The organism is Nocardioides sp. Root140 (assembly GCF_001426745.1).
Taxonomy (GTDB): domain Bacteria; phylum Actinomycetota; class Actinomycetes; order Propionibacteriales; family Nocardioidaceae; genus Nocardioides.
Genome location: NZ_LMFI01000013.1, coordinates 166,121 through 215,691, shown reverse-complemented (window position 1 = coordinate 215,691; position 49,571 = coordinate 166,121). Strand labels below are relative to the sequence as shown.

Annotated in this window: 43 protein-coding genes and 1 tRNA gene (1 of these 44 cut by a window edge); 33 read left to right on the top strand and 11 right to left on the bottom strand. The window is 70.7% G+C overall.

Features of this window, described 5'->3' with window-relative positions; translation table 11 throughout:
• The first annotated feature begins 134 nt into the window (after positions 1-134).
• Complete coding sequence (locus tag ASD30_RS22320; protein WP_056687381.1) at positions 135-440, top strand: MGMT family protein; 306 nt, start codon at positions 135-137, stop codon at positions 438-440.
• Positions 441-504: 64 nt separating this feature from the next.
• On the opposite strand, the gene ASD30_RS22315 is transcribed toward ASD30_RS22320, so the two are convergent.
• Genes ASD30_RS22315 through ASD30_RS26205 form a run of 3 tightly spaced genes read right to left on the bottom strand, consistent with a single transcriptional unit; the run spans position 505 to position 4,201 of the window.
• The gene (locus tag ASD30_RS22315; RefSeq protein WP_056687380.1) at positions 505-1,902 is read right to left on the bottom strand and encodes a DUF1116 domain-containing protein; all 1,398 of its coding nucleotides are present in this window, start codon (positions 1,900-1,902) and stop codon (positions 505-507) included.
• Positions 1,899-3,368 (bottom strand): FdrA family protein, encoded by a 1,470-nt coding sequence (locus ASD30_RS22310; protein WP_056687378.1) that lies wholly within the window; start codon positions 3,366-3,368, stop codon positions 1,899-1,901. The genes ASD30_RS22315 and ASD30_RS22310 overlap by 4 nt, the downstream gene beginning before the upstream one ends.
• Positions 3,365-4,201 carry an oxamate carbamoyltransferase subunit AllH family protein gene (locus tag ASD30_RS26205; RefSeq protein WP_200951221.1) on the bottom strand — a complete coding sequence of 279 codons (837 nt, stop codon included), beginning with the start codon at positions 4,199-4,201 and terminating at the stop codon, positions 3,365-3,367. Before ASD30_RS26205 ends, ASD30_RS22310 begins: the two co-directional genes overlap by 4 nt.
• 85 nt (positions 4,202-4,286) lie before the next feature.
• On the opposite strand from ASD30_RS26205, the gene ASD30_RS26785 reads away from it, so the two are divergent.
• The 17 genes from ASD30_RS26785 to ASD30_RS22225 all read left to right on the top strand — a co-directional run bounded on the left by ASD30_RS26785 (position 4,287) and on the right by ASD30_RS22225 (position 29,713).
• Positions 4,287-5,564 carry a PucR family transcriptional regulator gene (locus ASD30_RS26785; RefSeq protein WP_056687374.1) on the top strand — a complete coding sequence of 426 codons (1,278 nt, stop codon included), beginning with the start codon at positions 4,287-4,289 and terminating at the stop codon, positions 5,562-5,564.
• Between the two features lie 175 nt (positions 5,565-5,739).
• Complete coding sequence (locus ASD30_RS22295) at positions 5,740-7,209, top strand: uracil-xanthine permease family protein (protein WP_056687372.1); 1,470 nt, start codon at positions 5,740-5,742, stop codon at positions 7,207-7,209.
• A gap of 164 nt (positions 7,210-7,373) precedes the next feature.
• Entirely contained in the window at positions 7,374-8,258 is an 885-nt protein-coding gene (locus tag ASD30_RS22290; RefSeq protein WP_056687370.1) for an FAD binding domain-containing protein, read from the top strand.
• Positions 8,255-8,752, top strand: a complete 498-nt coding sequence (locus ASD30_RS22285; RefSeq protein WP_056687368.1) for a (2Fe-2S)-binding protein — start codon at positions 8,255-8,257, stop codon at positions 8,750-8,752. Before ASD30_RS22290 ends, ASD30_RS22285 begins: the two co-directional genes overlap by 4 nt.
• Positions 8,749-11,211 (top strand): aerobic carbon-monoxide dehydrogenase large subunit, encoded by a 2,463-nt coding sequence (gene cutA / locus ASD30_RS22280; protein ID WP_056687366.1) that lies wholly within the window; start codon positions 8,749-8,751, stop codon positions 11,209-11,211. Before ASD30_RS22285 ends, cutA begins: the two co-directional genes overlap by 4 nt.
• Positions 11,208-11,876, top strand: coding sequence for an SRPBCC family protein (locus ASD30_RS22275; protein WP_056687363.1), 669 nt, complete (start codon positions 11,208-11,210; stop codon positions 11,874-11,876). The genes cutA and ASD30_RS22275 overlap by 4 nt, the downstream gene beginning before the upstream one ends.
• Entirely contained in the window at positions 11,873-13,267 is a 1,395-nt protein-coding gene (locus ASD30_RS22270) for an amidase (protein WP_056687361.1), read from the top strand. Before ASD30_RS22275 ends, ASD30_RS22270 begins: the two co-directional genes overlap by 4 nt.
• 273 nt (positions 13,268-13,540) lie before the next feature.
• Positions 13,541-15,757, top strand: coding sequence for a hydantoinase/oxoprolinase family protein (locus tag ASD30_RS22265; protein WP_056687357.1), 2,217 nt, complete (start codon positions 13,541-13,543; stop codon positions 15,755-15,757).
• Positions 15,757-17,700, top strand: a complete 1,944-nt coding sequence (locus tag ASD30_RS22260) for a hydantoinase B/oxoprolinase family protein (RefSeq protein ID WP_056687355.1) — start codon at positions 15,757-15,759, stop codon at positions 17,698-17,700. Before ASD30_RS22265 ends, ASD30_RS22260 begins: the two co-directional genes overlap by 1 nt.
• Positions 17,697-18,662, top strand: a complete 966-nt coding sequence (locus ASD30_RS22255) for a carbamate kinase (RefSeq protein ID WP_056687353.1) — start codon at positions 17,697-17,699, stop codon at positions 18,660-18,662. The genes ASD30_RS22260 and ASD30_RS22255 overlap by 4 nt, the downstream gene beginning before the upstream one ends.
• A gap of 51 nt (positions 18,663-18,713) precedes the next feature.
• Positions 18,714-19,814, top strand: a complete 1,101-nt coding sequence (locus tag ASD30_RS22250; protein ID WP_056687351.1) for a ring-opening amidohydrolase — start codon at positions 18,714-18,716, stop codon at positions 19,812-19,814.
• Between the two features lie 229 nt (positions 19,815-20,043).
• Entirely contained in the window at positions 20,044-20,448 is a 405-nt protein-coding gene (locus ASD30_RS26780; protein WP_156393747.1) for a hypothetical protein, read from the top strand.
• Positions 20,449-20,510: 62 nt separating this feature from the next.
• A complete protein-coding gene (locus tag ASD30_RS22245) occupies positions 20,511-23,795 on the top strand; it encodes an ATP-dependent helicase (protein WP_082564089.1) in 3,285 nt (1,094 codons plus the stop codon).
• Complete coding sequence (locus tag ASD30_RS22240) at positions 23,792-26,974, top strand: ATP-dependent helicase (RefSeq protein ID WP_056687349.1); 3,183 nt, start codon at positions 23,792-23,794, stop codon at positions 26,972-26,974. The genes ASD30_RS22245 and ASD30_RS22240 overlap by 4 nt, the downstream gene beginning before the upstream one ends.
• A 9-nt stretch (positions 26,975-26,983) precedes the next feature.
• Positions 26,984-27,925 (top strand): helix-turn-helix domain-containing protein, encoded by a 942-nt coding sequence (locus tag ASD30_RS22235; protein ID WP_056687346.1) that lies wholly within the window; start codon positions 26,984-26,986, stop codon positions 27,923-27,925.
• Between the two features lie 38 nt (positions 27,926-27,963).
• Entirely contained in the window at positions 27,964-28,461 is a 498-nt protein-coding gene (locus tag ASD30_RS22230; RefSeq protein WP_056687343.1) for an HIT family protein, read from the top strand.
• A 4-nt stretch (positions 28,462-28,465) separates the two neighbouring features.
• Positions 28,466-29,713 carry an APC family permease gene (locus tag ASD30_RS22225; RefSeq protein WP_056687340.1) on the top strand — a complete coding sequence of 416 codons (1,248 nt, stop codon included), beginning with the start codon at positions 28,466-28,468 and terminating at the stop codon, positions 29,711-29,713.
• 53 nt (positions 29,714-29,766) lie between these two features.
• Here the strand turns inward: ASD30_RS22225 and deoD are convergent, their stop codons facing one another.
• Complete coding sequence (gene deoD / locus ASD30_RS22220; protein ID WP_056687337.1) at positions 29,767-30,474, bottom strand: purine-nucleoside phosphorylase; 708 nt, start codon at positions 30,472-30,474, stop codon at positions 29,767-29,769.
• Positions 30,475-30,518: 44 nt separating this feature from the next.
• Here deoD and ASD30_RS22215 point away from each other — a divergent pair, with 44 nt between their 5' ends.
• Together ASD30_RS22215 and nudC are read left to right on the top strand one after the other, a co-directional pair.
• Positions 30,519-32,450: a M3 family metallopeptidase gene (locus ASD30_RS22215; RefSeq protein WP_056687334.1), complete on the top strand. Its 1,932-nt coding sequence runs from the start codon at positions 30,519-30,521 to the stop codon at positions 32,448-32,450.
• Positions 32,447-33,358 carry an NAD(+) diphosphatase gene (nudC, locus tag ASD30_RS22210; RefSeq protein ID WP_056687332.1) on the top strand — a complete coding sequence of 304 codons (912 nt, stop codon included), beginning with the start codon at positions 32,447-32,449 and terminating at the stop codon, positions 33,356-33,358. The genes ASD30_RS22215 and nudC overlap by 4 nt, the downstream gene beginning before the upstream one ends.
• A 145-nt stretch (positions 33,359-33,503) precedes the next feature.
• On the opposite strand, the gene ASD30_RS22205 is transcribed toward nudC, so the two are convergent.
• Positions 33,504-33,749 (bottom strand): mycoredoxin, encoded by a 246-nt coding sequence (locus tag ASD30_RS22205; RefSeq protein WP_321163484.1) that lies wholly within the window; start codon positions 33,747-33,749, stop codon positions 33,504-33,506.
• 75 nt (positions 33,750-33,824) lie between these two features.
• On the opposite strand from ASD30_RS22205, the gene ASD30_RS22200 reads away from it, so the two are divergent.
• From ASD30_RS22200 to ASD30_RS22190, 4 genes are all read left to right on the top strand, one after another.
• Entirely contained in the window at positions 33,825-35,861 is a 2,037-nt protein-coding gene (locus ASD30_RS22200; protein WP_056687330.1) for an ATP-dependent DNA helicase UvrD2, read from the top strand.
• A gap of 474 nt (positions 35,862-36,335) precedes the next feature.
• Positions 36,336-36,647 carry a WhiB family transcriptional regulator gene (locus tag ASD30_RS22195; RefSeq protein ID WP_056687327.1) on the top strand — a complete coding sequence of 104 codons (312 nt, stop codon included), beginning with the start codon at positions 36,336-36,338 and terminating at the stop codon, positions 36,645-36,647.
• 71 nt (positions 36,648-36,718) lie between these two features.
• Complete coding sequence (locus ASD30_RS26200) at positions 36,719-36,871, top strand: hypothetical protein (protein ID WP_235532657.1); 153 nt, start codon at positions 36,719-36,721, stop codon at positions 36,869-36,871.
• 144 nt (positions 36,872-37,015) lie between these two features.
• Positions 37,016-37,177 (top strand): hypothetical protein, encoded by a 162-nt coding sequence (locus ASD30_RS22190; protein ID WP_200951220.1) that lies wholly within the window; start codon positions 37,016-37,018, stop codon positions 37,175-37,177.
• Between the two features lie 10 nt (positions 37,178-37,187).
• Here the strand turns inward: ASD30_RS22190 and ASD30_RS22185 are convergent, their stop codons facing one another.
• Positions 37,188-38,120, bottom strand: a complete 933-nt coding sequence (locus ASD30_RS22185) for a hypothetical protein (RefSeq protein WP_156393746.1) — start codon at positions 38,118-38,120, stop codon at positions 37,188-37,190.
• A gap of 156 nt (positions 38,121-38,276) precedes the next feature.
• A complete protein-coding gene (locus ASD30_RS27300; protein ID WP_168618186.1) occupies positions 38,277-38,435 on the bottom strand; it encodes a DUF5679 domain-containing protein in 159 nt (52 codons plus the stop codon).
• Positions 38,436-38,624: 189 nt separating this feature from the next.
• Between ASD30_RS27300 and ASD30_RS22180 the strand changes: the two genes are divergently transcribed.
• From ASD30_RS22180 to ASD30_RS22170, 3 genes are all read left to right on the top strand, one after another.
• Positions 38,625-39,428 carry an enoyl-CoA hydratase/isomerase family protein gene (locus ASD30_RS22180; RefSeq protein WP_056687318.1) on the top strand — a complete coding sequence of 268 codons (804 nt, stop codon included), beginning with the start codon at positions 38,625-38,627 and terminating at the stop codon, positions 39,426-39,428.
• Between the two features lie 343 nt (positions 39,429-39,771).
• Positions 39,772-40,806 carry a PHP domain-containing protein gene (locus tag ASD30_RS22175; RefSeq protein WP_056687316.1) on the top strand — a complete coding sequence of 345 codons (1,035 nt, stop codon included), beginning with the start codon at positions 39,772-39,774 and terminating at the stop codon, positions 40,804-40,806.
• Positions 40,807-40,816: 10 nt separating this feature from the next.
• On the top strand, positions 40,817-41,350 hold the full coding sequence (locus tag ASD30_RS22170; protein ID WP_056687415.1) for a M48 metallopeptidase family protein: 534 nt from the start codon (positions 40,817-40,819) through the stop codon (positions 41,348-41,350).
• A 22-nt stretch (positions 41,351-41,372) separates the two neighbouring features.
• On the opposite strand, the gene ASD30_RS22165 is transcribed toward ASD30_RS22170, so the two are convergent.
• Both ASD30_RS22165 and ASD30_RS22160 read right to left on the bottom strand, forming a co-directional pair.
• Entirely contained in the window at positions 41,373-41,924 is a 552-nt protein-coding gene (locus ASD30_RS22165) for an NUDIX hydrolase (protein ID WP_056687313.1), read from the bottom strand.
• A complete protein-coding gene (locus ASD30_RS22160) occupies positions 41,921-43,240 on the bottom strand; it encodes a zinc-dependent metalloprotease (RefSeq protein WP_056687310.1) in 1,320 nt (439 codons plus the stop codon). The genes ASD30_RS22165 and ASD30_RS22160 overlap by 4 nt, the downstream gene beginning before the upstream one ends.
• 55 nt (positions 43,241-43,295) lie before the next feature.
• Between ASD30_RS22160 and ASD30_RS22155 the strand changes: the two genes are divergently transcribed.
• From ASD30_RS22155 to ASD30_RS22130, 6 genes are all read left to right on the top strand, one after another.
• Positions 43,296-43,733, top strand: coding sequence for a molybdenum cofactor biosynthesis protein MoaE (locus tag ASD30_RS22155; protein WP_056687308.1), 438 nt, complete (start codon positions 43,296-43,298; stop codon positions 43,731-43,733).
• A 61-nt stretch (positions 43,734-43,794) separates the two neighbouring features.
• Entirely contained in the window at positions 43,795-44,046 is a 252-nt protein-coding gene (locus ASD30_RS22150) for a hypothetical protein (RefSeq protein WP_056687305.1), read from the top strand.
• A gap of 233 nt (positions 44,047-44,279) precedes the next feature.
• On the top strand, positions 44,280-45,332 hold the full coding sequence (locus ASD30_RS22145) for a YlbL family protein (protein WP_056687302.1): 1,053 nt from the start codon (positions 44,280-44,282) through the stop codon (positions 45,330-45,332).
• Positions 45,329-45,892, top strand: coding sequence for a PPA1309 family protein (locus tag ASD30_RS22140; protein WP_235532656.1), 564 nt, complete (start codon positions 45,329-45,331; stop codon positions 45,890-45,892). The genes ASD30_RS22145 and ASD30_RS22140 overlap by 4 nt, the downstream gene beginning before the upstream one ends.
• Positions 45,889-48,840, top strand: a complete 2,952-nt coding sequence (locus ASD30_RS22135; protein ID WP_056687299.1) for a UPF0182 family membrane protein — start codon at positions 45,889-45,891, stop codon at positions 48,838-48,840. Before ASD30_RS22140 ends, ASD30_RS22135 begins: the two co-directional genes overlap by 4 nt.
• A gap of 47 nt (positions 48,841-48,887) precedes the next feature.
• Positions 48,888-48,961, top strand: a tRNA-Met gene (locus tag ASD30_RS22130).
• Between the two features lie 77 nt (positions 48,962-49,038).
• On the opposite strand, the gene ASD30_RS22125 is transcribed toward ASD30_RS22130, so the two are convergent.
• Both ASD30_RS22125 and ASD30_RS22120 read right to left on the bottom strand, forming a co-directional pair.
• Positions 49,039-49,416, bottom strand: coding sequence for a site-specific integrase (locus ASD30_RS22125; protein ID WP_056687296.1), 378 nt, complete (start codon positions 49,414-49,416; stop codon positions 49,039-49,041).
• A 33-nt stretch (positions 49,417-49,449) separates the two neighbouring features.
• On the bottom strand, positions 49,450-49,571 hold the end of the coding sequence (locus ASD30_RS22120; protein WP_056687293.1) for a hypothetical protein. The gene runs 616 nt beyond the window's last position; only the last 122 of its 738 coding nucleotides appear in the window; its start codon lies beyond the right edge, outside the window; its stop codon occupies positions 49,450-49,452.

The following is a 49,571-nucleotide window of genomic DNA, read 5'->3' as shown; positions in this document are numbered from 1 at the left end:
ACGTCAAGTGGCACGTCAAACGCGCCCATCACGCCACCTGGCCCCAGCCCAAGGGCCTACCGACCTACACGGTAACTCCGCCCTAACTGAACGGTATTGCGGCTAGAGCATGTCCTCGCTCTAGGCTTGGTCGCGTGAACGAGGAGTACGTCGAAGCGGTGCTGCAGTACGTCGAACGCGTGCCGAGGGGACGCGTGACGACGTACGGCGCGGTGGCCGACGTCGTGGGTGAGGCCCTGGGCATCGGTGGTCCGCGCCTGGTCGGCAACGTGATGGCGATGCACGGCGGGCCGGTGCCGTGGTGGCGGGTGGTGCGCGCCGACGGGTCGTTGCCGCCGAGCCACCAGGACGAGGCACGGCAGTGCTACCTGGAGGAGAACACTCCGATGCGCCCCTCCGGGAAGGTCGACCTGAAGGCCGCCTTCTGGCAGCCCGCCTGACTCGTCGGACGGCGTGCACCCAGGAACTGGCGACGGGTCGACAAAAACTGGCGACGGGTCGGCTTCAGGTGGTGCTGCGAGCCCGGGCGCGGGCGGCGAGCTGGGCCAGTGCCTGCGGGAAGATCTCGGCCGGTGGGGTCACCAACCCGGCGCCCACCTGCCCGACGCCCGCCACCTTGCCGGCCATGCCGGTGTTGATCTGCGGCAGGATGCCGGTGCGACAGACCAGGCTCACGTCGATGCCGCTCGGCACACCCTGGAACTCGAGCACCGGGATTGACCAGCGCGGGTTCTCCCCGAGGGTGATCTCGTGCATCCGGCGCGTGGTGGCGAGGGCGTCGGGCACGCTGCCGCCGACCAGCCGCACGATGGCCGGTGCGGTCGCCATCGCGAAGCCGCCGATGCCGGCGGTCTCGGTGATCGCGGAGTCGCCGATGTCGGGGTTGGCGTCGTCGGGGCCGTAGTCACCCAGGAAGAGCCCGTCGGCGACCTGGGCCGGTCCGGTGAACCACTGGTCGCCGGTGCCCGAGGTCTGGATGCCGAACTCGGTGCCGTTGCGGGCCATCGCCACGACCATCGTGGAGCCGTCGATGCCGCGTGCCGCGTCGAGGGCGAGCTTGCAGGTCGGCATCGCCACGTTGAGGAAGAAGTGGTCGTTGCCACCGATGAAGCGCAGGGCTGCCGCGACGTCGGCGGACGGGAATCCGGAGTCGACCATCGCGGGGGACAGGTCGCGCAGCAGCATCAACGTGCCGGCCCGGTTGCGGTTGTGCGCCTCGTCGCCCATCTGGAGCATCTGGGTGAGGATGCCGGTGGCGTCGACCGGCCCACTGGTGCGCACCGCCTTCTGCAGCACCGGCCCCAGCACCGCCGACATCCAGCGCAGCCGGTCGAGGACCTCGGGGGAGTAGGCGCCGTAGCGCAACACCTTGCCGAGACCCTCGTTGAGCGAGCAGTGCGCGCGCCTGCCAGTGGCGGGGTCCTCGAGCACGAACATCCACATCGACGGCGTGACCACACCCGCCATCGGCCCGACCGTGTCGCGGTGGTGGCACGGCTCGAGGGAGATCCCGTCACCCGACTCGAACAGCGCCACGGCCATCTCCGGATCGTCGACCAGGCCCTCGAGCGCGGCGCCGGCCATCAGGCCACCGCGCAACGGACCGGACGCCGTCTCCCACCCGATCGGCGGACCGGCGTGCAGGAACTCGCCCCGGTGCAGGCCCAGCACCTCCGACGCCGGAGCGACGTCGACCAGCAGGGCCTGCACTCCCAGCATCGCGGCCAGTGCCTGCTCGTTGGCGGGCCTGCGCAGGGGGTCGGCGGCCACCGTGGCGAGGTCGGCCTCGGTGCCGGGCATCGGCGGCCGCCAGTCGACGCGGCTGACGGGCACGGCCTGGGCCTCGATCGCGTCGGCGAACAGCCCGGCACCGGCGCTGACGATGCGGGTGGGTGTGGTCATCGCGCGCCACCGATCAGCTCGAGGGCGCGGCAACAGGCCGCCGCGTTGGACAGGTGGACCTCGGCCCCCGCGGCCGAGAGCGCCTCCGCCTGCCGGGACAGGCCCTGGGGGTCGGAGGTGGTGCCGACCAACGCGACCACGACCGGGCACGCCGCCCGCGCGATGGCCGGCGCGAGAGACGCCGCCGGATCGTCCTCCGCACCGTGGCCGAGCACGACGTCCAGGAGCAGTACGCCGGTCCGCGGGTCGGCGGCGACCTCTGCGAGGTGCTCGAGCCTCAACGTCGGGTCGATCATCGGGTGCGCCCGCCCGGAGGTGAGGGTGTCGTCGCCGAAGTCGATCATCAGGTGGGCGTCGGCGTCGAGGTCGGGGCCGAGGGCCAGCTCGGGCGAGAAGGGAATGTTGCTCCTGATCGGGCCGATCACCTGCGTCGCCACGAGCATGGCCTCGTCGCACAGGGTCCCGCCCACGAACAGCCCGCGCAGCAGCCCACCGCCGTCCGCACGGGCCGTCGCCTCGCCCCACACGGGCCAGTCCGGGACCTCGCGTCCGAGCCTGGCCAGCACGGTCTCCGCCGCGGCAGTCAGGTCGGGTTGACCTGCGCCGAGCAGGGCGAACTCGACCGGGGTGCCCAGCGTGGCGGCGTACTCACGGATGGTGGCGGCCACCTCGGCCGCCGGCGGCTTGGAGACGACCACGATCAGCTCGATCGCCGGGTCGTCGTCGAGACGGCGCAGCGACTCCCTCGTGGAGAGCCCTCCGACGTCGGCGGACAGGTCGCGTCCGCCGACGCCGAGGGCCGATCCAACCCCCAGGTCTGCATGGTCGAGCAGGGCCATCAGCTGTTGGCATCCGGTGCCGGAGGCGGCCACGATGCCGACAGGTCCCGGCACCACCGCGTTGGCGAATCCGAGGCCCAGTCCGCCGACGACGGCGGTTCCGCAGTCGGGGCCCATCACCAGGAGCCCGCGCTCGGTCGCCGTGCGCTTGAGCGCGACCTCCTGATCCAGGGGCACGTTGTCGCTGAAGACCATCACGTCGTGACCGGCGTCGAGTGCGTCCATCGCCTCGACGAACGCACTCGGACCGGGCACCGAGACCAGCGCCAGCACGTCACCGCCGTTCGCGTCGCGGCTCAGGGCCGAACCTGTGGTGCGCGGCGGTGCCAGCTCGACCGTGCCAGCGGCGACGCGGCTCGACGCGGCCAGTGCCGCGTCGACCGCGACGAGGGCGGGTGCCAGAGCCGCCTCATCGTCGAGCCGGAGGGCCACCACCATGTCGTTGGCGGTGACGTCCGGAGGCGGCGCGAAGCCCATGCCGGCCAACACGTCGAGGTTGAGGTCGGTGGCCATCGCGACCTGCGCGGCCTCGACACCGGCCCCAGCGGCGACGGTGCGGCTGACCTGCAGCAGGGTCACGGAGTCGGCGTACGCGCCGCGTCTGAGCTCGACATGGGTGTGGCTCATGCGCAGCGGCTCCGTTGCGTGTCGGGGGAGGTCGCGTCGGTGTTGGCTGCCGGGGGCCCGGCCGATGACAGCGACGCGAGCGCGAGACCCACGCCCAGCAGGAGGGCGCTTCCCGACGTGTGCCCGATGCCGACCAGGTCGTCGACGGCGTTGGCGCGATCCGCCGCCGAAGCGGCCGCGGGTTCGGCGAGCACCCGCAGGAGGCGACCGAACTCGGGGAGCACCTCGCCGTGCCGGGCGCAGTCGAGGAGGGTCGCGGAGAGCGTCGTGGTGCGGTGCCGGGTCTGGGCGAGCGCGCGCGCGAACCCGGGTACGTCGACTCCAGCCGCCCAGTGCGTGGCCAGCCAGCCGCAGAGCACGTCGTCCCCGGACGGGGTGAGCCCGCTGCCGCGTCCGACCAGGTGCGCGACGGCGGCCGGCTCCGCTCGTGCCAGGGCGTCGAGGGCGTGGGTGGGCAGTTCCTGTGCGAGCAGGTCTCGAGCCGCGCCCACGTCGACCGTCACCGGTGCATCGAGGGTGAGCCGCGGTGCCGACACGTCGACCAAGCGGCCGACCCTGACCTCGGTGTCGTCGAGGAACAGCGCACCGTCGGCGACCCGCGCGGTGCGCGCCGTGGCGAGCTCCCCGATGCCGGGGGTGGCCAACCGCAGCGCGCAGGGGACGGCGGCCGCGGACGTGCCGACCACGCCGACGCACCAGCCCTCGACCTCGAGGTAGAGCGCCAGCGGACCGCGATGGAGGAACCCCACCGGGCCCCTCGCCGCGGCCAACCGCTCCCGGACCCGGGTCGGTGCCGCTGCGGGTGTGCCTGTGGAGGGCGCTGTCGCGATCACCCTCCCGACGCTAGTGGGACGCAGTACGGTTTGCCGATGTGAGGTTGTGCCAACGGAACGCCGGAACGAGGTGCAAGAGTTGATAGTGCCGGACCAGACCAGCAGCCAGACCAGCAGCCAGGACGCGATCAAGGCCCTGGCCAGGGTCGACGCGCTGCACACGGCCCTGACCCAGATCGTCCTCGAGGGTGGCAACCTGAGCCAGATCGCCGCCGAGGTGGCGCGCGTCCTCGACGTCGGCGTACTCCTCACCTCCACGGACGGGCGCGAACGAGCGGCGGAGCTGTCCGACGCACTGCGTGGCCTGATGGACGACGCCGAGCTGTTCGACCCGACCGGACGCTTCCGGGTCGAGCGGGCCGGGGCCGACGGCGTGGGGGTCGGCCGGGGACAGGTCCGGATGCTGCGCATCGTCGCCGGTGGCGCGGACCTGGCCCGGCTGGTCTGCTTCCGCGAGGGCTCGGAGATCTCCTCCGGAGACGTCCACGCAATGGAGCGAGCCGCGGCCGTCGCCGCACTGCTGATCACCCGCGAGGAGGCGGTCGGCGCGGTCGAGAACAAGTACCAGGGCGACTTCCTGCGCGACGTGCTCCTGCGACGGGCCGGGGCCGAGGAGTACGTCGTCGAGCACGTCGAGGCGTTCGGCTGGAACCTGTCGCGGCCGATGGTGGTGGTCGCCGCCGAGATCGATCCCGCGCCCGCCGACGAGCCGGCCACCTCGAACCGGATCCGTCGGCGGTGGCAGGAGCGCTTCTCCGCTGCCTGGCGCCAGGTCAGCCACGCCTTCGACCCGGGTGTGCCGAGCGTCGACTTCTCCTCGGAGGTGGTGACCCTGGTGCCGGTGCCGGAGGACGCCGTCGACGGTGGCGCCTCGGTGGTGCGGCAGCTGGTCTCCGACGTGGCCGGCGACAAGGGCGGAGGGCGACGTCCCTTCTCCGTGGGCGTGAGCCGGGTGGCCGCCGACATCGAGGGCCTCCCCGAGGCCTACGCGCAGGCCCGTCGAGCGGTGGAGGTCGGACGACGGGTGCACGGCGGTGGCTCGACGACGTACTTCGACCAGCTCGGCGTGCACCGCCTGATCGCGCTGGTGCCCGACCACGACGAGCTGCACTCCTTCGCCCGCGACGTCCTCGGCGAGCTCGCCGGCACGTCCGCGGAGGTGACCGACCTGCGCGAGACCCTGCAGGTGCTGCTCGACACGAACTTCAACGTGGCCGAGGCCGCGCGGCTCCAGTTCTTCCACTACAACACGATGCGCTACCGGGTCGGGAAGCTCGAGCGGCTGCTCGGGCCGGTGGGCTCCGACCCGCACCTGCGCCTCGACGTCGCGGTCGCCCTGCGGGTCCTCGAGATCGCCGACTGACGGGTCCGTACGGCGCGCCGCACCGACGCGCCGTACCAAAGGGCTCGCGAACAAGATCTGCCACTGGAAGGATGTGCCGTTCAGCACAAGTCGCCGGTGTTCGGCAGGATCGGGCCCACTAGGTTCGGCAACCTGCGGAGGAAATCCGGGCTGCGGCCCGCGTCGAGGAGGCAGCATGTCGATGTTCAGGTGGGACGTGGTCGATCCGGCGCCGGGTCAGGCGGTGGCACCACACCAGCGGCTCGGCTGGGGCAAGACGGCCGGCCTCGGCGCACAACACGTGGTCGCCATGTTCGGCGCGACCTTCGTGTTCCCGATCGTCATGGGCCTCAACGCCAACCTGGCGATCATGATGAGCGGCATCGCCACGATCTGCTTCCTGCTGATAGTGAAGAACAAGGTGCCCAGCTACCTGGGCACCTCGGCGTCCTTCGTCGGCGGGGCGGGCGCGGTCTACGCACAGGGCGGCGGGCCCGAAGACGTCACCGGCGCGATCCTGGTCGCCGGCGTCGTCCTCGCCCTGGTCGGCCTGGTGATCCACTTCTTCGGGGCGCGGGTCGTCAACGCCGTGCTCCCCCCGGTCGTGACCGGTGCCGTGGTCATGCTGATCGGCTTCAACCTGGCCCCGGTGGCCACCCAGACCTACATGCCGGCCGACCCGTGGGTCGCGATCATCACCATGACCGCGGTGATCCTGATGGCCGTGGGCCTGCGCGGGTTCTTCGGGCGGATCGCGATCTTCCTCGGCCTGATCTTCGGCTATGTCCTCTCGGTCGTGGTCGACAAGATCTTCGGCAAGACCTCGCTGCCCGTGCCGGGCAACCCGGAGCCGGGCGCCCACTGGCGGGTCGACTGGAGTGCGGTGAAGGAGGCCGACTGGTTCGGCTTCCCCAAGCACACCGCCGAGGGCCTGGTCGGCAACCAGACCGAGCTGAACAACCTCGGCGCGGTCGGCTGGCACCTCCCGGACTTCTCGTTGACCTTCGCGCTCCTCGTGCTGCCGGCGGTGATCGCACTGGTCGCCGAGAACGTCGGACACGTCAAGGCCGTGGCCGAGATGACCGAGACCGACCTCGACCCGGTGATGGGCCGGGCAGTCGCGGCCGACGGCGTCGGCACCGTCATCGCGTCCGCGGTCGGCGGCTCACCCACCACGACGTACGCCGAGAACATCGGCGTCATGGCGGCGACGAGGGTCTACTCCACGGCCGCCTACTACGTGGCCGCGGTGGTGGCGATCCTGCTCGGCCTGGTGCCGAAGTTCGGCGAGATCGTGAACCACACGCCACCGGCCGTGCTCGGCGGGATCACCCTGGTGCTCTACGGGATGATCGGCCTGCTGGGCGCCAAGATCTGGAAGGAGAACGACGTCAACTTCGCCGATCCGGTGAACCTCGTGCCCCTTGCGGCCGGCATCATCCTGGCCATCGGCGATGCCAGCCTGAAGATCACCGACGACTTCTCCCTCAACGGCATCGCGCTGGGCACGCTGGTCACCGTGATCGGCTACCACCTGGCCCGCCTCGTGGCGCCCCGCGTCAACGACGACGGCACGATCATCGCGGTCGGCGGCACCGGCACCCATGCGAGTCCCGAGGGCGACGAGACGGACTCCGGCGCAGCCCCGGGAAGGCACCGGGACTAGGTGGCCACCGCCGGAGGTCCGTCGTGTGCCCGACACCCCGGGCACGCGCTGGCCCGCGTTCTCGAAGACTCGACGGGCCTCCGGCCCGCCATCGCTTCTCCGCCTGGCCCAGCACGCACCCGGAGCGCCGGTCACCCCCGACGCACCTCAGGCGGTGGCCACCGGTGAAGCCCGCGCCGTTCGCGTACGCCCGGCCCACCGACCTGGCGGCTGCCGTCGAGGCCCTCGCCGGGAGCACGAACGCGAAGGTGCTGGCCGGTGGACAGAGCCTGGTGCCGCTGCTCTCCATGCGGCTCGCGGCACCGGCCCTGCTGGTGGACATCAACCGGCTGCCCGGCCTCGACCACGTCACCAGTGACGCATCGGGCGTGCGGGTCGGGGCGTTGGCCCGGCATGCGGCGGTGCTCGCCGACGAAGAGGCCCACCGGGTCCAGCCCCTGCTGGCGATGGCCCTGGCCAACGTCGCCCACGCCACGATTCGCAACCGGGGCACGACGGTGGGCTCGCTGGTGCATGCCGATGCGGCCGCCGAGATGCCGGTGGTCCTTGCGCTGCTGGGTGGCTCCGTCGACGTGGTGGGGCCGGGCGGTCGGCGTACGGTCGCTGGCGACGCGTTGTTCCTCGGCCCCCTCGAGTCGTCACTGGCCCACGACGAGATCGCCGTGGAGGCGTTCTTCCCGGCCCTCGCGGAGGGCTCCGGCGTCGCGTTCCGTGAAGTGGCCCGAAGGCACGGCGACTACGCCCTGTGTGGCGTGGCCGTCCTCGTGCGACTCGAGGACCGCCGGATCGTCGAGGCGCGGGCCGGCTACCTCTCGGTCAGCGACCTGCCCACGGTCGTCGACCTGGCGCCGGCGCTGGCCGGCGGCGGACCCGAGGTGCCGTCCGACCGGGCGCTCGAAGCTGCCGGTGAGCTGGCACTGGCCGCGCTCGACCCGCAGGGCGACATCCACGCCACCGCCGCCTACCGCGCACAGCTGGTGCGGGTGCTGACCGGCCGCACGCTGCGGGCGGCGTACGACGACGCACGCCGGCGTACGGAGCAGCCATGAGCGAGGAGCTCCACGACGTCCGCCTCGTGGTCAACGGGGTGCCGCACGACCTCGGCGTGCCCGCTCGCCGGTTGCTCAGCGATGCTCTGCGCCACGACCTCGGGCTGACCGGCACCCACGTCGGCTGCGAGCACGGCGTGTGCGGCTCCTGCACGGTGCTGCTCGACGGAACCCCCGTGCGCTCCTGCCTGCTGCTCGCGGTGACCGTCTCCGGTTCCGAGGTGACCACCGTCGAGGGACTCACCAACGCCGACGGGTCACTCGGCCCGGTGCAGCAGGCGTTCAAGGACTGCCACGGGCTGCAGTGCGGCTTCTGCACCCCCGGCTTCCTCACCACGATCACCGCCGGGCTCCGTGACAACCCGTGCCCCACGCACGACGAGGCGAAGGAGATGATCGCCGGCAACCTGTGCCGCTGCACCGGCTACCAGAACATCGTCTCCGCGGTCGAGCGCGCCGCCGAGCTGATCGCCGGGGAGGGGGAGTCGCCGTGACGACACGCATGTTCGGCGAACGGATCGCCCGCGTGGAGGACGACCGGTTCCTCCGCGGTGCCGGGCGGTACGTCGACGATCTCGGTGCCGACGCGCTGCACGCGGCGGTGCTGCGCAGCCCGCACGCCCACGCCCGCATCGTCGACATCGACGTGTCCGCCGTGCTCGACGTCGACGGAGTGCACGCCGTCTTCACCTACGACGACCTGCAGGGCCCGATGGCCGAACCGCTGCCGTTGCTCATCCCGCACCCGGCGCTCACCCACGGACGCACGCAGTACGCCCTGGCCAAGGACGAGGTGAACCACGTCGGAGAGGCGATCGCGTTCGTCGTGGCCGACGACCGCTACGTCGCCGAGGACGCCGTCGACAAGATCGTGGTGACCTACGAGTTCCTGCCGCCCGTGGTGGGCCTGGCCGCCGCACGCGCGGCCGAGCGGCTCGTGCACGACGACGTGCCCGGCAACGTCGCCGCGCGCCTGGAGCAGCACGTCGGTGACGCCCCGGCCGCCATCGCCGCGGCACCGCACCGGCTCAGCCTCGACCTCGACATCGAGCGCAGCGCGTCGACCCCGATGGAGGGGCGCGGCACCCTGGCCCGCTGGGACACGGACTCGGGCCGGATGCAGGTCTGGACCTCCACCCAGACCTCCACCGGCGTCCGCGCAGCCGTCGCCGCCAAGCTCGGTCTCGACCTCGGCCACGTCGACGTGATCACCCCCGACGTGGGCGGCGGCTTCGGCGTGAAGATCGTGCACCCGTGGCCGGAGGAGCTCCTGGTGCCGCTGGCCGCCAGGGCGCTCGGACAGCCGGTGAAGTTCATCGAGGACCGCCGCGAGCACTTCATCTCCTCGGCCCACGAACGCGCCCAGGTGCAGCACGTCGAGGTCGGCTTCGACGACGACGGCAGGCTGCTCGGCCTCGACGTCGCGTTCTGGCACGACAACGGCGCCTACACGCCGTACGGCCTGATCGTCCCGATCATCACCTCGACCCAGCTGCTCGGGCCCTACAAGCCGCACAACTACCGGGTCACCTTCGAGAGTCTCTACACGAACACCGTGATCGTGACGCCGTACCGCGGGGCCGGTCGTCCGCAGGGCGTCTACGCGATGGAGCGCACCATGGACGCGATCGCGGCGTACCTCGGCAAGGACCGCGCCGACGTGCGCGCGGTCAACTTCATCCAGCCCGACGAGTTCCCCTTCGACCACCACCTGACCTTCCAGGACGGTCGGCCGCTCGTCTACGACTCGGGCGACTACCCGCAGCTGCTCGACAAGCTCAAGGCGCTCATCGGCTGGGACGACTTCGAGACCGTCCGCGCCGAGGCCGCCGCGCAGGGACGACGACTCGGCCTCGGCCTGGCCTGTTATGTCGAGGGCACCGGGGTGGGGCCCTACGAGGGCGCGCACATCCACGTCGAGACCAGCGGCAAGGTCAAGGTCGCCACCGGCCTGACCACCCAGGGCCAGGGGCACCAGACCGCGTTCGCGCAGATCGTCGCCGACGAGCTCGGCGTCCCCTTCGAGAGCGTGGAGGTGGTCACCGGCGACACCCGGCGGATGCCGTACGCCGTGGGCACGTTCGCCTCGCGGGCGGCCGTGATGAGCGGGTCGGCGATCCACCTGGCGGCCCGGAAGGTGAAGGAGAAGGCGCTCCGGATCGCGGCCGACGCACTCGAGGCCTCGGTCGACGACCTCGAGATCGTCGACGGGTCGGTGCGGGTGAAGGGCGCCCCCGACAGCTCGATCGCACTCGGCACGGTCGCCGTCCTGTCCAACCCGTTGCGCTACGCCTTCGACGAGGCGTCGGGCGCCGCCACGCAGTTCAGCGTCGGCGACCCGGGCAAGCCGCCGGTCGCCGAGGGGGAGGAGCCCGGACTCGAGGGCAAGGACTTCTACTCGCCGGAGCGCTCGACCTTCGCCGCCGGCATGCATGCGGTGATCGTGGAGATCGACCCCGACACCGCCGAGATCGAGATTCTGCGGTACGCCGTGGTGCACGACTGCGGCAACCTGATCAACCCGATGATCGTGCAGGGGCAGATCCACGGCGGGGTGGCGCAGGGTGTCGGCGGCGCGCTCTACGAGCGGATGGAGTACGACGAGAACGGGCAGCTGCTCAACGCATCGTTCATGGACTTCCTGATGCCCTACGTGACCGAGGTTCCGGACGGTATCGAGATCGACCACCTCGAGACGCCGAGCCCGCTGAACCCGTTGGGTCTCAAGGGCGCGGGTGAGGCGGGCGTGATCCCGTCGGCGGCGGTCTTCGCCTCGGCCATCGAGGACGCCGAGCGACTCGACCCGGGGAACCTGGCCGTCACGGCGATGCCGATCTCGCCGTCGCAGCTCTTCGACCTGCGCGAGCACCACCGAAGGGGACACCCGGTGGTTGAGGAGGCGCGCCAGCGCCGTCTCGAAACCTCCGCCCAGCACCGAAAGGACCCGTCATGAGGATCGCCGGCGAAGCCACCTTGGTCGCACCGATCGAGAAGGTCTGGAACGCGGTCCTGGACCCACACGTGCTGGTCGTCGCGATCCCCGGCTGCGAGCGGCTCGAGGAGACCGGTGAGCACGCCTACGACATGACCGTGACCGCCGGAGTCGCGGCGATCCGCGGCACCTACACGGGCACCTGCACGCTGAGCGACCTGGTCGAGCACCAGTCGCTGGTCCTGGTCGTGCAGGGCGCCGGCGCACCGGGCACGATCGGTGCCACGGTCGACGTCCGCTTCGAGTGCAACGACGACGGCACCACCACGTTGCTCTACGACGCGGACGCCGTGGTCGGGGGCATGGTCGGTGGTGTGGGCCAGCGGATGCTGACCTCGGTGAGCAGGCGGATGGCCACCGAGTTCTTCAGCAACATCGAGCGGACGATCGCCCAGGGAGTGCCGGGGGTGCCGCCGCCACTCGCCGGCTCGACACCCGCTACCGAACAGTCAGCAGGAAATCTGGCCGCGGAACCTGCTGACCGTTCGGTAGCGCCGAAGAACGTGTTCACCGCTCCGACGCGAGGGTCCGGCGACCTCTCCGAGTTCGTCAAGGGCATCGCGGTCGGTGCCGGGCTGGTCGCCCTCGGGGTGGTCCTCGGCTCGAGGTTCGGACGCCGACGATGACCTCGCTGACCGTCGACTCGACGGCCCGCGAGCAAGCCGCCGCCGTACGCTCTCGTGACATCTCGGCGCGCGAGCTGCTCGAGCTCCACCTCGACCGCATCCGCGCCCGCAACCCGCAGCTCAACGCGATCGTGTCGCTCGACGAGGAGCGGGCTCGGGCCGGTGCCGCGGCCGCCGACGAGGCGCTCGCCGCCGGTGCCGCACCCGGTCCGTTGCACGGGTTGCCGTTCGCGGTGAAGGACACCCACCGAGTCGCTGGATGGCGTACGACGTACGGGTCGCCGCTCTTCGCCGACCACGTGCCCGACGGTGACGACCTGATCGTCGAACGCATCCGCGGAGCAGGTGCGGTGCTGATCGGCAAGACCAACGTGCCGGAGTTCGCTGCCGGCTCGCACACGTTCAACACGGTCTTCGGCACCACCCTCAACCCGCACGACCCGTCGAGGTCTGCGGGCGGCTCGAGCGGTGGTGCAGCCTGCGCGCTGGCCTCCGGCATGGTGCCGTTGGCCGACGGGTCCGACATGGGTGGATCCCTGCGCAACCCCGCGTCGTTCTGCGGTGTCGTCGGCCTCCGCCCCTCCCTGGGGCGGGTGCCGGAGTGGCCGAGCGCGAACCAGTGGGAGTCGACGTCCGTCGGTGGACCGTTGGCGCGCAACGTCGGCGACCTCGCGCTCCTGCTGTCCGTGCTGGCCGGCCCCGACCCTCGGGCGCCGCTGGCCCTGCGCGATCCGGGCTCCGCCTTCGCGCCGCCGCTCTCGGCCTCGTTGGCCGGCCTCCGCGTCGCGTTGTCCGTCGACCTCGGCGGCGCCTTCGAGGTGGACGCAGAGGTGGCCGCGATCGTCGAGTCCGCGGCAGCCACGTTCACGGGAGCGGGGGCGAGCGTCGACTCGACGTACCCCTCCCTGGCCGAGGCCGACGACACGTTCCGCACACTGCGGGCCTGGCACTTCCAGGCGAAGTTCGGGGCGCTGCTCGCCGAGCACCCGGATGCGTTCAAGCAGTCGCTGGCCGACAACATCCGGGCGGGGGAGTCGCTGACCGGTGCCGACGTGGCCCGTGCCTACGCAGGGCGCACCACGCTGGCCGAGCGCATGCGGCTCTTCTTCGAGGACCACGACGTGCTGGTGCTCCCGGTGTCCCAGGTGCCGCCGTTCCCGGCCGACCAGGAGTTCCCGACGCAGATCAACGGCAGGCCCATGGAGGGCTACCTCGACTGGATGCGCTCGGCGTACTTCATCACCGTCACCGGCTGCCCGGCGATCTCCGTCCCGGCCGGCCTCACCGCCGACGGGCTGCCGGTCGGCATCCAGATCGTGGCGCCGCATGGTGCCGACCGCCGGCTCCTCGAGGTCGCCGCCGCGTTCGAGTCCGCCCGGTCGCACAGCTGAGCTCGCCTCGCGGCAGAGACTGACCGCGGCTCCGAGCGGATCCGGTTGGGAACTGCGGCAGTTCGCCCCTCGTGCTCGTCCGCTGAGCGGGCCGGCGCCCGCCGTACGAGCGAACTGCCGCAGTTCTCGACGGGACTGCCGTCCGAACGTCGCTCGCAGGCAGCAGCGCCGATGCCGCCGTACGACGGGCTGGCACGAAGTGCCAACGAACCCGGCCCCCGTTGGCGGATTGTGCCGTCGCCCCGGTGGCCGCACACCGGTTGAATCAAGGTCATGGCCGATCAGAGCGCGCGTCGGATCCGGGTCGGCATCGACACCGGCGGCACCTTCACCGACGTGGTGGCGCTCGACGAGGAGACCGGTGAGCTGGTCACCACCAAGACGCCCTCCACGCCGGGCAACCCGGCCGACGGCTTCATGGCCGGCATCGAGAAGGTGCTCGGACTGCTGGGCCTGCCGCAGGGGCGCGGGGACGCGCTGACCTCGGTCAGCCACGGCACGACGGTGGCCACCAACCAGCTCCTCGAGGGCAAGGTCGAGGCGCTCGGCTTCATCACCACCGAGGGCTACGAGGCGCTGCTCGAGATCGCCCGGCAGTCGGTGCCCGACGGCTACGGCAACTCCTACTTCTGGGTGAAGCCCGACCGCATCGTGCCCCGGCACCTCGTCAAGGGGGTCGGCGGTCGGCTCGACCACACGGGCACCGAGGTGAGGCCGTTCGACGCGGACGGCGCCCGCCGTGTCGCGCGATGGTTCCGGGACCGGGACATCAACACCCTGGCCGTCTGCTTCCTGCACTCCTACGCCGACTCCGCCCACGAGGAGGCCATGCTCGCGGTGCTCCGCGAGGAGCACCCGGACGCAGTCGTCTCCCTCAGCAGCGAGGTGCTGCGCGAGTACCGCGAGTACGAACGCGCGATGACCACGCTCGTCGACGCCGCAGTGAAACCGCGGTTGGGCAGCTACGTCACCAACATCAAGGACCGGCTCGACGCCTACGCGTCGGCTGACGGCGCCCGGCACGTGCCGTTCTACGTGATGAAGTCCAACGGCGGCGTGCTGAGCGCTGACGAGGTCGTCCACCAGCCGATCACCACCGTCCTGTCCGGCCCGGCCGCCGGTGCCCTGGGCGCCGCGCTGATCGCGAAGGTCGCCGGCTTCGACCGGGTGCTGACCAGCGACGGCGGCGGTACGTCGACCGACGTCAGCGTGGTGATCGACGGCGAGCCGACCCTCACCACGGAAGGCAGCGTCGGCGCCTTCCCGTCGAAGATCCCGATGATCGACGTGGTCACGGTGGGGGCCGGAGGCGGCTCGATCGCGTGGCTCTCACCGGAGGGCGCGCTCAAGGTCGGGCCCCAGTCGGCAGGCGCCGACCCCGGCCCGCTGTGCTACGCCAAGGGCGGCGACGCGGTCACGATCACCGACGCCCATGTCTTCCTGGGCCGGGTGCCTCCGCACCTGCTGGGCGGCGAGATCCCGCTCGACGTCGCAGCGGCTGACGCAGGGATCCGCAAGCTGGCCGGCGACCTCGACCTCACCCCGGAGGCCTGTGCCGCCGGCGTACTCGAGATCTCGGCATGGAACCAGGCCAACGCGCTGCGGGCGGTGACCGTCAAGCGAGGCCTCGACGTACGCGACTTCACGCTGACCACGTTCGGCGGGTCCGGATCCCTGCTGCTGTGCCGCTTGGCCGACATCCTTGGGCTCCGGTCGGTGCTGGTGCCGCCGAACCCCGGCAACGTGTCGGCGTTCGGCCTGCTCACCGTCGACGTGAAGAACGACTACGTCCAGACCCACGTCCGGATGCACGACGACCTCGAGCCCGCGGACCTGCAGACGGTCTACGACGAGCTCTGCGATCGGGCCCGCACGGCGCTGACCAAGGAGGGCTTCGGCCCGGAACAGCACCGGTTCTTCAGGACCGCCGACCTGCGCTACTTCGGGCAGGCCTTCGAGGTCAGGGTGCCGTTGCCCGAGGGCGCGGTCGACGCCGCACTCCTCGACGAGGTCGCGACCCGCTTCCACGACGAGCACCGGGTGCTCTACGGCTATGACTTCGCCGGCGACCCGCGGCAACGGGTCGAGTGGGTCAACCTGCGGGTCTCCGGGGTGGGCCCGATCCAGCGCCCGGAGATCCGTGAGCACCCACTCGCCCTGCGGTTGGATGAGGAGGGCCGGGGCACGCCGTTGGTTGAGGAGGGCCGCCAAGGCCCGTCTCGAAACCACCGGCAACCTGGTTTCGAGACGCTTGCAGAGCAACCGCCTCAACCAGCGGAGGCTCGTCCGGCGAGCAGGCGGGCGGTCTGCTTCGAGGTGTCCGACGGGTACGTCGACACGCCGGTCTTCTGGCGACCGGACCTCGCGCCGGGACAGACCCTGACCGGGCCGGCGATCATCGAGGAGTTCGGCTCGACGGTGCCGCTGCACCCCGGGTTCCGGGCCACCGTCGACCGGTTCCTCAACATCATCGTGACGAGGGAGGACTGATGGCCTCGACCGGGTCTGGGGGGAGCCGTCGGGCGCCGACGGACTTCCCGTTCGGCACCCTGACCGACGACGCCGGCGCCAGCGCGGAGCAGGTGGTGGTGGAGATCGTTCAGGGCAGCCTGGCCGCCGTCGAGATGGAGGTCGAGACCGCGATCGGCCGCACCAGTCGCAGCCCGATGATCCGCGACGCCCACGACTTCCGCGCCGGCATCCACGACCGGTTGCTCCGCAAGCTGACCGGCCGCTCCTACTCCGCACTGGTGCACCCGGTCGCGCGCGACTTCCCGATCACGGAGATGCGCGAGGGCGACGTGTTCTTCCACAACGACGTCTATCGGTCCGAAGGGGGCATTGGCCACCTGCCCGACCTCTGCGTCACGGTGCCGGTCTTCCACGACGGGCAGGTCGTCGCGTTCGTCCAGGCCTTCGGGCACCACGACGACATCGGCGGCTGCGTGCCCGGCTCCATGCCCAGTGGCGCCACCTCGGTCTACGAAGAGGGCCTGATGGTGCCGCCCATCAAGCTCTGGGACGCCGGCGTACCCAACAGGTCGGCGCTGGCGATCATGACCCGCAACTCACGCATGCCCGACAGCCTCGCCGCCGACCTCGACGCCGAGTGCTCGGCCTGCCTGATGGGCGCACGCAGACTGGGCGAGCTGTTCGCGAGGTACGGCAAGGAGACCGTCGAGTCCTGCTTCGACGCGATCATCGACCGGACCACGCAGACCTACCGGCGCGAGATCCTCTCGCAGATCCCGATCGGCCAGTGGGTCTGGGAGGACTACGCCGAGCACGACGGCGTCGACGAGCCGCGGCTCTTCGCCCAGCGGATCACGATGACCCGCACCGGCGCTGACGATCCGGACGGCGAGCGCCTGGTGCTCGACTTCGAGGGCACCTCGCCGCAGGCCAAGGGACCGATCAACCACTGCGGCGACTACAGCGACGGCAACTTCCTCAAGAAGTGGCTGGCCCCGATCCTGCGCAACCTCGCCGAGTCGCCCGAACGGATGGCCGAGCTCGACGTCAACGAGGGCGTCGTACCCCTGATCGAGATGCGCTTCCCGCCACCGGGCACGTTGCTGACCCCGGTCTTCCCGGCCCCGACCAACGCCCGCACCTTCGTGATCCTCAGGCTGCTGGGCGTGCTGGCCGGCGTACTCGCCAAGGCGGTCGACGGCCGGATGCCCGCCGACCAGGAGACGATCCGCTACACCGGGGTGTACGGCGAGGACCGGCAGGGCGCGCCGTACCTCATGCGCGAGGTTCTCGGCGGCGGGTCCGGGGGCCGCTACTACGCCGACGGAGAGGACACCATCCACGTCGTGCCCGACTCGCGGAACCTGCCCTCGGAGTTCACCGAGAGCCGTTTTCCCTTCCTGGTCGAGCGATTGGGCCTCGCCAAGGACTCCGGAGGGGCCGGCCAGTTCCGCGGTGGACTCGGCTACGAGAAGCACATCCGCATGCTCAAGGACGCCCACTTCATGTCGATCGCCGACCGCTCGATCCTCGCCTGTTGGGGAGTCAAGGGCGGTCTGGCCGGCAGGCCGTTCGAGGTGGTCGTCGACCCGGGCGGGCCCGCCGAGCGGGTGGTCGACGCCCTGGCCGACGCCGAGCCGGTCAAGGCCGGCGAGGTGATCCGCATCCGCACGACGGGAGGCGGTGGCTGGGGCAACCCGCTCGACCGGGACCCCGAGCTGGTCGTGCGCGACGTGGTCTGGGAGAAGGTCTCGCCAGAAGCCGCGCTGGCCGACTACGGGGTGGTGCTCACCGGCAGTGTCGACGACGACACCCTCGCCCACGACCCGGCAGCCACGGCCACCGAGCGCGCCGCACGGCCGGCCCCGAGCGACGCGTTCTTCGACCGCGGGCCCGGTTACGCGCGACTGTCCGGCGGCGCAGACTCCGCCGACGTCGACTTCGTCGGGTCACAGCCATGAGGGTCCTGCTCGCGCTGGGCGGCAACGCGATGACCGCCGCCGACGGCAGCGCCCGGCCCGGTGACCAGATCGCCGCCGCCCGGGTGGCGATGACAGCCGTGGCCGATCTCGTCACGCGCGCGACGGACCCGGTGGACGTGGTGATCACCCACGGCAACGGGCCACAGGTCGGCAACCTCCTCGTCAAGAACGAGCTGGCCGCGGCCGTCGTACCCCCGGTGCCGCTGGACTGGTGCGGCGCACAGACCCAGGCCACGCTCGGCTTCGTGCTGATGGACGCGCTCGACGACGAGCTCGCCCGCCGGGGCGCGGACCGGCGCAGCGCCACGGTCGTGACCCGCACCCGCGTCGACGTCGACGATCCCGGGCTGACGCATCCCAGCAAGCCGATCGGTCGTTTCCTCGACCGCGACGCGGCGGCGCTGCTGGTCGAGCACGGGGAGACTTGGGAGGACCGCGGCGAGAAGGGCTGGCGCCGCATCGTCGCCTCGCCCGAGCCGCGCGAGATCCTCGACGCCGCCGCCGTACGCGCCCTGGTCGATGCCGGATTCATCGTGATCGCCAACGGTGGTGGAGGTGTCCCGGTGATCCGCTCGGAAGCCGGCCTGGTCGGTGTCGAGGCGGTCATCGACAAGGACCTCGGCGCGGCGCTGTTGGCCGCGACTGTCGAGGCCGACGTGCTGGTCATCGCCACCGACGTCACCCACGCCGTGCTCCGGTTCGGTACGCCGCAGGCCGAGCCCATCGGCCGGGTCACGGTCTCCGACCTGCGCGCGATGGCCGGCGAGGGCCACTTCGCGAGCGGGTCGATGGGCCCCAAGGTCGACGCGGCCTGCCGGTTCGTCGAGAACGGCGGCCGCTACTCCGTGATCAGCGATCTCGCGCACATCCTCGACGCCGTCGCCGGCGCCGCCGGCACCGTCGTCGTACCCGACCAGACCCCAGCCCAAGACGGTGGTTGAGGAGGTCGCGCAGCGACCGTCTCGAAATCACCCACCAAAGAAAGGACGGCCATGCCCGCCATCGAAGTACGCAAGGTCCCGATCCACTCCGTCGCCGACGCCAGCGAGCTGGCCAAACTGATCGACGACGGCGTCATGCACGCCGACCGGGTGATCGCGATCATCGGCAAGACCGAGGGCAACGGGGGAGTCAACGACTACACCCGCATCATCTCCGACCGCGCGTTCCGCGAGGTGCTCGTCGAGAAGGGTGCCCCCGCCGACCAGGTCAAGCAGATCCCGATCGTGTGGTCCGGCGGCACTGACGGCGTGATCAGCCCGCACGCCACGATCTTCGCGACGGTGCCCGACGAGGACGCCGTACAGACCGACGAACCGCGCCTCACCGTCGGGTTCGCGATGAGCGAGCCGTTGCTGCCCGAGGAGATCGGGCGTACGCCGATGGTCAGCAAGGTCGCCGCGGCCGTGAAGGTCGCGATGGAGAAGGCCGGCATCACCGATCCGTCCGACGTCCACTACGTGCAGACCAAGACGCCCCTGCTCACCATCCACACGATCCGCGACGCGAAGTCGCGCGGCAAGACGGTTTGGACCGAGCACACCCACGAGTCGATGGACCTCTCCAACGGCTGTACGGCGCTGGGCGTCGCCCTCGCGTTGGGCGAGATCGAGATGCCCACCGACGCCGACGTGATGCACAACCGCGAGCTGTTCTCGGCGGTCGCCTCGTGCTCGTCGGGGGTGGAGCTCGACGTGGCGCAGGTGGTCGTGGTCGGCAACGCGCCCGGGGTCGGTGGCCGCTACCGCATCGGCCACTCGGTGATGAAGGACGCCCTCGACCAGGACGGTCTCTGGGAGGCGATCAAGGACGCCGGCCTCGAGCTGCCGGAGCGCCCGCACCACACCGACCTCGACGGACGCCTGGTCAACCTGTTCCTCAAGTGCGAGGCCTCGCAGGACGGCATGGTCCGCGGGCGGCGCAACGCGATGCTCGACGACTCCGACGTGCACTGGCACCGCCAGATCAAGGCCGCCGTCGGTGGCGTGACGGCCGCCGTGACCGGTGACCCGGCGGTGTTCGTGTCGGTCTCGGCCGCACATCAGGGCCCGGAGGGCGGCGGCCCGGTCGCCGCGATCGTCGACCTCGGCTGAGTTGGCTCCGGCTTCGTGATCGCGCAGGTCGCTCGCCCCGTTTGGTGACCGCGCAGGTGAGAGGGAGTCCGATCAGTCGAGCGTACGATCGATGGTACGGACGTGTCGAAGTGCCCCAGGGCAGGCCTGAAGAGTCACCGTCTTTTGAAGGAGCCCACAGGTGCGAATTCCCTTGGTCCTACTCGTGCTCTTTTGCGCCGCTGTGTCGGGGTGTGGAGACGAAGGTTCAATGAAGGACGATGCAGGTGGGGGACCAGATCACGTGCTTCAAGCTTTTGAAGTGGTCCAGCTCTATCCTGAGTTCGGGCCGGGTGCGGCAGTGCGTGTCTCCGGGGCGAGGCGGCTCGGTCAGGGGCAAATCCAGATCTTGGTCGAGGGCTATCCCTGCGGCGTGCCAACGAGAGTTGACCTCGCAGAGACAAACGATGAGGTGTCCCTCACTGTGTTCGCGGCGCGTCACGAAGCCGGTGATTGTCCGGCCAACACCATCCCGTGGTTTGTCCAGGTTGAACTGAAGAGCGCCCTCGGCACGCGGGCCATCAAGGACACGACGACCGCAACGCGGGTGCAATTGGTCGATTGCAATGCCACTCCAACACACCCATGGTGCAAGTCCGTCGACTCGAAGGAATGAGAAGCCACCCCACGGTCGGCGCCAGGAGGGTGATTGTCGGTGCCGGGTGATTGGCTGTCGTCATGAGCTCGACCGCACCCACGACGCCGCGCACGCCGACGTACCACCTCGCCGCCCCGCAGACAGGTGGCGCGGTGCCGACGCTCGACGAGTTCCAGCAGCGCGTCGTCGACCACGCGAGCGGGCCGCTGCTGGTGCTGGCCGGGCCGGGCACCGGCAAGACCACCACGCTGGTCGAGGCGATCGTCGAGCGCATCGAGGGCCGGGGCGTGAGCCCGGAGTCGGTGCTGGCCCTGACGTTCTCGCGCAAGGCGGCCGAGCAGCTCCGTGACCGGGTGACCGCTCGGCTGGGCCGCACGACGTCCTCCACGATGTCGGCCACGTTCCACTCGTTCGCCTACGGGCTGATCCGCAGATACGCACCCGCCGAGCTCTACGAGGCGCCGCTGCGCCTGCTCTCGGCGCCGGAGCAGGACGTCGTCCTGCAGGAGCTGTTGACCGACGCGCCCGAGTCGGTCGCCTGGCCCGAGGGCCTGCGTCGGGCGGTGGCCACCCGCGGGTTCGCCCGGGAGGTGCACGCCGTGCTGGCCCGCGCCCGCGAGAAGGGCCTCGACGGAGACGACCTCAGGCAACTCGGCCTGGCCGAGGGGCTGCCGGAGTTCGTGGCCGCCGGGCTCTTCCTCGACCAGTACCTCGAGGTCCTCGACTTCCAGGGCGCCATCGACTATCCCGACCTGATCCGGCGCGCCGTCGAGGAGGCCGAGAGGCACCGCGACGAGCTGCGGGCCCGCTTCACCCACGTATTCGTCGACGAGTACCAGGACACCGATCCCGGCCAGGTCGCCCTGCTCCGCGCCCTGATCGGCGACGGCGGAAACCTCACCGTGGTCGGCGACCCGCACCAGTCCATCTACGGCTTCCGGGGCGCCGAGGTGCGCGGCATCCTCGAGTTCCCGACCGAGTTCCCGCACCGCGGCGGTGCGCCCGCCGACGTGGTGGCGCTGCGCACCACCCGACGGTTCGGGCCACACCTCCTGCTCGCCTCCCAGCGCGTCGCCCGCCGGCTCTCGCTGGCCGGCACGATCCCCGCGGAGGCGCGTGAGTCGTTCCTCGCGCCCGTCTCCGAGGCCGGCGACCTCGGCAACGGCCGGGTCGACGTGCTCACCTTCGACACCGCCCGCGCCGAGACCGAGCACCTCGCCGACATCCTGCGTCGCGCCCACCTGACCGACGGTGTGGCCTGGTCGCGCATGGCGGTGCTGGTCCGTTCCGGCCGTACGTCGATCCCGGCATTGCGTCGGTCCCTGGGGGCCGCGGGTGTGCCGGTCGAGGTGTCCAGCGACGACACGCCCCTGGTGCGCGAGCCGGCCGTGGCCCCCCTGCTCGCGGCGCTGCGGGCCGTGGTCAACCTCGACAACGACGACCCGGAGTCGGCGGGGCACATCGACCCCGAGCGCGCCCACGACCTGCTGGTCTCCCCGTTGGCCGGGCTCGACGCCACCGACGTACGCAGTCTCGCGCGGGCGTTGCGCGTGCGCGACAAGGAGGTGGTGGCCCGCGACGGCGGCACCCCGCGCCCGTCGCCCGAGCTGCTGCGTGAGGCGGTCGTGCGCCCAGCCACACTCGAGGGGCTCGAGGGAAGCGCACCCCGACGAGCCGCAGCGCTGGCCGGGCTGCTCCGTTCCTCGCGGGCGCTGCTCGAAGCGGGTGCCACCGCCGAAGAGGTGCTGTGGAACCTGTGGTCGTCCACCGACTGGCCACGACGACTGCGGGCCCAGGTCGACCTCGGCGGAGCATCGGCCCGTCGCGCCCACCGCGACCTCGACGCCATCTGCGCCCTGTTCGAGTCCGCGGCCCGCGCCGAGGAGCAGCGCGGCCACACCGGCGTCGCGGCATTCCTGGCCACCCTCGAGGCCCAGGACCTGCCCGGCGACACGCTGGCCGACCGCGGCATCCGTGGCGAGGCGGTCCGGCTGCTGACCGCCCATCGTTCCAAGGGCCTCGAGTGGGACCTCGTCGTGGTGGCCCACGTGCAGGAGGAGGGCTGGCCCGACCTGCGCCGCCGCGCCACCCTGCTGCAGGCCGACCGCATCGGCACCGACGGGCTGCAACCGCCGGTCTCCTCACGGGAGCTCCTGATGGAGGAGCGCCGGCTCTTCTACGTCGCCTGCACCCGGGCCCGGTCACGGCTCGTGGTCACCGCGGTCCGGTCGCCCGACGACGACGGCGAGCAGCCCTCGCGCTTCATCACCGAGTTGTTGCCACCCGGGCCCGACGGTGTCCCCGACCGCACGCCGCCCCATGTCCAGGGCCGGCCGAAGCGTCCGCTCTCGCTCGCCGGGCTCGTCGCCGAGCTGCGCCGCACGCTGGTCGACCCGGAGTCCGACGAGCAGCTCCGCGCTGCCGCTGCCCGGCGCCTGGTGCTGCTCTCCCGCGAGCGGGTCGGTGACCGCGCCCTGGTGCCGGCCGCCGACCCTGCCAATTGGTGGGGCACCCGCTCCTCGACCCTGTCCGACGTACCCGTCAGGCCGGAGGAGAAGCCGATCTCGCTGTCCGCCTCGGCCCTGACCTCGATCGAGGAGTGCCCGGCCCGGTGGTTCCTCGAACGCGAGGCCGGCGGCTCGTCGGCGGCGACGTCCGCCCAGGGCTTCGGCCTGCTCGTGCACGCCCTCGCCGAGCGCGTCGCCAAGGGAGAGCTCTCCGCCGACCCCGAGCGCCTCGACGAGCTGATGGCCCACGTCGACACGGTCTGGGAGCGGCTGTCGTTCCGCACGCCGTGGTCGGCGACCCGTGAGCGCGAGGAGATGCGCCTTGCCCTCCAGCGCTTCCTGGTCTGGCACGGCGACCCCAAGCGGGGGCGCACGCTGCTGGCCACCGAGAAGGAGCTGCGCGCGAAGGTCACGTTGCCCGACGGTCAGCAGGTGACCCTGCACGGCTTCGCCGACCGGCTCGAGCTCGACGCCGACGGCCAGGTCTGGGTGATCGACCTCAAGACCGGGAAGTACAAGCCGACCGGCGACGAGGTCAAGGTGCACCCCCAGCTCGGGCTCTACCAGCTCGCCGTGGAGCACGGCGCTGTCGACGACCTGGTCGACGACGCACCCGCGCGCCCCGGCGGGGCCGAGCTGGTGCAGCTGCGCCACGGCGCCCACGGCAAGGTCAGCCTGCAGCCGCAGGAACCACAGTCCGCAGACGACGAGGGACACCGTCCCGTGGAGGTCCAGTTGATGTCGGCCGTGGCCCGGATCCGGGCCGAGGAGTTCCCCGCGATCGCCGGGAAGCAGTGCGAGCGCTGTGCGTTCGTCGCGATCTGCCCGATCCAGGGTGCCGGGACGGTGCTGTCATGAGCGACCCGGTCAGCATCACCTCACCCGACGACCTGCGCCGGGTCATGGGCACCGACTTCACGGTCAGCCCACAGCAGTGGGACGCGATCTCCGCCGACCTCGAGCCCGCGGTCGTCATCGCCGGTGCCGGGTCCGGCAAGACCGCCCTGATGGCGGCCCGCGTGGTCTACCTCGTCGCGACCGGGCAGGTCAGACCCGACGAGATCCTCGGCCTCACCTTCACCACGAAGGCGGCCCGCGAGCTGGCCACCCGCATCCGCGACTCCCTGGTCCGCGCCGGTCACGGTGTCGAGACCGCACCTGACACGGCCGCCGACGAACCCGAGAACCTCGAGCCGACCGTGGCGACCTACAACGCCTACGCCAGCTCGCTGCTCACCGAGCACGGCCTGCGGATCGGGCACGAGCCCGACACCCGGGTGATGGCCGACGCCTCGCGCTACCAGCTGGCGGCGCGGGCGATCAGTCGTCACGGCCGAGGCATCGAACTGCTCAGCGACCACCCCGAGACGGTGGTCAACTACATCCTCGGGCTCGAGGGCGCGATGAGCGAGCACCTCGTCACGGTGGCCGACGTACGCGCCTTCCAGGCCCGGGAGCTGCCGCGGTTCCAGGACGCCGCGATCAACGCGAAGGCCAAGACCGAGCCCAAGAAGGTGGTCAACGCGATGCAGCGGCGCGAGGAGATCCTCGGCCTCGTCGAGACCTACCGGCGGCTCAAGGCCGAGCTGGGCCTGATGGACTTCAGCGACCAGATCGCCCTGGCCGCCCAGCTGGCCGACGCGCACCCCGAGGTCGGCGAGGCCGAGCGCGCCAAGTTCCGCATCGTGCTGCTCGACGAATACCAGGACACGTCGGTGGCCCAGGCCCTGATGCTGAAGAGGCTCTTCACCGGCGGCCACCCGGTGACCGCGGTGGGCGACCCCAACCAGGCGATCTACGGCTGGCGTGGGGCCTCGGTGTCCAACATCCTCGGCTTCGGACGCGACTTCCCGCGTGCCGACGGCCGTGAGGTGCGCACGTTCCCGCTGACCGTGAACCGTCGCTCCGACCAGCGCATCCTCGAGGTGGCCAACCGGTTGGCCGGGCCGCTGCTCGACGAGTTCCCCCAGGTCAAGGCGCTCGAGCCCGACGACTCCGCCGGCCCCGGTGCGGTGCGCACCTCCGTGCACGAGACGTACGCCGCGGAGCTGGCCTGGCTGGCCGGTCAGGTGACGGCCGTGCACGACGCGATGGCCGAGCCGAAGTGGAACGAGATCGGTGTGCTGACCCGCGACAACAAGCACGCCGCCGACGTCTTCGACGTGCTGTCCGCCCACGACATCCCGGTCGAGATCGTCGGCCTCCAGGGGCTGCTGCGCCTTCCGGAGGTGGCCGAGGTGGTCGCCACCCTGACGTTGCTGCACGACCTGACCGCCAACGCCGCCCTGCTCACCCTGCTCACCGGCCCGCGCTGGTCGATCGGTCCGCGCGACCTGGCACTGCTCGGCAAACGGGCCCGCGAGCTGGCCGGCGACCAGGGGCAGGCGTCCACGCAGTCGCTCGACGAGCAGCTGACCGGAGCCGTCGAGGGCGCCGACCCCACCGAGATCACGTCGCTGTGCGACGCACTCGACGACCCCGGCGACGCGGCCTACTCCGCGGCGGCCCTCGACCGGTTCGCGCTGTTGCGTTCCGAGCTGCGTTCGCTTCGCGGGCACGCGGGTGAGCCGCTGCTCGACCTGGTCCGGCGCATCATCGACACCACCGGCATCGACATCGAGCTGGCGTCGTCCGTCAGTCCCGCGGCCGCTGCCCGTCGCGACAACCTCGACCTGTTCGTCAAGGCGGTCGCCGAGTTCCAGGCGATCGACGGCGCGGTCAGCCTGACCGCACTGCTGGCCTACCTCGCCACCGAGGACGAGATGGGCACCGGCCTCGACGTGGCGACGCCGTCCGAGGCCGACTCGGTCAAGCTGCTGACCGTGCACCGCGCCAAGGGCCTCGAGTGGGACGCCGTCTTCGTGGTCGGCGTCTGCGAGGAGAAGTTCCCGACCACGCGGTCCCGCACCCAGTGGGTCTATGGCCCTGCGGTGCTGCCCAACGAGCTCCGCGGCGACCGCCACGACCTGGCTGCGCTCGGTGGCTACGAGAAGCCCGAGCTCACCGCGTTCGTGCAGGCGGCCAAGGCGAAGGAGCAGCAGGAGGAGCTCCGACTCGGCTACGTCGCCTTCACCCGGGCCCGACACCTGCTGTCGGTGTCGTCGTACCTCTGGAACGAGTCGCGCAAGACCCCGGTCGGGCCCTCGCCCTACCAGCTGGTGGTGCTCGAGGCGGTCCGCGAGTGGGGCGAGGATGCCGAGGCCTGGCTCGACAAGCCCGACAAGGACACCCAGAATCCCCTGCGCATCGGCTCGACCACGGCGCCGTGGCCGGTCACCGAGCACACCGCCGAGACGCTGCGCCGGCTCGAGGCGGCCGAGTTCGTCCGCGGCGTCGACCCCGACGCCGATGATGAGATCGACACGCTCAGCGGCGCCGTGATCGCCACCTGGGACGAGGAGATCGAGCGCCTCCTCGCCGAGGCCCGGCGCGACCGTGCCGACGAGATCGAGGTGCCGTTGCCGGCCGCGTTGTCGGCGACGGCGGTGGCCAGGCTGCGCGACGACGCCGACGGGTTCGCCCGTGACCTGGCGCGGCCGATGCCCCGACAGCCGTCGCCGGCGGCCCGGTTCGGCACCCGGTTCCATGCCTGGGTCGAGGCCCGCTTCGGGCAGCAGAACCTCTTCGACCCCGACGAGCTGCCCGGCCGCGCCGACCTCGGCATCGACGACGAGTCCGACCTCAAGACCCTCACCGAGTCGTTCGCGGCCGGCCCGTTCGGGCACCGCGAACCACACGCCGTCGAGCCGCCGTTCGCTCTCGTGCTTGCCGGGCAGGTGGTCCGCGGGCGCATCGACGCGGTCTACACGACCGACGACGGCGGCTTCCTGGTGATCGACTGGAAGACCAACCAGCGGGCCACCGCCGACCCTCTGCAGCTGGCGATCTACCGACTGGCCTGGGCAGAGCTCGCAGGCGTGCCGGTCGAGAAGGTGCGCGCCGCGTTCCACTACGTGCGCACCGGCGAGACCGTCGACCACACCGACGACCTGCCGGTGCGCGCCGAGCTCGAGCAGCTGCTCCATCCCTCCGGCTAGGGCTGCCCGGTGTCCGCGCCGCACGACCACTTCATCGCCTTCGTCGAACGCCTCGGCGTCGACCTCGACGCGCTGCCCGACCGCGTCGAGCAGGTGGCTGCCGACGCGGGCCTGTCCCGCTGCCACTTCGAGCGGGTGGTCAAGGCGGTGGCGGGGGAGTCGCCTGCCCGGCTCCGGGTGCGGGTCCTGCTCGAGCGTGCGGCCCACCGTCTGCTCACCGGCGACGAGACGGTCCGCGACGTCGCCGGCACCTCGGGCTTCTCGTCGTACGCCGCGTTCAAGCACGCCTTCCGCCGCGAGTACGGCGAGAACCCGTCGGTGTGGCGCGCCAATCCGACCGGGTTCCGCATCGACGCCTCGAACGACGTGCACTTCCACCCGCCGGCCGGCCTGCGCCTGCCGGCCCGACGAAGGACGGACAGCGTGGACCTGGTCCAGGAGATGGTCGGCCACCACGTGTGGCTCACCGGCGAGCTCGTCGGCCGAGCGGCGCTGGTCAGCGATGCCGAGCTCGACGAACCGCATGACCGCACCGTCGACGGCATCGACGGCGAGACCCTGCGATGGTCGCTGTCCCGGCTGATCGGGCAGATGGAGATGTGGAACGCCGCGGTCCACGAGACCGACTACGACTTCTCGGTCGAGGAGCACGAGTCGGTGCTCTCGATGCAACGCCGGATGGCCCGCGTCGGCCCCGAGTTCGTCGACAACGTCGCGCTCCTCTCCGCTCAGGGTCGTTTCGACGAGACGTTCGTCGAGGCGTTCTCGCCCACGCCGCAGGTGCTGTCGTTCGGCGCGATGGTGGCGCACGTGCTGACCTTCGCCGCCCATCACCGGCTCCTGGCGCTGTCGCGACTACGTGAGTGCGGCATCACCGACCTCGGCTTCGGTGACCCGAAGACTTGGTTCGCTGCGGCGCAATCTCGATCAAGCGGGGTCGGTTCCTCGTGACGAAAGTAGGTCTCGACCAGCCGTCCTGAGGAGACCTGATGAAACTGCCCTGGCTCGAACCCCTCACCACCCGTGAGCCCACGCCCGCCGTCGTACCCGAACCACCGCGTCGCGGGGAGGAAGGCGGCGCGCCGTGCAGCGTCTGCGCTGGCACCACCCCGGACGCGGTGTGGTCCGACGACCACTTCGCGGTCTACCCACCGCGCACCTGCAGCCTGCCCGGCACGGTCTGGATCGCCAGTCGCGAGCACGTCGACTCCTTCGTCGACCTGTCGCCCGCAGCCTCAGCCGCCTTCGGGCCGTTCGTCGCGCAGGTCGAGGGCGCGATCCTGGCTCGCGGTGACGTGGGCCGGGTGCACCTCTACCGCTGGGGCGACGGCGGCGCGCACTTCCATGTCTGGCTGATGCCGCGGCCCCTCGGGATGCTCGACGCCCAGGGCATGATGCTGCCGCTGTGGGAGGACGTCCTCCCCAACGCCACCGACGAGGAATGCCTGGCCGCTGCGCAGGAGATCGGGTCCAGGCTGGAAGGATGACCGCATGACCTCCGACCGGTTGGCCCGGCGCCTCGGCACCGGCGACGCCGTCGTGGTCGGGCTGTCGGCGATGATCGGCGCCGGAGTCTTCGCCGCGTTCGCCCCGGCCGCCGCCGCGGCAGGGTCCGCGTTGTTCGTGGGCCTCGGCATCGCCGCGGTGATCGCGTTCTGCAACGCGGTCGCGTCGGCGCAGCTCGCCGCCTGCCATCCGTCGTCCGGCGGCACCTACCTCTTCGGTCGTGAGGTGCTCGGCCCGTGGTGGGGGTTCGTCGCAGGCTGGGGTTTCGTGATCGGCAAGACCGCCTCGTGCGCGGCCATGGCGATGACCTTCGCGGCGTACGCCGTCCCGGGCGGCGGGTGGCCGCAGAAGGCTGCGGCGGCGGTCGCGGTCGTGATGCTGACCCTGGCCACCATGCGCGGCATCACCCGCACGGCGCGGCTGGCACGCATCCTTCTCACCGCGACCCTCGGCGTGCTGCTGCTCGCGCTCGTCGTGACCTCCGTCGGTGAACCGTCGGCCCCTGATCCGCTGGGCGCACCCGACAGCGTCCGCGACGTGTTGCAGGCGGCCGGTCTGCTGTTCTTCGCCTTCGCCGGCTACGCGCGCATCGCGACGCTCGCCGAGGAGGTACGCCGACCCGAGATGCTGGGCCGCGCCATCCTGATTTCGCTCGGTGTGGCCGTGGTCCTCTACGTGGCGGTCGGCCTGGCCCTCGTGCGCGCCCTCGGCGCCGACCTGGCCACCAGCACGGCGCCGCTCTCGGACGCCGTCACGGCAGTCGGTGCCGCCTGGGCCGAGCCGGTGGTGCGCATCGGTGCAGCCGCCGCATGCCTGGGTGCCCTGCTCGCCCTTCTCGCCGGGGTCACCCGCACGGGCCTTGCCATGGCACGCGAGCGTGACCTGCCCACGCCGCTGGCCCACGTCGACCCCGTGCACCAGGTGCCCGACCGGGCGCAGGTCGCGCTCGGTCTCGCCGTGGTCGTGCTCGTGCTCACCGTCGACCTGCGCGGCGCCATCGGCTTCTCGAGCTTCGGGGTGCTGGTCTACTACGCGGTCGCGAACCTCTCCGCTCTCCGCCAGCCGGCCGAGCAGCGACGCTGGCCGCGGGCGCTCCAGGTGCTGGGCCTGGCCGGGTGCCTGGTGCTGGCGGCGATGCTGCCCCTGGCGTCGGTGCTCACCGGGCTCGGTGTGCTCGCCGTGGGCGTGCTCGGACGGTTGGTCCTGCGCAGGCCGAGCGTGCTCGATGGATGAAGGAAATCGTGCGGATTCCGCCCAATTTCCTTCAGCCATGCGACACCCCGGGACTACGCCAGCACGGCCTCGAGGGCGATCTCGACCATCGCGCCGAAGGTCTGCTCGCGCTCCTGCGCCGTGGTCTCGGCGCCGGTGACGATGTGGTCGGAGACGGTGCAGATCGCCAGTGCCCGGCGGTCGTGCTTCGCGGCCAGCGTGTAGAGCGCACTCGCCTCCATCTCGATGGCCAGCACGCCGTGCTCCACCATCGCGGTCATGATCTCGGGCCGGGGCGCGTAGAACTGGTCGCCGCTGAAGATCAGGCCGGTCCACGTCTTCACGTCCTCTCGTGCCGTCGCCGCGTCGTACGCCGCGCGCAGCAGGCCGAAGTCGGCGACCGGCGCGTAGTCGAGACCCTCGAACCGGACCCGGTTCATGCCTGAGTCGGTGCAGGCGCCACTGGCCAGGATGACGTCGCGGATCCCGACCTTCTCGACCAGGGCACCGCACGACCCGACGCGCACGATCGAGGCGACGTCGTACTCGGTGAACAGCTCGGTGGCGTAGATCGCCAGTGAGGGCTGGCCCATGCCGGAGCCCTGCACGCTGATCCGCTCGCCGCGCCACGTGCCGGTGAAGCCGAGCATGCCGCGCACCTCGTTGTAGCAGGTGACGTCGTCGAGGAAGCTCTCTGCGATCCACTTGGCCCGCAGCGGGTCACCGGGCATCAGGACGTGCGGTGCGATCGCGCCGGGCTGGGCGCCGATGTGGGTGCTCATGGGCCGATCGTAGGGCCTGTGCCCGGGTGGGTAGCCTGCAAGGCGTGACCGGACCAGAGCAGCTCCAACCACTGTCCCTGCCCGCCGCCGACGCGGACTGGGCCCCTTGGCTCGACGACCACTGCCGCGGGGCGCTGGCCCGTGCCGAGGAGTTGCGCACCACGCTGGCCGCGAGCGACCCCGGCTCCGTGGCAGGCGTGTGGAACAGGCTGCACATCGAGCTGGCCAACGCGTTCGCCGTGGCCGGCCTGGTCGCCCAGGTGCACCCCGACAAGGCGATCCGCGAGCAGGCCGAGGAGATCGAGGTCGAGGCGAACCGCTTCCACACCGGCCTGATGCTCGACGTGGCGGCGTTCACCGCCCTCGACTCGGTGCCGAAGGACGGCCTCGACGAGGCGGCCACCCGGATGCTCGAGCACAGCCTGCGCGACTTCCGCCGGGCCGGAGTCGACCGCGACGAGGCCACCCGCCAGCGGCTTCGCGAGATCAGCGAGCGCGAGGTCGAGCTGGGCCAGGCGTTCTCCCGGGGGATCAGGGACGGTCGGCGTACGACCAAGCTGCCCGCCGAGGCCGCGGCCGGTCTCCCGCAGGACTGGGTCGAGGCGCACCCGGTCGGCGACGACGGCACCTTCGAGGTGACCACCGAATACCCCGACACGGTGCCCTTCATGACGTTCGCGACCGACGGCGACGCACGCCGCCGCGTGGTGACCACGCAGTACGACATCGCCTGGCCCGACAACGACCGGGTGCTGGCCGACCTCCTGGCAGTGCGGCACGAGCACGCCACGATGCTCGGCTACGCCGACTGGCCGTCGTACGACGCCGAGGTCAAGATGATCGGCACCGGCCCGGCCATCCCGGCGTTCATCACCGAGATCGCCAACGACACCGAGGCCGCCGGGCGGGCCGAGATCGAGGTCCTCCTCGAACGGGCACGACAGGACGATCCGTCGGTGGCGGCGGTCGACGCCTCCAACTGGCGGCACTACGCCGAGGTCGTCCGTCGCGAGCAGTACGACGTCGACGCCCAGGAGGTGCGTCGCTACTTCGACTTCACGAAGGTGCGCCAGGGCCTGCTCGAGGTGACCGGCCGCCTGTTCGGCCTGGAGTACGCCGAGGTGCCCGACGCCACGTCGTGGCACGAGGACGTCACGACGTACGACGTCGCCCTCGACGGTGAGCCGCTGGGCCGGATCCGACTCGACCTGCACCCGCGCGACGGCAAGTACAACCACGCCGCGCAGTTCGACCTGAAGCCCGGTGTGCGCGGGGTGCAGCTCCCCGAGGGCGTGCTGGTCTGCAACTTCCCGCGCGGGCTGATGGAGCACGGCGACGTGGTCACGCTCTTCCACGAGTTCGGCCACCTGGTGCACCACGTGCTCGCCGGACGCCACGACTGGGTGCGGTTCTCGGGCGTCGCCACCGAGTGGGACTTCGTCGAGGCACCCAGCCAGATGCTCGAGGAGTGGGCCTGGGACGCGGAGGTGCTGGCCGGCTTCGCGACCGACGAGTCGGGGACTCCGATCCCGGCCGACCTGGTGGCCCGGATGCGCGCCGGTGAGGAGTTCGGCAAGGGCTTCATGGCCCGCACCCAGATGTTCTACGCCGCTGTCTCCTACTACCTGCACCTCGAGCGACCCGAGGACATCACGTCGCGGGTGGCCGAGCTGGCCCGCGAGTACAACCTCGTCGCGCAGCTTCCCGGCACCCACTTCCACGCCGGGTTCGGCCACCTCGGCGGCTACACCTCGGCGTACTACACCTACATGTGGAGCCAGGTCATCGCGAAGGACCTGTTCTCCGCCTTCGACCCCGACGACCTGCTCGCCCCCGGACCGGCCCGTGCCTACAGGGACAAGGTGCTGGCCGCAGGCGGCAGCGGTGACGCGGCCGACCTGGTGGCCGACTTCCTCGGTCGCCCCTACAACGCCGAGGCGTTCCGCGCCTGGATGAACGGAAGCCCGAAGGCATGACCTACCCACACGCCGAGCTGGCCGCCGGTGCGCACGCGCGAATGGCCGAACGACGCGACGACGACGCCTGGCTGGCCGAGAAGTGGGCCGACCCCAAGACGCGGGTGCTCCTCGTGGCCGGGACCCGGTTGCGCAGTGCGGGCGCTGGCCCGGCCTGGGTGAGCCCCGAAGAGGCTCCCGACGGCACCCGCATCCTGCTCGGCGAGCACGCCGGTCGCGCGCACTTCGCGATGCTGATCGATCCCGAGCGGGCACCCGGTGAACGCGAGGAGTGGGTGGGCCTGCGGGCGCTGGCCCCGCACTTCATGGACCACGACTCCTCCGAGGCGCCGCTGGCCTTCCACGCCATCGGCCTGGCCGAGTGGCACTGGCGCACCCGGCACTGTCCCGCGTGCGGTGGCCGGCTCGAGTCCCGCCAGAGCGGCCACCTGCTGGTCTGCACCGAGTGCGAGCGCGAGCAGTTCCCGCGCACCGACCCGGCGGTGATCATGGTGGTCGCGATCGGCGAGCCCGGCTCCGACGACGAGCGCTGCCTGCTCGGTCGCGGCGCCGGCTGGGGCGAGGGCCGCTTCTCGACGCTCGCCGGTTTCGTGGAGCCGGGGGAGTCGCTCGAGGACGCCGTACGCCGCGAGGTGTTCGAGGAGGTCGGGGTCGAGGTCGGACAGGTCGACTACTTCGGCAACCAGCCGTGGCCGTTGCCGACCAGCCTGATGCTCGGCTTCGTCGGACGCGCCACGACCACCGACATCGTGCTCGACGGCGACGAGATGGCCGAGGCACGGTGGTTCACGCGCGCCGAGATGAGGGCCGAGGCCGAGGCGGGCACCATCGTGCTCCCCGGCGGCATCTCGATCTCACGCTCGCTCGTCGAGCACTGGTACGGCGGCCCGCTCCCCGGCCGCTGGTGACCGGTGGCTCGTGGCTGTAGGAGTCCCCGGTGCACCGGGGAAACCTGCACATCCCACGTCAGATGTGCCGTGGGATGTGCACGTATTCCGTGGGAAGTGCGCCGTACGCCGTGCGCCGTACGCCGGGCGTCGCCAGCGTGACGCGTCAGGCCAAGGCGGCGATCTTGGCCTTGACCTGGGCCAGGCTGGGGTTGGTCTGCGCCGAACCGTCGGAGTAGACCAGCGTCGGCACGGTCTGGTTCCCACCGTTGGCCTTCTCGACCAGCTGGGCCGCTTCCGGCTGCTGCTCGATGTCGACGATGTCGTAGCTGATGCCCTCCCGGTCGAGCTGGCTCTTCAGTCGGTGGCAGTAGCCGCACCACGGCGTGGTGTACATCGTGAACTCGCTCAACGGATTGTCCCCTCGGGCATCTAGGCTGCTTGGTGTTCGACCGACTCAACTGCACTCCGAGGTGAATTGTTCCCGATGGCCCGCCCTGACAGCCTGCTCGACTCACTCGACCCCGAGCAGCGACAGGTCGCCGAGGCACTTCGCGGCCCGGTGCGCGTGCTGGCCGGGGCCGGCACCGGCAAGACCCGGGCGATCACCCACCGCATCGCCCACGGAGTGGCCACCGGTGTCTACCAGTCGACCGAGGTCCTGGCGGTCACGTTCACCACGCGGGCGGCCGGCGAGATGCGCACCCGCCTGCGTGAGCTGGGGGCACCAGGCGTCCAGGCCCGCACCTTCCACGCCGCCGCTCTGCGGCAGCTGCGCTACTTCTGGCCGGCCACCCACGGCACCGAGCTGCCGACCCTGACCGAGTCGAAGCTGCCGTTGATGGCACTCGCGGCCCGCCGCCAACGGCTCGGCGTCGACCAGGGCACCCTGCGCGACCTCGCCTCCGAGGTCGAGTGGTCCAAGGTCAGCAACGTCCGCCCCGAGGAGTACGCCGCGCTCGCCCCCACCCGCGGACGCGAGGTCAACGGCGTCGACCCCGAGACGGTCGGCCGGGTGTTCGGCACCTACGAAGACGTCAAGCGCGGCCAGGGCCGCATGGACATGGAAGACGTCCTCCTGCTCACCGCCGCCCTCCTCGCGGAGGACGAACGCGTCGCGGCGCAGGTCCGGCGTCAATACAAGTTCTTCGTGGTCGACGAGTTCCAGGACGTCTCGCCCCTCCAGTCGGCGCTGCTCGACCTGTGGCTGGGCGGGCGCGACGAGATCTGCGTGGTCGGCGACCCGGCGCAGACCATCTACAGCTTCGCCGGCGCCAACGCCGACTACCTGCGCGACTTCCCGGGCAAGCACCCGGGCACCACCGCGATCGACCTGGTCCGCAACTACCGCTCGACGCCCGAGGTGATCGGCTCGGCCAACCAGCTGCTCGCCGGCAGCAGCTCGCGCGGCGTCAAGCTGGTCGCACAGCGTCCCTCCGGCCCGGCGGTGAACTACCGGGAGTACGACGACGAGGTGGCCGAGGCCGAGGCGGTCGCCGCCGAGGTGCTGCGCCTGCGCGACTCCGGCGTGCCGCTCGGTTCGATGGCGGTCCTGTTCCGCATCAACGCCCAGTCCGAGGCCTTCGAAGACGCGCTCTCGGCCCGCAACCTCGCCTACGTGGTCCGCGGTGCCGCGCGCTTCTTCGACCGGCAGGAGGTGCGCCAGGCGATCACCCTGCTGCGCGGCACGGCCCGCTCCGGCGGTGGCGGCGACGACCTCGCCGCCGACGTGCGCGGCACGCTGGGCGGTATGGGCTGGACCGCCGAACCGCCCTCGGGCCGGGGCACGGCACGCGACCGGTGGGAGTCGCTCCAGGCGTTGGTCTCCCAGGCCGAGTCGTACGCCGCCCAGGCGGGCACCGACCTCGGGTCCTTCGTCGACGACCTGGACCGACGGGCCTCGGAGCAGCATGCGCCCGTGGCCGACGGGGTCACCCTGGCCACCCTGCACACCGCGAAGGGCCTCGAGTGGGACGCCGTCTTCGTGTGCGGCGCCCAGGAGGGCTCGATCCCGATCTCGTTCGCCCAGACCCCGGCCGAGGTCGAGGAGGAGCGCCGTCTGCTCTACGTCGGCATGACCCGGGCCCGGCTGCACCTGTCCGTCTCGTGGAGCCTGTCGCGCAACCCCGGCGGTCGACGTACCCGCAAGGCCTCCCGCTTCCTGACCGGCCTGCGCCCCGACACCGGCAACGCACCCGAGCCCCGCCGTGCCAAGAAGGCAGCCAGGGCAGCGATGTGCGGCACCTGCGGGCGCCCGCTCTCGACCGCGGGGGAGCGCAAGGTCGGCCGGTGCGTCGACTGTCCGGCGACCTACGACGAGGACCTGTTCGCCCGGCTCAAGGAGTGGCGGCGCCAGCGGGCCAGCGACGACGGGGTGCCGGCGTACGTCGTCTTCACCGACAAGACGCTCGAGGCGATCGCCGAGGTGAAGCCGACCGCAGACGCCCAGCTGCTGAGGATCAGCGGGGTCGGGGCGACCAAGATCGAGAGGTACGGCGAGGAGCTGCTGGCCCTCATCGAGTGATCCCGAGGTGATCTCGAGGTGATCTCGAAAAAAATCAAGAAATACCCATTAAATCGTTTGCCCATTACAGGCAGGCCGCGATAGTTTTCTCATCAGCACATTCAACCCGCGCATACGGTCCTGGCAAGATCAGCGCTCAACGGCACCGAAGGAGGTGGCTCCAGTGAACAGCATCAAGACTCGAATCCCGGCTGAGAACCAGTCGCGCATTGTCATGCCCACCTACGCCGCCTTTGGCGTGTCCGCATGCGTTGATGCCGACGTTCCGGCCCGCAAGCACATCGCTCTCTTCACGGGAGCCACCCCGGGAACCCTTGTCTGGAGTCCACCGCCCTGTTGAGTTGACACTCAACTTGGCAGCCTCCAGGCCGCGGAACCCGAGAACCGGGATCCGCGGCCCTTTTGTTTCTCCACCACTTTCGGTGGAGGGCCCGGATCAACACACACGATCAGGTCTCAGAGGAGGTGACACACATGACCATCAGCGAACTCAAGCCGCCCGCCGAGCCGACCCTCGGTGAGCTGCATGCCGCGGCCGACACCGTCGACGACGAACTGCTGCCCTGCCGGGCCAACAGCCCGGAGCTGTTCTTCGCCGAGTCACCCACCGACGTGGAGTACGCCAAGGCCCTGTGCACGGACTGCCCGGTCCAGGCACTTTGTCTCGCCGGCGCCCTCGAGCGGCGCGAGCCCTGGGGCGTTTGGGGCGGTGAGCTCTTCCTCCAAGGAGTAGTGATCCCCCGCAAGCGGCCGCGCGGCCGTCCCCGCAAGACCGACGCCGCGTGACGCGGCCCGCACCAGAAAGTCGACACCCAGCCATGACCACACACACGAACTGGAGCAACACCATGAATCTCATGCATGAAGAACTGGCACGCGAACAAATGTCCGCGCGCCTGGGAGAGGCGCACCGCACCCATCAGGGCCGGCAGGCTGCTCTCGCCCGCCGCCTGAGCCGTCGGGCCGAGCGCGCTGCCGCAGAGGCGCGTCTCGCACTCGGACGCCTCTGATCAAGCAGTCGAGCCGGCGTTCGTTGACCACCATGGTCAGCGGACGCCGGCTCGGCGCATTCGGGATACTCCCTGACGTTTCCGCCCCCTCGCGGGGCCGAAACGTCAGGGAGTATTGCGGATGGCGGCGTAGGGTCGGTGGACGTGACGACCTGTGACTTCTGCGGTCGAGTGGCCGAGAGCGACCCGATGCCGTTGACCTGGACCACCGCCGTCGAGAACGGCCGGCGGCGTACGTTCTGCGACACCTGCTCGCGCGAGCACCTGCGTGCCATGGAGAGCAAGCTCGACAGCGAGTGGTGGTGACGAGCAAGGATCACCCGGCCGCGATGCTCCGGCCCCACCCGCACCCGCAGGCCGGGTGCTGGCGCCACGGAGTGCGTGGCAGTTCGAGGTGCGGGTCGAAGGTGACGGTGGTTCCCCAGCTGAGCGGGCGTCGGCCGTCGACCCAGTTCAGCAGGTCGCGGACCGCCCACAGGATCGCCATCTCGAAGAGATCGTGGTGGATCGGCTCGGGGAGGGCGTCGGTGCCGACGGCCGGGTCGGCGTACTGCGCGAGGATCAGCGGTCTCCGCGGGTCGTGATCGGCGTGGTGTGCGTCGATGCAGCGCAGGCACGCGGTCTGGCCCGGTACGACGAACGGGCCCACGCGCACCACGCCCTCGCTGGTGCTGACCACCAGGTGCGGCACGTCGCCGCGGATCCACTCGTCGACACCGGAGCGGAGCGGCTCCCCGCGGGCCACGAGCACCGCGGCGTCGACCGGGCCCGGGGCCGGGTGCGTGGTGGTCTGCACCCCGCCGGTGCGCAGCAGCTCGACCAGCCGGCGGCCTGCGCGACGGCTGCCCTGGTCGGCCACCTGGACCACGGTCGCCCGTCGACGATCGAGCAGGTCGGGCCCCTCGGGTCCCGTGTCGCTGAGGTACGCCGAGAGCGACTCCCTGTCCTCGGGGGCCTCCGCCGAGCCGAGGGCATGGAGGAACGGGTCGGCGTCGAGCACCAGCGACTTGGCCAGCAGGTCGGTGCAGAAGCGCATCACCGCGGGGGAGAGGCCGGCGACCGGTCCGGGTGGGACGCCGTTGCGCAGGTCGGCCAGCACGCCCCGGATCTCCTCGGTGTCGGGTGCAGTCACCGCCAGGTGAGCGACCAGACCGACCTGGAGGCGGCCGTCCTCGCGCCGGCAGACGCGCACCCCCGGTCGCAGCAGGGGCCGGGCCGGGAAGCCGGGGTGACGATGCGCGCGAGACATGGCAGGCACTCTCACACAGGTGGCCGCCGCCCCGCCGACGTCATCCACAGGTCGATGGGATCCACGGGCCGAGAAGCACCACGGACCCCGAAAATGCAGGCAGCGGCGACGCCCCGTGAGGGACGACGCCGCTGCGACTGCTCGTGGGGCGGGTTCTTACGCCTTGCCGAGGATTCGGTTGAGGTTGGTGCCACATTCGGGGCAAACGGCCTTCGCCATCCGCGTGCCCTTGTCGTTGACCTTGACCTCACCCGAGGCCTCACGCTTGGCCTTGCACTTCACGCAGTAGAACTCGCCGCTCCAGGTCTCCGCCATGACGGCCTCCTTGCCTAATTGATTCTCGGTCGTCGCGACGGGGGGATCGGGGAAGCCCGCCGGGGTTCCCACGCAGGGCATGTGAACCGTCCAAAACCCTACTTCACGCCTGAAGTCCCACGCGGGAGGCGCCCCGTAGCGCTCAACAGCGGGTTTTTTGGACGTTTCCGCGACGGCTAGTCTGCGGCCATGTCCGAGAACGCAGACCTGACCTTCCTCCGCCTCACACGGCCCAGCCCCGGCGTCGCCCTGATCACCCTCGACGACCCGGCCCGCCGCAACGTGATGTCCGACGAGATGACCGCCTCGTGGGTGCACGCGATCGACGGCCTCGCCGCCGACCCCGACCTGCGGGCCGTGGTGGTGACCGGTGCCGGTACGTCGTTCTGCTCCGGCGGCGACATCGGCTGGATCGCCAGCGAGCCGGACGCCACCGTCGACCACCTGCGCCACCGGATGATCGCGTTCTACCGGGCGTGGTTGTCGATCCGGAGGCTCGAGGTGCCCACCATCGCGGCGATCAACGGGCACGCCATCGGCGCCGGGCTCTGCATGCCGCTGGCCTGCGACATCCGGTACGCCGCGGCCGGTGCCAAGGTCGGCGCTCCGTTCGTCAAGCTGGGCATGCACCCCGGCATGGCGGCGACGTACCTCTTCCCGGACGTCGTCGGAGCCGCGGCCGCGCGGGACCTGTTGCTGACCGGCCGGATCGTAGGCGCCGAGGAGGCGCTCGGGCTGGGCCTGGTCTCGCGGGTGATTCCCGACGACGGCTTCCTGGACGAGGTGCTGCGTACGGCGGCCCAGGTCGCGGCCACCGCACCCGTGGCGAGTCGCTACACGAAACTGGCACTGGCCGGCGCAGGACATCCCGACATCGAGGCGGCCCTCCAGTGGGAGGCACTGGCCCAGCCGGTCACGCTGGCCACCGCCGACCTGCAGGAGGGAATCGCCGCGGCCAAGGAGAAGCGCGACCCGAAGTTCACCGGCCGCTGACCTCGGACGGGCAGCACCCGAAATGGGAGAAGAGGCCCCTGGCCGGCAGTCCCACACGTGCCTTCCCCTTGCGAGTGTGGAGCTGCCCCGCCGAAACGGTGGACCGGGGGCCTCATCTGGCGTTGACGCTAGGGGCACGCGGGTGTGCGGTCAATGCCTGGCGCGGCACGGGTTCCGACAGCCTGTGGAGAACCCTGTGGACAAGATGTGGATTCCGGCCCTGCCGCTGTGGAACGGTGGGGGACGGGCCTGTGGACGACGCACGTCGGGAACCCCGGCAGACCACCGCTGAGCAGGGACGATGCATCTCCACCACCTGTGGAGAGAAGAAAAGAGGACGAGAATGACCGGCGAGCAGCTCACCCCCGTCGCCGCACTGCGCCGCATCGCCTTCCTTCTGGAGCGAGCCCGCGAGGACACCTACAAGGTCAAGGCCTTCCGCAGCGCCGCAGCCACGATCCTGCCGCTCTCCGACGACGAGCTGGCCGGACATGTCACCGCCGGGACCCTCACCGACCTTCCCGGCATCGGCGCCAGCTCGGCGCGGGTGATCACCGATGCGTGGCACGGTGAGGTGCCCGAGCGCCTCGCCGTCCTCGAGGAGGAGCACGCCGGACCCCTGGCTCCCGGAGGTCGTGAGCTCCGGGCGGCGCTGCGCGGCGACCTGCACACCCACTCCGACTGGTCGGACGGCGGATCACCGATCGAGGAGATGGCGTTCACCGCGATCGAGCTCGGCCACGACTACCTGGTGCTGACCGACCACTCGCCGCGGCTCAAGGTGGCCCGCGGGCTCAGCGCCGAGCGGCTGGCCCGGCAGCTCAGTGTGGTCGACGCGGTCAACGAGCACCTGGGCGGATCGGGCTTCCGGCTGTTGAAGGGCATCGAGGTCGACATCCTCGACGACGGGTCGCTCGACCAGACCGACGAGATGCTGGCCAGGCTCGACCTGCGGGTGGCCAGCGTGCACTCCAAGCTGGCCATGGACGCCGACGCGATGACCCGGCGCATGGTGGCCGCCGTCGCCCAGCCGTTCACCAACGTGCTCGGGCACTGCACAGGGCGGCTGGTCACCGGCAACCGCGGCGTCCGCCCCGGCTCGAAGTTCGACGCCCGCAAGGTCTTCGAGGCCTGTGTGGAGAACGACGTGGCCGTCGAGATCAACTCGCGACCCGAGCGACGCGACCCGCCGACCAAGCTGCTCGAACTGGCCCGCGACATCGGGTGCCTCTTCTCCATCGACAGCGACGCCCACGCCCCGGGCCAGCTGGACATGCTCGACTACGGCTGCGAGCGCGCGGAACAGGCCGGCATCGATCCGGAGCGCATCGTCAACACGTGGCCCGCGGAGCGCCTCCTGAGCTGGGCGAGCCGATAACGTGATCGTCATGGGGGATCCAGAGATCGAGGTCCGGCGCTCCAAGCGTCGGCGTCGCACCGTGTCGGCCTACCGCGACGGCGAGAAGGTCGTCGTACTCATCCCTGCCTCCATGACCCGGGCCCAGGAGGCCGAGTGGGTCGAGACGATGGTGGCCCGCCTCGACCGCCAGGAGAAGCGCAAGCGCCCCTCCGACGCCCAGCTGTCCAAGCGGGCCGAGGACCTCTCGGCGCGCTACCTAGGGGGTCTCGCCCGGCCCGACTCGGTGCGCTGGGTGGAGAACCAGAACGCGCGCTGGGGCTCCTGCACGCCGGGGGACCGGTCGATCCGGTTGTCGACCCGGCTCCAGGGCATGCCCGCGTGGGTGGTCGACTACGTGTTGATCCACGAGCTGGCGCACCTCATCGAGCACGGCCACGACGACAAGTTCTGGGGCTGGGTCGCCCACTACCCGAAGGCGGAGCGGGCGCAGGGCTTCCTGCTCGGCTACTCCGCCGCCGCACAGATGGAGCCGCCACCCAGCTCCGGCGACGTCGTCGAGTGACCTGCCGGAACTGAGCGCTCACTCAGCCCAGCACCCGCGCCCGGGCCAGGGCGACCAGGCGGTGCATGTCGTCCTCGAGCCCGTCGGGGAGTGCGTCGACCGGCCACCACCGCACGTCGAGGGACTCCTCACTCGCGGCGTGACCGACCCCCGCCGGCGCGACCGCGACGTACCGCACGTCGAGGTGGGCAACCGTGCCGCGCGGGTCGCAGAACGGCACTGCGTGCTCGTCGAGCATCACCGGCACCGGGTCGAAGTCGAGCCGGGGGAGGCCCGACTCCTCGAGGGCCTCGCGGTGCGCGACCCCGGCCAGGGTCTGGTCGATGGCCTCACAGTGGCCACCGAAGGCGAACCAGCGCTTCGCCTTGCCGTGCAGGTTGAGCAGCACCTCGGTGCCGTCAGCGGAGAGGACGAGTGCGCCGGCGGTGAGGTGGTCGGGGAAGCACTCCCGTGCCATGCCGTCGGGGTGCTGCGCCAAGTGGTGCAGGAACCTGCGGCGGTGGCGCTCCTGGTGATCGTCGGGCGCCGTCCAGCCGCCGAGCACGCGCTCGGCGTCGGCGTGCAGCCGGCTCACTCCTTGGGGTCGTCGGCACCGGGCTCGCCGCTGGCGTCGCCCTCCGTGCCCTCGTCGAGCAGCTTGGCCAGCTCGGCGTCGAAGTCGTCGCCGGACGGCGTCAGCGGCTCGGCCACCTCTTCGCGGAAACCCAGCGGGTCATCGAGGTCGGCGGCCGTGGGCAGCAGGTCGGGGTGCAGCCACACCGAGTCACGGCCGTCGGTGCCGTGTCGGGAACGCAGCGAACCCCACAGGGTCGACGCATCGCGGAGGCGACGCGGACGCAGCTCCAGGCCCACGAGGGCGGCGAAGGTGTCCTCGGCCGGACCACCCGCGGCGCGGCGGCGGCGTACGGCCTCCTGCATCTTCGACGCGGTCGGCATGCGCTCGGCGGTGGCCTGGCCCACGACCTCGTCGACCCAGCCTTCGACCAGGGCGAGCGTGGTCTCGAGGCGCAGCAGGGCGGCCTCCTGGGCGGGCGTCTTCCTGGGCTCGAACAGGCCGCCCTCGAGGGCTTCCTGGATGCCGGTCGGGTCGGTGGGGTTGAGGTTGCGCATCTGCTCCTCGATGCCCTCGGTGTCGATCGCGATGCCGCGCCCGTAGTCGGCCACGGCCGAGATCAGGTGCTCACGCAGCCACGGCACGTGGGCGAAGAGCCGCTGGTGGGCGGCCTCGCGCAACGCGAGATAGAGGCGTACGTCGTCGGCCGGCACGTTCAGCCCTTCGGCGAAGGCCTCGATGTTGAGTGGCACGAGGGCAGCGCGTCCCGGAGGCCCGAGGGGGAGCCCGATGTCGGAGGCGGTCAGCACCTCGCTGGCCAGGCCACCGAGGGCGGCACCGACCTGGCTGCCGAACATGGCGCCGCCGAACTTGCCGAGCATGCCCATCAGCGGGCCGGCCATCTCGCGGGCCTCCGTCGGGAGGGCGTTGCCCATGGCGGCCACGACGTGCTCGGCGACCGGGTCGACCAGCACCTTCCACACCTCGCGGGTCGACTCGACCCACTCGGCGCGGCTCCACGCGGCGGTCGACTGCACGCCGGAGGGGAACTCGCACGCCTCGTCGAGCCAGTGGTCGGCCAGCCGGACGGCGTCGGCGACCGCGTCGCTCTCGCGCTGGGAGGGCGTCGGGTCGGGGTTCTCGGCCACGGCCCGCCGGGCGATGTCGCCGGCGAGGGTCCAGTTCACCGAGCCCTCGTGGGGCGCCATCATCGCCTGCATCTGGTTCATCAGTCCGGCCAGGTCAGGCATGCCGGACATGCCGCCCGCGCCGAAGAATTGCTCGAACGGCGTGCCCTTGAAGGGGTTCTCGGGCTGGTCGCCGGGGTCGTCAGTCATGCCTCCAAACTACTCGGTCGCTGGTGGCTGCCAAGGGCCCACTAGTGTTTGGACCATGGCTTCTGCTGAGGGCGAACGCGTGCGCCTCGTTGCACTGCGCGAAGAAGCGCTCGACGTCGACGAGGTGCTGGCCAGCATCGAGGACGACGCGGCGGGTGGGCTCAACCTCTTCGTCGGTCGGGTCCGTGACCACGACGGGGGCCGGGGCGTGACCCGCCTGGAGTACGCCGCACACCCGAGCGCCCTCGACCGGCTGCGCGAGGTCTGTGCCGCCGTGGCCGCCGAGCACGACGTGATCGCGGTCTCCGCGGTGCACCGCATCGGGTCCCTGGCGATCGGTGATGCCGCAGTCATCGTGGCTGCGGCCTCCGCTCACCGCGACTCGGCGTACGTCGCCTCGCGGGCGCTGATCGACCAGCTCAAGGCCGAGGTGCCGATCTGGAAGCACCAGGTCTTCACCGACGGCGACCAGGAGTGGGTCGGCTCCCCGTAGAAAGGTCCGCGGTCGCTCGTGCCTTCTGGGATCATCCGCATGCGCGTGCGAGAGTTGGGGTGTGGAGATCTTGTGGTGGCTGGCACCCCCGGCAGTGGTGACGGTGCTCGCGATGCTCTGGGTGAACTGGCTCGGTCGCGAGGGTCGCGGTGAGGTCGACCGCGACGTCGCGGTGGAGCGTCTCGCCCGCGCCCTGCACAAGGACCACCCCGCGCTGACCCGGCCCGGACCGGCCTCGACCCGGCCTCGCGATCGCAGCACCGGGATCGCGGTTCGCCCCTCGGGCAGCCGGGACGACCGCCGTTCGGCCTAGGAGTGGCCAGCATCCTTCGGGCGTCACGCCCTGGGAGACTGCTGAACAATCATGGCCTACTGCGCGCCGCCCGGCGCGCACACTGGCTGCGTTCTCGTCGGTCAACGCGGCGCTGCCGCGCCTTCCCTCCTCCGCCTTGCCATCGCACGCACCAGACGACGCTCGCGACGGCCGAATCGTTCAGCACCCTCCTCGCGGCGAGCCCATTTCGCGCGGATGAGAAGGTTGGCGGCATGACCCGGCGCACGCTCGCGATCGCGATCTCCGTCCCCCTGATGGTGGCGTTGTGGCTGACCGCGGCCATCGTGCCCGTGCCCTACGTGACCTTCACCCCGGGCGTGAGCGTCGACATGCTCTCCGAGGCCGGTGGCCAGGAGCGCATCCAGGTCAACGGGCACAAGGCGTTCTACGACGACGGCGAGCTGCGGATGACCACCGTGTCGGTGACCCGCGCGGGCGACTCGGTCAGCGTGTTCACCGCGATCCAGGCCTGGCTCAGTGGCGACGACGCGGTGCAGCCCTACTCCGCCGTCTACGACGAGGACGAGACCAGCGAGTCGAACCAGCAGGAGTCGGCGTACATGATGACGACCTCGCAGGACGACGCGATCGCCGCGTCCCTGCGGGAGATGGGCTACACGATCAAGCCGGCCGTCGAGGTCTACACCGTCGAGAAGGGCCTCCCGGCCGAGGGCAAGCTTCAGGTGCGCGACCGGATCCTGTCCGTCGACGGCACCAGGATCAGCGACCCGGCCAAGGTGGGGGAGCTGATCAACCAGCACAAGGCCGATGAGCCGGTGAAGTTCGTGGTGCTCCGCGACCGCAAGAAGGTCAGCGTCGCCATCACCCCGGTGAAGGACGACGGCCGGCTGCGGATCGGGATCCTGCCCAACGCGGGCTACACGTTCCCGTTTGACGTGTCGATCAACATCGACCCCAAGATCGGCGGACCGAGCGCCGGGCTGATGTTCTCCCTGGCGATCTACGACACCCTGACTCCCGGCTCGTTGACCGGTGGGCACCACATCGCCGGCACCGGCACGATCACGGCCGACGGCGAGGTCGGTCCGATCGGCGGCATCCAGCAGAAGATCCCGGCCGTGCGTGACGCGGGGGCGCAGGTGTTCCTGGTGCCGTCCGACAACTGTGAAGAGGCGTTGGGCGCCGAGCGCGGCGACGTACAGCTGATTCGAGTGAAGACCCTCAAGGACGCGATCGCGTCGATCAGGACGTGGGTCGCAGACCCCGATGCCGACCTGCCCTCGTGCGAGAAGGAGTCCAAGTGAGCGAGATCGACGGCGAGCTTCCCGACCCGGCCCTGGCCGCGGCCGTGCTCGAGATCGAGTCGCATGCCGCCGTCGACGGGTGGGACCAGAAGTCCCGCCTCTACGCGCTCGTCGAGACCGCCGTGCTGGTCGAGAAGGAGCCGGCCCTCGCGGCGGCGATGGGGCTCGACGAGTCGAGCGCCGAAGGATCCTTCACCCCGATCGAGCAGGAGGTCGACGCGGCCACGCCGTTCGAGACCGTGCTCTCCTCGATCGTGTGGCCCGACACCGTGCACGGCTGCGCCGCCGTCGTGGAGCGGCTGGTCCTCCCACCGAGCGCGGACGGCCAGATCCCCGACGACGCGGCCGAGGCCCAGGCCTTCGCGGCCGAGCACCCCGATCGCCAGGAGGTGCGCATCGTCGCCGGCGTCACCCGGGCCGGCGCGACGTACTGCGCCCTGCGACTGCGCGCACACGACGACGACCAGTCGGTCGTCGGCGGCAATGAACTTGTCCCTGAGCTGGTGGAGTTGTTGCGGGCGACCCTCGAGGTCGACCCCGACGAGGAGATGCGGTCATGAGCGACATGTACGACGACGGCGACGAAGAGACCCGCACCGAGGAGCCGCGCCGGCCCTCGCGGGCACGGGCGCTGTGGATCACCCTGGCAGTGGTGATCGCGCTGTTCCTGGCGTTCACCGGCTTCACCGCGTTCTGGACCGAGCGCCTCTGGTTCAGCTCCACCGGTTACAGCTCGGTCTTCACCACGCTCGTGCGCACCCGCATCGGGCTCTTCCTGGTCTTCGGACTGGTGATGGCTCTCGCCGTCGGGATCAACCTCGGTGCCGCGTTCAGGTACCGCCCCATCTTCCGCCCCGCCTCGCCCGAGCAGGTCAGCCTCGACCGCTACCGCGAGGCGATCAACCCGATCCGCGTCCTGCTGCTGGTCGGCGTCTCCCTGGCCATCGGGGCCTTCGCCGGTGCCACCGCCTCCGGCAAGTGGCGTGAGTACATGCTCTGGCGCAACGGTGGCTCCTTCGGCAAGGAGGACCCCTACTTCCACAAGGACATCGGGTTCTACATCTTCGACCTGCCGTGGCTGCACTTCGTCGTCGACTTCACCATGGCCGTCCTCGTGGTGACGTTGCTCGGTGCCGCGGTGGTGCACTACCTCTACGGCGGCATCCGGCTGCAGTCGGCGCAGGACCGTTTCTCCGGGCCGGCCGCTGCCCAGCTCTCGCTGTTGCTCGGCCTGTTCGTCCTGGTCAAGGGCCTTGACTACTACCTCGACCGCTTTGACCTGCTCAACGAGTCCGGGTCGCTGATGACCGGCATCGGGTACGCCGACGACCATGCGGTGCTGCCGGCGAAGAACATCCTGATGTTCATCGCCCTGATCTGCGCGGTGCTGTTCTTCGCCAACGTCGTACGACGCACGTGGTTGCTGCCGACGGTGGGCATCAGCCTCCTGGCGCTCTCCGCGATCCTGCTCGGCCTGATCTGGCCCGGCATCGTGCAGCAGTTCCAGGTCTCGCCCTCGCAGGCGCAGAAGGAAGAGCCCTACATCCAGAAGAACATCGACGCCACGCGAGCGGCGTACGACCTGGAGGACGTGGCGGTCGAGGACTTCAAGGGCGAGACCGACCTGAGCCCGGCCCAGCAGGCAGCCGAGCTGGCCAACACCAAGGAGATCCGCCTCCTCGACCCGGCTCTGGTGCGTGCCACGTTCGAGCAGCTGCAACAGGAGAAGGGCTACTACACGGTGGCCGATGTCCTCGACGTCGACCGCTACAAGATCGGCGGCCAGACGCGCGACGTCGTCATCGGTGTGCGCGAGCTCAACCAGGACGGCCTGCCCGACGACGCCAAGAACTGGTCCAACCTGCACACCGTCTACACCCATGGGTACGGCGTGATCGCGGCGTTCGGCAACCAGCGCGGCATCGACAACGACACGCAGTCCACCGGTGACAAGCCGGAGTGGGTGGAGCAGTCACTGCCGCCGACGGGTGAGCTGTCGAAGATGGCACCCGGCGGTTATCGCGGCGCGATCTACTACGGCGAGAAGAGCCCCGAGTACTCCATCGTCGGCAAGGCCGGCGACGACTCCGAGGACGTCGAGCTCAACCTGCCCGACGACTCCGAGACCGGTGGCGCGCGCAACACCTACGACGGAAAGGGTGGTGTGAAGGTCAACAACACGTTCCGCAAGGTGATGTACGCGTGGAAGTTCGGTGAGCCCAACATCGTGCTCTCCGGCCGGGTCAACAAGAACTCCAAGATCCTCTACGACCGTGACCCGCGAAAGATGGTCGAGAAGGTCGCGCCCTGGCTGACCGTGGACGCCGACCCGTTCCCGGCCGTGGTGGACGGCAAGGTCGTGTGGCTGCTCGACGGCTACACGACGACCGACCAGTACCCCCAGTCCGAGCGCGGTTCCTTCGAGGACATGACCAGTGACTCCCTCGACGACGGCAATGAGTTCCGCACGTTGCCGACCGACGAGATCAACTACATGCGCAACGCGGTCAAGGCGGTCGTCGACGCCTACGACGGCACCGTGACGCTCTACGCCTGGGACGAGGAGGACCCGCTGCTGGAGGCGTGGCGCAAGGCGTTCCCCGGCACGGTCAAGGACCGCGACGAGATCCCGGCCGACCTGCTCGAGCACATGCGCTACCCCGAGGACCTCTTCAAGGTCCAGCGCTACCAGCTCGGCGCCTACCACGTCGAGGATGCCGACACCTTCTACGAGGGCAAGGCCCGCTGGGTGGTTCCGGAGGACCCGAACTCGCAGGGCAACCTGCAGCCGCCGTACCGCCTCTCGGTGCGTACGCCGGGCCGCGGCGAGGACCCGACGTTCTCGTTGACGTCGGCCTACGTGCCCAACGGCCGGCAGAACCTGGCCGCGTTCGTGTCCGTCGGCAGCGACGCGTCGCTCGATTCCTACGGCAAGATCCAGGTCCTCGAACTGCCGAGCGGCAAGGCTGTCGACGGACCCGGCCTGGCCGCCAACCGCTTCGGCTCCAACGACGAGATCCAGCGCCAGCTCGAGGCGCTGACCCGCAACTCGAACGTGCGGATCCTCAATGGCAACCTGCTCACATTGCCCGTCGGCGAGAGTCTGCTCTACGTGCAACCGGTCTACGCCGTGCGCCAGGGAACCAGCACCGCCAACTACCCGGTGCTGCGCCAGGTGCTGGTGTCCTTCGGGGAGAAGACCGCGATCGGGCAGACCGTCGCCGAGGCGGTGGCGAAGGTGCTCGACGTCGAGCTCGACGCGGATCCGACCCCGGGAACAGGAGACCCGGGGCAACCCACTGGCACCGTCGACGAACAGATCCGTGAGCTGCTCACCGACGCCGACCAGGAGTTCAAGGACGCCAACGCGGCCCTGGCCGACGGCAACCTGCAGAAGTACGCCGCGGCGACGAAGCGGGCCGAGGAACTGGTGGCAGAAGCGCTGGAACTCTCCGACCAGAGCGCGTCGGAGCAGGAGCAGAAGACCGAGAAGAAGGCCGACGAGTAGCCGATTTTGAATCTGCTCATGCCCTCGCGTAAGGTTCTGTTCACCGGCGCGGGGTGGAGCAGCTCGGTAGCTCGCTGGGCTCATAACCCAGAGGTCGCAGGTTCAAATCCTGCCCCCGCTACAAGAAACAGGGCCTGACCTGCGGAAACGCAGATCAGGCCCTGTTGCTATTTCGAGTGGTTCCCCATTTATTCCCCACTAAACGGCGCAAAGTGTGGCCTTGACCGTCGGCAGCACCATGACTGCAGCCGCTCGAGTCGGCTGCGTCTTCCGGCCCAGATAGCCAGCGGTGACGTTGGTATCCGCGTGGCCCAACTGGTTGGCAATCTCGGCAAGCGCACAACCGTGCGCGTCCATCCATGAGGCCACGGTGCGCCGGAAGGTGTGCGTTCCTGCCCACTGGACACCTGCAGCCGCGAACACGCGGCGCAGTGCCTTTGAGACATTGTTCCGGTCCCTCGGCTGTCCGGCCTTGGTGGCGAAGTAGGTCACACCGAACACGAGACCAGTCGCGCCGTGCGCCTCGGCGCGCAGGCGCAGGCGCTCCGTGAGGTCAGTAGGCCCTTCCTTTCCCATCAGGTCAAAGGCGTCTATGGCGGGGTGCGGCGTCTACCTGCGCGCGATTCCCCGTTTGATTGTGCGGACCTGCATGAGTCTGCGGTTCTTCCATGCCTGAGCCTTCGGAAACCGCTGCCGCTTCGGCTTGGCGCTTGGTTTGGGTGGCTTGGTGT

What these genes read in the sequence shown, in the direction of transcription:
- ASD30_RS22315 (WP_056687380.1), bottom strand. Translation starts at nt 1,902, where the DNA reads ATGACCACACCCACCCGCATCGTCAGCGCCGGTGCCGGGCTGTTCGCC.
- ASD30_RS22310 (WP_056687378.1), bottom strand. Translation starts at nt 3,368, where the DNA reads ATGAGCCACACCCATGTCGAGCTCAGACGCGGCGCGTACGCCGACTCC.
- ASD30_RS22295 (WP_056687372.1), top strand. Translation starts at nt 5,740, where the DNA reads ATGTCGATGTTCAGGTGGGACGTGGTCGATCCGGCGCCGGGTCAGGCG.
- ASD30_RS22285 (WP_056687368.1), top strand. Translation starts at nt 8,255, where the DNA reads ATGAGCGAGGAGCTCCACGACGTCCGCCTCGTGGTCAACGGGGTGCCG.
- ASD30_RS22275 (WP_056687363.1), top strand. Translation starts at nt 11,208, where the DNA reads ATGAGGATCGCCGGCGAAGCCACCTTGGTCGCACCGATCGAGAAGGTC.
- ASD30_RS22270 (WP_056687361.1), top strand. Translation starts at nt 11,873, where the DNA reads ATGACCTCGCTGACCGTCGACTCGACGGCCCGCGAGCAAGCCGCCGCC.
- ASD30_RS22265 (WP_056687357.1), top strand. Translation starts at nt 13,541, where the DNA reads ATGGCCGATCAGAGCGCGCGTCGGATCCGGGTCGGCATCGACACCGGC.
- ASD30_RS22260 (WP_056687355.1), top strand. Translation starts at nt 15,757, where the DNA reads ATGGCCTCGACCGGGTCTGGGGGGAGCCGTCGGGCGCCGACGGACTTC.
- ASD30_RS22255 (WP_056687353.1), top strand. Translation starts at nt 17,697, where the DNA reads ATGAGGGTCCTGCTCGCGCTGGGCGGCAACGCGATGACCGCCGCCGAC.
- ASD30_RS22250 (WP_056687351.1), top strand. Translation starts at nt 18,714, where the DNA reads ATGCCCGCCATCGAAGTACGCAAGGTCCCGATCCACTCCGTCGCCGAC.
- ASD30_RS26780 (WP_156393747.1), top strand. Translation starts at nt 20,044, where the DNA reads ATGAAGGACGATGCAGGTGGGGGACCAGATCACGTGCTTCAAGCTTTT.
- ASD30_RS22245 (WP_082564089.1), top strand. Translation starts at nt 20,511, where the DNA reads ATGAGCTCGACCGCACCCACGACGCCGCGCACGCCGACGTACCACCTC.
- ASD30_RS22240 (WP_056687349.1), top strand. Translation starts at nt 23,792, where the DNA reads ATGAGCGACCCGGTCAGCATCACCTCACCCGACGACCTGCGCCGGGTC.
- ASD30_RS22230 (WP_056687343.1), top strand. Translation starts at nt 27,964, where the DNA reads ATGAAACTGCCCTGGCTCGAACCCCTCACCACCCGTGAGCCCACGCCC.
- ASD30_RS22225 (WP_056687340.1), top strand. Translation starts at nt 28,466, where the DNA reads ATGACCTCCGACCGGTTGGCCCGGCGCCTCGGCACCGGCGACGCCGTC.
- deoD (WP_056687337.1), bottom strand. Translation starts at nt 30,474, where the DNA reads ATGAGCACCCACATCGGCGCCCAGCCCGGCGCGATCGCACCGCACGTC.
- nudC (WP_056687332.1), top strand. Translation starts at nt 32,447, where the DNA reads ATGACCTACCCACACGCCGAGCTGGCCGCCGGTGCGCACGCGCGAATG.
- ASD30_RS22200 (WP_056687330.1), top strand. Translation starts at nt 33,825, where the DNA reads ATGGCCCGCCCTGACAGCCTGCTCGACTCACTCGACCCCGAGCAGCGA.
- ASD30_RS22195 (WP_056687327.1), top strand. Translation starts at nt 36,336, where the DNA reads ATGACCATCAGCGAACTCAAGCCGCCCGCCGAGCCGACCCTCGGTGAG.
- ASD30_RS26200 (WP_235532657.1), top strand. Translation starts at nt 36,719, where the DNA reads ATGCATGAAGAACTGGCACGCGAACAAATGTCCGCGCGCCTGGGAGAG.
- ASD30_RS22185 (WP_156393746.1), bottom strand. Translation starts at nt 38,120, where the DNA reads ATGTCTCGCGCGCATCGTCACCCCGGCTTCCCGGCCCGGCCCCTGCTG.
- ASD30_RS27300 (WP_168618186.1), bottom strand. Translation starts at nt 38,435, where the DNA reads ATGGCGGAGACCTGGAGCGGCGAGTTCTACTGCGTGAAGTGCAAGGCC.
- ASD30_RS22180 (WP_056687318.1), top strand. Translation starts at nt 38,625, where the DNA reads ATGTCCGAGAACGCAGACCTGACCTTCCTCCGCCTCACACGGCCCAGC.
- ASD30_RS22175 (WP_056687316.1), top strand. Translation starts at nt 39,772, where the DNA reads ATGACCGGCGAGCAGCTCACCCCCGTCGCCGCACTGCGCCGCATCGCC.
- ASD30_RS22170 (WP_056687415.1), top strand. Translation starts at nt 40,817, where the DNA reads ATGGGGGATCCAGAGATCGAGGTCCGGCGCTCCAAGCGTCGGCGTCGC.
- ASD30_RS22160 (WP_056687310.1), bottom strand. Translation starts at nt 43,240, where the DNA reads ATGACTGACGACCCCGGCGACCAGCCCGAGAACCCCTTCAAGGGCACG.
- ASD30_RS22155 (WP_056687308.1), top strand. Translation starts at nt 43,296, where the DNA reads ATGGCTTCTGCTGAGGGCGAACGCGTGCGCCTCGTTGCACTGCGCGAA.
- ASD30_RS22145 (WP_056687302.1), top strand. Translation starts at nt 44,280, where the DNA reads ATGACCCGGCGCACGCTCGCGATCGCGATCTCCGTCCCCCTGATGGTG.
- ASD30_RS22135 (WP_056687299.1), top strand. Translation starts at nt 45,889, where the DNA reads ATGAGCGACATGTACGACGACGGCGACGAAGAGACCCGCACCGAGGAG.
- ASD30_RS22125 (WP_056687296.1), bottom strand. Translation starts at nt 49,416, where the DNA reads ATGGGAAAGGAAGGGCCTACTGACCTCACGGAGCGCCTGCGCCTGCGC.